This is a genomic window from Candidatus Woesearchaeota archaeon (assembly GCA_016192995.1).
Taxonomy (GTDB): Archaea; Nanobdellota; Nanobdellia; order Woesearchaeales; family DSVV01; genus JACPTB01.
Genome location: JACPTB010000001.1, coordinates 1 through 57,671 on the forward strand (window position 1 = coordinate 1; position 57,671 = coordinate 57,671).

The following is a 57,671-nucleotide window of genomic DNA, read 5'->3' on the forward strand; positions in this document are numbered from 1 at the left end:
ATAGGTGATGGACCAACATGTTGTTTTAACGGAAGTTTAGATCAAATTAAAATCTATAACAGAAGTCTGACTGTTTCCCAAATACAGAAAAACTTTGAGTTAGGTCAGATAGGGTTTGATAATAATATGACTGTCTTCAATGAAACTCGATCTGGTGAAGTTTGGACAGCATATGCAGTTCCTATTGATGCTCGAGGTTTTAATGGAACTAATTTTACTAATAGTGTAACTATTCAGGATAATACTGCTCCCACAATCACTGCTTCTCTCAATGAAACAAATGCAACCTTAACAACATTAAGTGACATTAATGGAACAGCAAATTATTCTGATTCAAATGGCGATACAGGTACTGTTTATTTCACGTGGTTTGTTAATGATACTAAAAACTTTACGCAAACAGCAACGAGTGTAACTTCAAACATCAATGTCAGCCGCATTTTTACTCAAGATAATTTCAGCAAGGGCCATACTATTATTTTGGAAGCAACGCCGTATGATGGTACAACTAATGGAACTGCTGTTAATACTAGTTCATTAACTGTTCAAAACATTGCTCCGCAAATTACCATTGGATTAAATGAAACAAATGCGACTTTGACTGGTTTAAGCGATATTAATGCAACAGCAAATTATACAGATCGTGATTCCGATTCTGGAACGGTTTATTTCACATGGTTTGTCAATGATACTAAGAACTTTACTCAAACAGCGACGAGTGTAAGTCCTAATATAAATGTTAGCAGACTATTTCTTGAAGGCAATTTCAGCAAAGGCTATACTATTATTTTAGAAGCAACACCATATGATGGCGCTACTAATGGAACTCCAGTTAACACTAGTTCATTGACTGTTGGTAACCTACAACCGTCTATCTCTGTTTCTGTCAACGAAACTAATGCAACTTTGACTGGCTTAAGTGATATTAATGCAACAGCAAACTATACAGATAGCGATTCAGATACAGGCACAGTCTATTTTACCTTGTATCGTAATGGTACTAGTTTAATAACATTAATAGCGACGAGTGTGAGTCCTAATATAAATGTAAGTAGAATATTTTTGGAGGGTAATTTTAGCAAAGGCCATGCTATTATTTTGGAAGCAACACCATATGATGGTGTAACGAATGGAACAGCTCGTAATACAAGTTCATTTTCATTAACTGTTCAAAACATTGCTCCGCAAATTACCATTGGATTAAATGAAACAAACGCGACTTTAACAAGTCTCAGTGATATCAACGGAACAGCAAACTATACTGATACTGATTCAGATACCGGTACTGTCTATTTTACCTGGTATATTAATGATACGAAGAATTTTACCCAAACAGCGACGAGTGTGAGTCCTAATATAAATGTAAGTAGAATATTTTTGGAGGGTAATTTTAGCAAAGGCCATGCTATTATTTTGGAAGCAACACCATATGATGGTGTAACGAATGGAACAGCTCGTAATACAAGTTCATTGACTAGGAAACTCTCCTCCAACTATACGTGTTTCTGTCAACGAAACTAACAGCACCTTAACAACATTAAGTGACATCAATGCAACAGCGAATTACACTGATGGCGATTCAGATACAGGAACGGTTTATTTCACGTGGTTTGTTAATGATACTAAAAACGTTACGCAAACAGCTACGAGCGTAACTTCAAACATCAATGTCAGCCGCATTTTTACTCAAGATAATTTCAGCAAGGGCCATACTATTATTCTTGAAACAACGCCTTATGATGGTATAACCAATGGAACTGCTGTTAATACTAGTTCATTAACTGTTGGCAATGGAGGTCCAAGTGTTTCTATTCTTAGCAGTACCTCAAGTCTTACTTCGAGCCAGTCATTGATGGTTAATGCAAGTTATACTGATCAGGATAGTGATTCTGGAACGATTTATTTTGAGTTATTTGTCAATGATGTTTCACAACTTATTCAATCAGCGACCGTTGCTCACAATCGTAGCAATGTTTCAACATTCAGTCCGAATAATTATGCGCAAGGAAATAAGCTTATTGTTCAAGTTCATGGTCAGGATTCAGCAAGTTTAAACGGTACTAAAGTTAACACATCACAATTAACTGTCGAAGCAGCACCTTCTAATCCTCCTACGGGGAGCCCCGAGAGTGGTGAGCCAGGTACTACTCCTGTTGAACCACCGCCTGAATGTGAACCTGAATGGGAATGCGGAGATATTACTAAAGCAGCTTGCATAGATGGAAAACAAACAGTCGAATGCACTGATGGCTGTGGAAACACTAAAACACAATCACAAGCATGCCAGGAATTTTGCGAAGACAGTGATAATGGACAAGAGCTTACTGTTCAAGGCACAGCGAATGGCTTAAATCCAAGAACTAAAGTTCCTTTTAGCGGAACAGATAATTGTTGGGAAACAGGCAGAATTTTAGAATATTACTGCAGAGACAATAAACTTACGTGGAATACTTTTGATTGCCCTCAAGGAACAACCTGTAAAGAAGGCGCGTGTGTTGCCTTTGTTCCTGTTGAACCTATTTGTGAAGATTCAGATGTCACTGATAAAATTTATGATCCAGCTTTGCCATTGTCAAATTATAAATACTTTAATCCTCTTGAAAAAGGTTCAGTTACCACGGTCAGTGCTGATGGTACAGAAAAAAGCTTTGATGATGCATGCAGGCGAGAAAGACTGACAGAATTTTATTGTGATGGTGCAAAACAAGCTACAAAATCTTATATTTGCCCACAAGGAACAACTTGTATAGAAGGTGCTTGTTCTGGAACAACTTGCGAGCCAGTCTACGATCCAGCTTGTGAAACAGATTTCACTGAGATTGCATGTGTCAATAGTCTGCAAACCAAAGAATGCCCTGATATTAGTGAGTGCAATGGTCCAAGCAAACTAGTAACTCAGCCTTGTGGTTGTACTCCGCAATACGATCCAGCTTGTGAAACAGACTTTGCTGGCGTCGAGTGTAAAGATGGTCAAAAGACAAAATCTTGTCCTGACATTAGTGCTTGCCAGGGTCCTGCCAAGCAATTAACTCAATATTGCGGTTGTGTTCCTGACTTTGGCGACTGTCCAAATTGGAATGAAGCTTCTTGTAATAAAAACAAATTAAAAATAACTTGTCAAGACTTACATGGTTGTGTTGAACCTGTTAAATATCAAAAATCATGTTCTGTTCTTGAAGAAGAATTTGTTACTGAAATTCCACCTGAAGAACTAGAAGGCGAGTATGTTAATGGAAGCTTTGTTCCCTACTATGGCGTTAAACTAGAAACCGTCAGCCAAGATGGTGAACTCATTGCTACTAATAACAAATTAGTTAAAGATTTTGTTATTAATGAAAATACTTCTTCAAACATTGAAGTCAAAGTAACAAATACTGGCATTAAACCATTATCAGACTTAAAAATTGTTTTTGATGTTCCTCAAGATTCTGCTTCTTTTATTACTTCACCTGCAGCCTTATCATCTCTTCAGCCAAAAAAAACAGGGAGTTTTAAAACAACTATGCACATAGGCAACATAAAAAAATCATTTCCCGTAAAATTGAATATTTTCACTAAAGAAACCTATGTTTTGTATAAATTTTATGGTGTTGTCGATAAAATATGGAAGTATGTTGATAAAGACGTTGTTAAACGATTATTTAAGCGATTATTGCCGGCAGTGTTTGAAACTATTCCTGTTCCGGTTTGGTGGTTATTATTTTTTACCTTGCCGCTCCTCTTGTTGCTTCAAAACACCCATATTATTGATGAATCTACTTTTATCAGCTTGACCGTAACACGTCATATCGATCAGTTTGGAAAACTGTATGTTCACTCGCCAGCTTATAGACGATACTCTCGTATGAATAATGTTAAACCACTTCTTGTTAAATCTGCTGACGAGCGTGAAGTTCGTGAACTCCAGAAGATGTATAAATTAGACGAAGAATTATCAGAACTCATTATTGCAAGCAAGAGAAAATATAGGCCGCGCATTATCACCAGTGTTTCAATTCCTCCTCAATTAAAGCATAAATATTTCATGCTTGGTTTTGTCAACCCTTTACATGCTTTCCCTCTCTACCTTATACAAACGTATATCAAGAAAGCACGCTTTAATGGCTATCGTGATGCTGAAATACGTGAGGAACTGCTTAAAAAAGGCTGGTCTCTTCGTGAAGTTGATTCCTGTTTAGGCTTAGCGCATGGCACTGAGCATGAACAAGTGTATAGTTATATTAAAGAACATCTTGCAAAAGGCTTTACCTTGCATGATATTCGAACAAAACTTGTTGCTCATGGTTGGGCAACTAATGTCGTTAAACAATGCTTACAGCAACGTATTGTCCCTCTTGAACCTAAATTAAATAAACTAAGTGTTTTAGATCACGATGGTGTTAAGAAGATTCATGATTATATTCTTCATTTTGATCTTAAATCACTTATTCATCAAGAAGTACAGCGCGGTGTTCCTCATGAAAAAATATTTATCCATCTTCAAAAAGTTGGTTGGCATCCAGAAATTATTGCTCAACAGCTCAAGGTTCCAATTACTAAATCTAAATTAACACATGGTTTAGAACTCTTGTCAGACTATGTTTCACAAGAAGTGAATCAAGGATTTGAGCTTGACGACATTAAACACCGTTTAATTCACAAAGGCTGGCGCGTTGATATTTTGCATAAGTTGTTTACAGAACGGCACATAACTGCGTCATCCATTGTTAGCAACTATATTGACCGAGAACTCTTAGATGGATTTACCATTGATGAAATCAGGGTTAAACTTCTTAATCGCGGTTGGAAGCATGTGCTTATTGACCAAATATTCATAGAAAAATTAGTGCAGCCAACAAACTTAATCTTATCGTATGTTGATAGAGAAATGCTCGCAGGTTTTGACACACTTGCCATTAAAAATAAATTATTGCGAACAAACTGGAAAAAAGAGCTTGTTGATACCTGTCTTCATTATGCTATTAAACAACCGTATAATATTATTCTTTATTATATCAATCATACCTTGGAGCAAGGATACTCTATAGATGATGTCCGCGCAAAATTACTTGATAAAGGTTGGAATAAGATTGTTGTTGATTCCTGTTTAAAACTTCGCATTGACGACGCATCATCAAAACTTCTTCGTTATATTGCCATGGAATTAAGATTAGGTGTTGATATAATTAAAATAAGATCGTCATTGTTGAAAGCAGGCTGGAACATGAGGGTAGTAGATGCATTTATTGAGCAGCGAACATTGCAAGCATCTTCTCTTCTTGTCACCTACATTGATGCAGAGTTAAAATCTGGTTATGCGTTGTCTGCAGTTAAACAAAAATTACTGCAGAGAGGATGGCATCAAGCAATTGTCAACAAATGCATTGATGTTGTTACGAAAAAACCTCGCAATCTTGTTGATGCTTATGTGCAACGGTTGACACAACAAGGCCATGATCTTATTACGGTTAAGAAAAAACTGCTTGAAAAAGGCTGGGAGAAATCATTTGTTTCAGAAGTGCTTGATCCTAAAATCAGAAAAGGCCATGCTGTTATACTTGAATATGTTGGCACTATGCTGAAAAAAGGTTTTGTATTAGAGCAGATTAAACAACAGCTCTATGAAAAAGGATGGCGAAAAGAGGTTGTTGAGGATGCTTTATATCGAGAATTGCTTCGTTATTATCATGTTATCGATGGCTATGTTGCACAGCAGTTAGCGTCAGGACAAGATCTTGGTTTAATACGAGAACAATTATTGGAAGTTGGTTGGAAAGAAGAACTTGTTAATCTGGTGTTTGAAGAACGTTTTAGCAAGAAAATTGAAGAGGTATTGAAATATGCGCGGGGAATGCAGCAAGCAGGTTTATCAATTGATGAGATACGAGCACGATTATCACATAAAGGTTGGAAACAGGAGATTATTGATACTTTGATGAAGAAGTTGTGAATCTTTAATCATATGTTGAACATTCTTTTTCATCAGGTGTTAGGTTCTTTGTTTTTATTGCAGACAGTATAATCAAGTCCGCATTGAGGTTGAGCTATTCCAGCAGCTTTATCACAACCCTGCAATCCTTTAGCGCAAGCTGTAGCACTTGCTCCGCATACTTTGATAGGTATTTTCTTGCTATTTAATCGTAAACATCTTTTCGATGATCGAGTGCATGAAAATAAACTATTTTATTCTTTTGATCAACACTAAAAACTAATCTATATTTTCGTGCAAGTCTTGTAGATTTCAATCCATGCAAAAAACCAGCAAGGTTTCCTCCGATTGAAAAAGGATTCTCTTTAAGTCTTTTGATTTTTACATCCAATTCGAGAAGTAGTTCATGATTATTTTTGTGTTTCTTAATATGCTTTAAAAAAGTATCAGTACTCTTTATACACCATTCATCCATACTGGTCAACCTAAGATATCCTTAACAGAATGTATCTCTTTTACTCTATTTTGCTTTATATCTTCAGCACTGTTCAATAACTGTTTCATTGTTTCAGGATTATTGATAACTGCAAGAGTATCAAAAAGAGAATCTAATTCATTCTTAGTAATCATTTCCCTTTCTATTTTTTTTAGTTCATCATAAACATGTTTGATAGATATTGTTTCTGGCATTAAAAAATGAGAGTAATACTAGTATTTATAATTTTGGAATTTTTATGCTGTGCCTTTAAATTTAACATCACCACCATCCAGTAACTAACCAAAACATTTATAAATGATGAATGCCTAATATACATACCATGGTGGGTGTTCAAAGTTTAGAGGCTAGAGTAGATAGAGGAGTTTTCAATAGATTAAGTAGGGTTATTTCTGATGGTTGGGATTCTTTTGCTGATTATATTGGGCATGATTATCATTTAACAGTTGCTCGTATGCATGATAGGTTGGCTGGGAGAGGTATTTTCTTATCACAGGCAACACATTGCATATTTCTAAATCCTTAAAACAAATAACTATCGGTAAATATTAGGCGTTTATTCCTCCAAAATGTCAGCAATTTTATTAATAAACTTCTGTGCATCATCTAAAGTCATTTCTGCCAAATGTTTTTCAAAGGAAACGCTTCCAGAATAACTTGCACGCTCTCTTCGCTCTTTTGCTTTTCCAATTTCCTTAATTTCCTCCTCACGTAATTCAAGAATTTTTGAAATGTTTTCAATATCTTTGTTTTCCAACGTCTTTCCTAAACATTCTTTGCAAAGAACACAAATAGTTGCCAAATGTGTAGTTGCTTTGTAACCTATCTTATAAAGTAATGCCATTGCACTATGATACATTGCATAATATGAAATAACAATAACCCAATCATAGTAGGTCTCAGTTTCAAGTCTCTTGTTGATAGTATGCTGGTTCTTGGTTGTAAAATTTGCAAAATCGAGATTGTGGTATGCTTTTTCAATATGAACTTTTGAGAGTGATGAAGAAGGTTCAATCTTTCTGATTAACAATTTCTTCTTATATTTTTTAAAATCACGATTCAATATTTTTTCATTCTTTAACCACACTTGCCATTTTGACTGTTTATTTTCATTCATTGTAAAATACACCTAAAAAATGTTTCTCCTCCTTCAATAATAATATGTTCTGCTATGATCTCTTTTGCAAGCTCATTTTTGTTCCTAAATTCTTTAATTTTCATAAAATAAGGACTAATTTTTAGGCCTGTTCTTCCATTTACTATCTCAATAATATCCTCTACTTTTTTAATGTCATGTTCAGAAAAACTCTCTTTTGTCAATAACAAGTCAACATCAGAACTTTTATGGGCATAACCTTTAACTAAAGAACCAAAGACAACTAAGGTTATATAATCATGATATTTCTCTTTGAACATTTCTAAAGCTCTTTTAAGGTTCTTTTGTTTTTTAAGAAAGGCTAATGTTTTATTATATTCGACAAGTGATAACAAGGAAAAAACAGAAGATGATTTTTGTAACGAATAGTATTTTACATTTGCTTCTGTTTTGACTTCTAAAATCTTTTGTTTTACAAACTTTCGTAACACTCTTAATGTTCTTGGCTTACTAAGTTTAGTAACTTTTACCAACTCTGCAAAGTAATGCCTCCTTAAATCTAAGAACACTCCTATAATAGTGACTTCTGCAGTATTAAGCAGTGTATTATTTTCGTACACATAGGTATGATTATCGTACACATATATAAATCTTTCTTAAATGTTAACATCACTACCATCCAGTAACTAACCACAACATTTATAAATGATGAATGCCTAATATATTTACCATGGTGGGTGTTCAAAGTTTAGAGGGTAGAGTAGATAGAGGAGTTTTCAATAGATTAGGCAGGGTTATTTCTCATGGTTGGCATTCTGTTGCTGATTATATTGGGCATGATTATCATTTAACAGTTGCTCGTATGCATGATAGGTTGGCTAGCTTACGAAGCAGAGCAGCTCAATATAGTGTTGGTGGTGCATTAGGTGTTGCAGGTCTTGGCTGCGGAGTTGCAGGCAGTACAGGTAAAGATTATAATGAACCAGATACAGAACAATCAACACCTTATGATACATCAGTTCCTCTTGCTGATACAAAGCCAGTAAGTTCTAGGAACCCAGATACTGGTTATAAACCAGAAGATACTTCTCGAGTTCCTCCACCAAAAGATACTTCTCAAGGAGATGTTCCAACATCAAAAGATGAAGGACAACCTTATGATGCAGGCAAAGATGATACAAATGATGGTGTTACAGATGTTCTAGTTTCTAAAGATGAAGGTTCTGACCTTGAACAAAAGGTTTGTTTAGATAAAGATTTAGATGGTCGAGCGCCAACAGGTACTCCTCCTGATCAAAGACTTGGTTGTGCATATAAAGAGCAAGATGATTGCGATGATAAAGATCCAAACGTTAATCCTGGAATGACAGAGATTAAAGGAAATGGTAAAGATGATGATTGTGATCCTGCAACAAAAGATACTTACACTTTATTAGTTAATGTTCAACATGGTCTTGGTACAGGGCCTGTAAAAGGAATTGCATTATTAGTTAAGAATGCTTCTACTCAAGCATCATGTACAACAACAGATGATAATGGTGATGCAAGCTGTGAATTACCTTCAACAGAAGGTTTTAATTTAGAAACAGGTATTACCAGTAAATTCTATCAAACACAAAGATTTCCAGATGAAGTCCAATCAGCAGTTGAAGGAGATGTTGTGATGACATTGTGGTTGATTGAGAAACATCCATTACCTATAGGATCTCCGTATAAGGATTTCTGGGATTACTTTACAGATATAACCGGTACAGAACCAGTATTAAAAATTGAAATGCCAGATGGTACAATAAAAGAAAAAATAAACAAAAAAACGTTTGCTGATTACTTAGACAGTGATTTACGTATTTTTATACCAGATTATGTTGATGATGGAACTAATTATAAATCAGTAATGAAAGCGGCAGTTCAAGAGTGGATTGACAAATTAAAAGAACATAATCCTAATGCATCTCTTCTTAAAATAGTTGACGATGAAGCAGATGCTAATCTAGTTATTGTTCCTTATGGTGGAGGAAGTTATACTCCTATGAGTCAATCAGATAGTGGTGCAATCTTAGGTGGAACAATCTATCTTGATAAAGGTGCGTTCTCTGACGATGTTAAATCAACAATAAAACATGAATTAACACATGGATTTGGTTTTGAACATGGTCAAGATCCGGATGATATTACTAATGGTGCTGGTGGAAACGGTAAAGTTTCTAATATAGCTGCCTATTCAGTTTTATATGCCAATACTATCAAAGGTCAGCAAACAAGAGATCATATTAAATATGACGTTAAATAAATTCTAATTTTCTTTCATTTTCAAACGTTTGATAACTTCACTATATTTTTCAACTTCTTGTTTAATTAAATCAATAATCAGTTTTTCTCGAATCTTTTCAATAGAGCTGGTTAATACGTTAAAATCATCATACAAACTGTCCTCAAGTTCAATAGTTATTTTTTTCATAACAAACACATACCTGAATATACACTCGATAATATATTGTCTTAATCCTTAAGAATCTTAAATATTCTTATACCATTGCTACTACCTCCATTATTTGGGGGTTATAAGGCGTATAAACCAAAAGTAACACAGTATTTAAAGAAAATCTTAAGATTCTTAAGAAAAACTATAATATGCTACTTATTAGTAGTAACTTAATAGATTATCGAATAAATTAACTACAAAGGTGAGAATTATGGAAGAAAAGACAGAAAGAAAATATAGTTTGAATGCACTTGTTTTTGTTGCAACACTTACAGCGTTAGCAGGTGCACAAGCAAATAATGTTTATGTCCATAGCAAACATAAACCTGTAGCTGAACATGTGACAACATCACAACATACAGCTACATATGAGCCAAGAAGAAATCCATTTGAAAAGTGTGCATGGAAAGTTATTGATGACTATGCAGGTAAAGATAATCTTAAATTGAGAAATGGATTATATGCTTGTAGAGTTAAGCGTGCATTGGATTATCTTATTTTAAAATAATTTTTATTTTTTATTATTAATAAAACGAAATCTCTTCTTTATCAGGTAAAACATTATATTGATAATATTTAGTCGTACCAAATTTTGTAAAACAACAAGCTTTATTGTCATCCTGATTAGTTGAAGGTACAACACACTTATTATTGATAAACCATTTTAAATCTTTCTTTTCTTCTGTTGGCGTATCTATTGGGCATTTAGATGGTTCAAAGCAACTTTCAGTCACAGGTATACATGCTTCTTTATTAATATCATACTTATATCCTAATGGACACCAATATCCATTAGTACATACTAAATCTTTTTCCTGTATCTTAACAATAGCTTCTGGATCTTCTTTGTAAAACTGTCCATTAAATGCACATCCTAGTTGACATGTTCCGGGAGCTGTTTTACCATCCGATACACAAACATCATAACCAAATAATTTTCCTTTTTGATCTTCTAAAACATCAGCGCATTTCATCTCCACCATCGGACATCCCTGTTTACAACACAATTTATTAGTATAGATATCACATGTTCCAGCAACAGAATTCTTAACATCTTTGAATGAAGCTAAACAACTAAATCCTTCTTTACATGGACTATTTGATGAATTTCCCAGTAAGATATTTCAATACTTTATTATTACCAGTGCAATCCCGTTTTAATCCAGTATCTCCTTTATGGCAAACCTGAACATTCATCCCTGCATCCCATGTTCCAACATTGGCATCTTTATTGCCAGACATAGTAAATATAATGTGTTCATTTGATTTACATTGTAAAGCAGGCGTAGCACTTTCACTTGCTGTAACTTGTAAATTTTTAGAATATGTTTCTGCGCAATTATTCTTGCCATCAGTTACTTCAAGGGTAATTTTATGATCTCCAGTAAGGGAAAAACTGTAATCAAACTTGCATTGAGTGCTGATCTTAGTGCTTCCATCCTTCCATGTACAAGTAACTTTATCATTATTTTTATCGTTCTCATTAGCAGTAAAGCTGATTTTTTTATTGGGTTCAGCAGAACTTGGATTATAGCTTATTGAACCAGTTGGACAATCATTTGTTGAAACAAATAATGATTCGCATTTCTTAGTTTGTTCATTGCATTTATTTAATATAGTACATCCGCCACAGGCATCTTTTATCTTTTCACAGGTGTAAGGTTCTTTGTTTTTATTGCAGACAGTATAATCAAGTCCGCATTGAGGTTGAACTATTCCAGCTGCTTTATCACAACCCTGCACTCCTTTAGCACAAGCTGCAGCGTTTGCTCCGCTGCTCTTTACTGGTATTTTCTTGTCGCATTCAACACAGCGCATATCTAAGCCGTTTGGATCAAGATTAAAACATAAGAATGTGCTGCAATCAACGTGCTTTGACATTTTTCACCCACCGCAATGCCAGGTCAAAAATGAAGCCATGAACGTGTTTAATATACATTTTCTCTGCTGTCTATTTTGATAATAATTATTTTATTTTCTTGATAATTAATTCTATACAACGCTCGATAGTCACCGATTCTAATTCTAAATAGTCCATGATTTCCAACAATTGTCTTTGCATCATGGGGCACAGGATTATTTAACAGGACGTCATCAATCTTATCCATTATTCTCTTCGCAATATATTTATCTAATTTTTTCAGAAATTTTGTTGGTTGTTTATCGTAATCTATTTGAAAACTCATTTTTCTAACTCTTTTCGAAGATTCTTACTAGATATCAACCTGCCTTCTTTTTCATTCTTGTAACTATCTTCAACTAGTTGTGATTCTTCTGAATTAAGAAACATATCTCTATCTACCATATGATCTTTAATATAATCTAACTCAGACCTGATATGATCTAATTTAAGATCTAATTTTTGAAATAATTGGTCTGTTTCCATGCACTCAATTAGTGTAAGGTAAGTTATATATTTTTCTATAATTATTTAACCACCATCCAGTAACTACCAAAACATTTATAAATGATGGATGTCTAATATACTTACCATGGTGGGTGTTCAAAGTTTAGAAGGTAGAGTAGATAGAGGAGTTTTCAATAGATTAGGCAGGGTTATTTCTGATGTTATTGATTACTTAGCTCATGATTATCTATTAACACGACTTCGTTGGAGTGGAGCATTCCGGCCTAATCTTGCAAAGTATGGTACTGCTGGAACATTAGGTTTAGCAGGTGTTGGTTGTGGCGTTGCAAGCAATGCAGGTAAAGATTATAATGAACCAGATACAGAACAATCAACACCCTACGATGCATCAGTTCCTCTTGCAGATACAAAACCAGTAAGTTCAGGAACCCCAGATACTGGTTATAAACCAGAAGATAGTTCTCCAGTAGTTCCACCAAAAGATACTTATGATGGAAAAGATGTTCCAACATCAAAAGATGAAGGACAACCTTATGATGCAGGCAAAGATGATACAAATGATGGTGTTACAGATGTTCTAGTTTCTAAAGATGAAGGTTCTGATCTTGAACAAAAGGTTTGTTTAGATAAAGATCTGGATGGTCGAGCACCAACAGGAACTCCTCCTGATTTAAGACTTGGTTGTGCATATAAAGAGCAAGATGATTGCGATGATAAAGATCCAAACGTTAATCCTGGAATGGTTGAAGTTAAAGGTAATAATAAAGATGATGATTGTAATCCTGCAACAAAAGATACTTACACTTTGTTTGTTAATGTTCAACATGGTCTTGGTACAGGACCTGTAAAAGGTATTGCATTATTAGTTAAGAATACAGAAGGCAAACAAGCAGAGTGTACATCAACAGATGATAATGGTGATGCAAGCTGTGAATTACCTTCAACAGAAGGTTTTAATTTAGAAACAGGTATTACCAGTAAATTCTATCAAACATTACGATCACCAGATGAAGTGCAATCAGCAGTTGAAGGAGATGTTGTGATGACACTGTGGTTGATTGAGAAACATCCATTACCAATAGGATCTCTGTATAAGGATTTCTGGGATTTCATGACAGATACAACAGAAACAAAACCTAAAGTACCTATTTATGGAGATGATGATGAAATTATTGATGTTATTGATAATCCAAAAACCTTCCCTAATTACGCAGCAGGTCCATTGAAAGTATTTGTTCCACAGAATTATAAAGTAAATGGTGTTAATTATACACCAGTGATGGAATCTGCAGTACAAGCATGGATTGATAAATTAACAGTAATTAATTCTAAATTATCAGGCTTATTACAAATTGTGAAAAATGAATCAGATGCTAATGTTGTTATTATTCCTTATGGTGGAAATTCATGGACAAACACAGATGATGATGGTGAACAGGTGTTTGGTGCAACTATTTATTTTAATGAAGGGACAACGGTATTTGGTAAGGAAGGAGTGAAGTCAACACTCATACATGAAGAGGGTCATGTCTTCGGAGAAAATCATACTTTTTGCTCCCCAGTACAATATGAAAATGCTACTTGTGAAAGCACAGAAGGTGGAGGAGGAAATAGTAAGCTTGATCTTCCATCACGTGTAGCAGCTTATGCTAATACGATTAAAGGTCAACAAGAAACTAAACATATTAAATATGATTTTCCTGCTGTTAAATAAATCTCTAATGTTCTCTCATATTCAATTTAAAAAATAAACATCGGAATTTCTCGTTGAATTCATGTTAGTTACAAGTAAATTGATGTAGATTTGATTCTTCAACTTGGATAAAAAACTAAAAGGTTGAGAATGGGGCAAGAAAACTTTTCTATATTTATACAATATCTTTTACTACATGACCATCTTTTACAATACCATAATCACAATAACCTAATTTCTTTTCTCTCTCTACTATCTGCCCCATGGTCCCTGTAAGTTTTGCGAAATAAAGACTCATTACAGTTCCATGTGAAACAATCAGAATATTCTTGCCTTCATATTCCTTATTTATTTGTTCTATAGAGTCTTCATATCTACTAAGGGCGTTTTGTGCTGTCTCCCACCTATGCCTAGATTGGAATCCTGCCGAAATAATAGGTAATGCACCCAATCGTTTAGCATTCTCTTTGTATGATTATATAATAACTAACAGTGCATGGCATGAAGCCAGAACTAGTCAAGGATACTATGATGTCAATCCTGCTCCACTAGTTTGTATGATTGGCAATAAACCTTATGTTGATGTAAGGAATAGTTTCAACTCATTTACTCCTGCTAAAATCCCAGTAGAGCTTAGAGAGAAGCTTGTATCATTTTACCTTGATAAATTAGGAAACAATCCACAACTACAAGATAAAGTAGAATTTGAAGTTGCGTACACAATTTATGATCCTTCATTTAGAACAAGAAGTCAGGAATTAAAAGAGGCAGGTTTTTCAGAATATGAGATAGGCACCTTGGAAGAATCTCTTAGAGACCTTACTAACGGTCTAATTGACATCGAACAGATCAAAAAAGATATTACAGTGAATGAACAAATGGAAAAAGAAAGAAAAGCTATTGTCAGTTCTGACTATGGTAGTAATGCTAGCGATAGAATCAGAAGAGCATTTGACTTGTTGGACTTATGTAGGGAGCAAGGTACTGTGCAGTTTTCGAGATTAGCGAGACAAGGATTTGTCGGGAAGATAATGCTTAAATCTTTATTATCAATGGGAATTATCGATTATGATATTTATTCTGGATTTTTGGGATCAATAGAGACTATTGCAACAGAATTTAGCAGAGATTCTAATTTGTTTAGGTCAGGAGAGACGACTAGAGAAGACTTTATGGCAAAGTATGGTCATCTTAGACCAGGTACCTATGACATTACTATACCAAGATATGATAAATCAGATCATTATCATTCTGGAGAGGTTTTACCACATCAAAAGACCAGCGAAAGCAAAAGTTTCGAACTTCCAGAACAAAAGTATGCGAAAATAAGTGCTTTACTTACTGAACATGGCATAAATGCAGATTCAAGAGAATTATTTGCATTCATTAAGTCTGCTTTTGTAGCAAGAGAATACTCTAAATTTTTATTCACTAGATGCCTGAGTGATGCTATAGAATCTATTGCAGAAGCTGGTGAAATGATTGGATTATCTAGGGAAGGTATGTCTTATCTGGATTTAGAAAAACTTAGAAGAGGAATTGGCAAAGATAACAATTTTGTAAGAGATTATTGGCAAAATGCTATTAACGACTATAAAAGAAAGAGAAAAGTTGACGAGCATCTCTGCCTTCCTGCCGTAATAACTTCTCCCAGAGATTTTATAGTTGTAGAATCATATCAATCAAGACCAAATTATATAACAAATCAAAGAACAGAAGCAGAGGTTGTGTGCTTGGATGAAATTGGAATAGGAAACCATCCAGACATATCAAATAAGGTAGTTGCAGTAGAAAGCGCAGATCCTGGTTACGATTGGATTTTTTCTAAGAGACCAGCAGCTTTATTAACTAAATATGGTGGAGTAGCATCACACATGGCTATAAGGTGTGCTGAGTTTAAAATTCCAGCAGCAATAGGTTGTGGAGATTTATACGATGCTGTAAAAAGAATGAAAATGGTTAGTTTGGATTGTGCAAAAGAACAAATTGTTGAAGGAGGTCAAATACTCTAAAATACTGATTCTTACATCCATGAGGGATATTGATAATCCTAAACTCGGAAAGATGGAGGGATTAGAAAGAAGTTATGCTTGATACTCTTGAAGATTATCAAAAAATAACAGAAGCCCATCAAAATGGAAATCTTGGTCAGATTTGTAAACTTTAAAATAATAAGGTTTATATTATTGGAAAATTTACCCTAATTAAAATGATAAAAGCAATTGTTTTTGATTTGGATGGTGTATATTTCCAGAATGGTAAACAGAATTTTATTAGAAATGTTTCCGGGAAATTTAATATTGATAGAAATATTGTGGCTGATATTTTCTTAAAGAGCAATTTAATGACTAAATGCAAGAGAGGAGAAATTAATGGAGATGAGTTTTGGAAGAACGCAATTAAGATATGGAAAATTAAATCAACACCAGAAGAATTAATTGGAATATTGAAAGAAGGATATGAAGTAAATTATTCTGCTAAAAAATTGATTCAAAAAATTAGAAATATGCGCATAAAGGCAATAATATGCTCTAATAATTTTCCTGATAGAATAGAAGCACTTAATGAAAAATTCAATTTTTTGAAAGATTTTGATTTTGTTATTCTATCTTATAGGTACAATATGCTAAAGCCGGAATTATTTAAAAAAATTCCAGAAATAACTAATTTCTCAGAAGAAGAAGTCATTATTATAGATGACAGTGCAGATTTAATTAAAAAGGCAAAAGAAATCGGTTTCAACACAATTTTATGCGATGAACCAGATAAAATAGCTATGGAACTAGAAAAATATGGTATTTAGTACGGTAAAAAGTTTTCTTGCCCTTTGATACAGTGTTGTGACGTGTCGGCTTCGCCTCATTTGATAAACGCACTTCTTGTCATTAATGTATTTCCTTGAAGGCTCACTTTGTTCGCTGGATTGGAGAGAATTCCCTGAAATATAATCTGCTTCGCAGAGATTTATTAGAAACTTAAATTTAATTGAAACTAACAAGGATTTTATCAAATTCATAAACATTAGTATGATCATTACATTGATTAATCTTATGGTAATACGACTATTTAATAAAACGAAATCTCTTCTTTATCAGGTAAAATATTATATGCATAATATTTTGTTGTTCCTATTTTTGTAAAACAACAGGCCTGGTTTTTCTTTTCATCACTATCGGGAATAACACACTTATTATTAGTAAACCATTTCAAGTCCTTCTTTTCTTCAGTAGGTGTATCTAGTGGGCATTTAACAGGTAAAAAACAGCTTTCAGTACTAGGTTCACATGCATCTGCTTTACCATCGTACTTAAATCCGGTTGGACACCATGCTCCATTATCACAAACTAGTTCTTTTCCATCAATTATTGCTGTTTTTCCTTCTCCATAAAACTGTCCATTAAATGCACATCCGGGCTGACAAGTTCCTGGTGCTGTTTTTCCATCTGATTTACAAAGGGTATTTTGTTTTAATTTTTTATCTTGATCTTTAATGAATTTAGGACATTTCATCTCCACCATCGGACATCCCTGTTTACAACACAATTTATTAGTATAGATATCACATGTTCCAGCAACAGAATTCTTAACATCTTTGAATGAAGCTAAACAACTAAATCCTTCTTTACATGGACTATTTGATGAACATGGACTATTTGATGAAAGATAACAACTGTAATCACCATAACATATTTCTTTTAAATCTGGTGTTACATCATCTGGAGCATATCCTTTTCCGGTAAGATATTTCAACACTTTATTATTACCAGTACATTTTCTATCTAACCCTTTATCACCTTTATGGCAAACTTGTACATTCATCCCTGCATCCCATGTTCCAACATTGGCATCTTTATTGCCTGACATGGTAAATATAATGTGTTCATTTGACTTACATTGCAAGGCAGGCGTAGCACTTTCACTTGCTGTAACTTGTAAATTTTTAGAATATGTTTCTGCGCAATTATTCTTGCCGTCAGTTACTTCAAGGGTAATTTTATGATCTCCGGTAAGGGAAAAACTGTAATCAAACTTGCATTGAGTGCTGATCTTAGTGCTTCCATCCTTCCATGTACAAGTAACTTTATCATTATTTTTATCGTTCTCATTAGCAGTAAAGCTGATCTTTTTATTGGGTTCAGCAGAACTTGGATTATAGCTTATTGAGCCAGTTGGACAGTCATTTGTTGAAACAAATAATGATTCGCATTTCTTAGTTTGTTCATTGCATTTAAATAATATCACACATCCGCCACAAGCATCTTTTAGCTTTTCACAGGTGTAAGGTTCTTTGTTTTTATTACATACAGAATAAGCAGGTCCACATTGAGGTTGAACTATTCCAGCTGCTTTATCACAACCCTGCGCTCCTTTAGCACAAGCTGCAGCGTTTGCTCCGCTGCCTTTTACTGGTATTTTCTTGTCACACTCAACACAGCGCATATCTAAGCCATTGGGATCTAAATTATAACATAAAAAAGAAGCGCAATCGGTATGTTGTTTGCAGGCTTCTCCATTTGCTTTTCCGGCTCCATAATGAAATATTGAATGATGGCTGTAAACAATAGGAAGAAGAAAGATACCTACTATAAGATAGATAATAATCTTATTCATAATAACCTCTTTTTTACCTTTTAGAGATAAAAGTGTATATAAATGTTTTGGGGAAATTACTTTATAACAAGCATTCAAGTTTCTTGACTTCTTCAATATCAACATCATATCTCTTTTCAATAAACACTCCTTTAAAACTATCGATAAATTCCTTCTTTTTTAATAGATTAAGAAGCGTCATTATATGTTTCTTAATATTATCTTTGTTACCTCTCCAGATTATTTTGTTAATCATTTTTATATCAAGATGTTGAGCAATCGCTACAATATCTCGATAATCAGTCAATCTTCCTGCATGGAGTTTTAATATGATCAACAGTTCTCTATTAGGAACGCACACTTCAGCTTCCTGTTCAATACCAATAATTTTTCTTTTCCGACAATGTTGAAAAAGTTCATCAAAACTAAATGAGCCATGAGTAGTTCTTGAACCAACACCATCAATAAGCAAGTCAACACTTACCGGTAATTCACCTTTAGTTTCATATCTGATAAATTCAGAGGCATATACATGATCTAAATCTTTCGCAATGGTTTTTACAAACTGATTTCTTTTAAGAATAGTTTCAAATAATTCTTTGTCTTCGTTCTTAATAACAAGATCAATATCTACTGAAAATCTATGTTTATAAGCGCTTACAGCATAGCCACCAACAACTATGAATAATAAATTCTGTTCATTGCATGCATGAAGTATGGCAAAAATAGCATTCTCCCGTTTTACAAATTGTTCAAGCATTAGTAATGACCTCTTTGTATTTTATCCCTAATCTTTTTTGATGCATTTCTTGAATCATTTCTAATGCTGGTTGAAAATTATATTGATTTTCTTTCATGAACTGTATGGTTTCTGATAAGCTATCAACGGGAATTCCTTCATAAAACTCTTTTTTCAACGAATCATCATAATCAACAACATAAAAAATACCTTTTTTTTTGCGGGTTGATAAACCTAATTTTTTACAGTACCATTCAAATAACAATCTTTCTTTAGCATCCACTTTAATAAAGATAGGGTAATAATGCTTATAACGGCCAATGTTATACCCCCCTTTAGTCCATACAAAAACTGCATCACTCTTGGTAAAACAATAAGAAATTCCGAATAATGATAATACTTCATAGTGAAATTGAATCTTTTTTGATAAAACACTTTGTATAAATTCATTGAATTTGATATAGACTTGACTCCTTTCTTGTAAATAAACGTTCATTCTGGTCAATTTTACCATGTCCGCTTCTTCTAAGGCTTTTATCCATTTATACGTCCAACCGTAACTTAATCCTATTCGTTTAGAGATAGCATTAATAGAATCTCGAGGCTTAATACTTACAATTATCTTCACAATATAAGGATTAATCATATTTATTTCCATAGTTATCATTATAATGATAAGTTATATTTAAATGTTTTGGGAGGTTGTAGGTAATAAGTAAAAACCAGTTTGAGGTTGATTTTTAGGGATCTCTACTAGATCTATATCACTTTTTCAAATATGAGTTTAGAAGACTTTTTTAGTTTTTCAATTTTAGCAAAGTCTAGTTCAACCCCTAATCCAGATTTATCCGTAGATTTTCTAACACCATTCTCAAAGGTTGGCCTATATTTGTAAATATCTGGCATTTGTAAATCGTAATCCAGATCAGTTAAAATAACATTTTTTGTTGATTGTGCAAAATGGATTCCAGCAGCTATTCCGATTGCAGATTCAAACATACAGCCAACCATTACTTTCAACCCATGTTTTTCGCATTCTTTCGCTATAACTTTAGCCGGCCATATTCCTCCTGTTTTTTGGAGTTTGATGTTTATTCCATTTGCACATTGTTTTTTTATGATTGTTTTAACATCTTCAAGATTTACAGCTGATTCATCAGCAAATATTGGAATATCAACATTGTCAGTAACTTCTTTCATTAAATCCCATTGTTTTGCAGGTACTGGTTCTTCAATAAGTATGATGTCTTGGAGAATGTCTTTAAGCTGATTTAGTATCCTTATAGCTTCTTCACTTGTTTTGTACGCTTGGTTACAATCAAGAACATAAGAAATTTTTCTTTTCATTTGGTCAACTTTTTCTTTTATTAGCTGACATCTCTCAATATCATCCTTTCCCATAAGTTTTATTTTAATGACTTTAAGATGAGGATAAGCTCTAAGAATTTTTTCCACATCTAATTGAGTTTCTTTTGGATTTTTGCCAAAGACAGTTATACCATTTAGAGGAGCGTTTACTTTTTTGGAATATAGATTGGAGATTTTAGAATTTTCTTGCTTTCCCCATAAATCGTGAAGAGCGAAGTCAATAGCCGCTCGAGCAGTTGGCGAACCTGCTGGCAACTTCTTATGAGTTTCTTGAATTGTCTTCAGATTTATCTTTTCTGGAAGCAGGGAAGCATTTTCTTGTAGATACTTAAAAACCGATTCTTGGGTGTCCTTTGTAATAAATGGATCAGGAACAGCTTCGCCATAACCAATTAAATTATCTTGTTTAATCAAAAGTAAGTCACCACCATTATGGTGAAATGTTTTCCATGCTATCCTAACTGGCTCTTCAAATTTGAAGTTTAATGTATATGCTTCTATCATTTGATCATAAACTCCATTTTGTAATTTTTTAACATTTTTACTGTTAAAGTATGATTTGGCTTTTCTCCAGATAAATTGTTAATTGTCTGTAATGACACATCAATTGTTTTGGAAAAATTGAGTTTAGAAAATTGTTCAATATATTTTTTATCCAATCCTCCCTCTAAGAAAACTTGAGAACCAGATTTAAGTATACCATCTTCATTGAATGCTATAAAAACGCCCAGATCCAATAGGTTAGTTGCTCTTTTTCGTAAAATCTCACTTTTTTCATTTTCTCCAATCTGTTCAAAAATCAAACAAAGCTTATCTCTAAATTCCTTTAGATATTCAACTTGGTTTAATCCACCTAATACATCAATGCCAGCTAATGCCCAAATATTATAAAATGTAATGAAAAGAGTTTCATTTAGGTTTTTCTTCTCCACTTCTTTGATAATATCATTGACCTCAACACAGTACTTTTTAGTGCCAAAATGCGGACAATTTTTATCAAGGCAATTTCCCTCAAGATAAATTAATGCTCCATTCTCTCTTTTTTCTAATGGAAATTCAATCCCACATTTGCACGAACCATAATAAAAGTAGGTTGAAGATAAGACGCCATAGGAATCTTTGAAGTGTTTCTCAAGAAGATTCCGTAATTTCTTATTGGCTAATAGATTTTCTCTTTTGACTTCTAAATCCTCAAGAGGTAAAATTGTAAGTGGAGTGGTCTTAAAATCATTGAAAAGATGAGGCCAAAGTTGACCACTAAACCAGTTGCATTGTTCATTAAAAGTTTCTCCTCTTTCGACCATTTGTTTTGCATATTTGATAAATAACGATACCTTATCTTGATTGACGAATTTAAACATGGGTGCATTTTTTTGTAATTTGTAAAAAGTGCGTAAGAAACTTTCCATCTCTTGTTCTGTAATCTTCTCTGCTTTGTTGAGTGTTATTTTGCTGCGTCCTCTTAAAGTGTACCGAGAAAGTTTTATGTTTTTCTCACCCATACATGAAAGATCAACTGAACCTGGTCTTGTTGAGTTTTTGAATGTAATACGGCTGCATGGAGTAGAAATAACACTTTCATTTCCATTAAGAAGATTGGGAAGATTAACAAGGATGTTTTCTCCAAGACCAAATGATTCTTCCCATTGTAAAAAAGCCATGTGAGAACCAGTGGAAATTCTATGGACATTCTTCTGTTTAAAATTCTTGCAGAATACTTTGTATGCTTCTAGGTCAAGAGGCAAGAATTCTCTTTCTTTTAAGAGATGCTCATTAACATATTCAAGCAAAGTTTTATTCTTGAATTCCTCTTTCAGTTTCATTAATTCTGGAAATTTGTCCATAGTATGGAGTCTATAAAATTATAAGATTATTGAGAACTTTGCAAAATTATGGTTACTGCCGATTTTGTGAGCATTTTCGAAATGTATATCCGGCAATTTTCGAGGTTCCAGAGAGAAAATTGCTTTGTTAAAGATATATCTCCATGCGAACTGGCAGTAACCCGAGCTTTGCGAGTATTTTGCAAAGTTCTCTATTCCAATAACCATTTGAATACGGGCAATACTTTTATTTTCTTTTTCTTTCTCGTTATTTCTTCTGTTTGTTCATAAGTTAAAATAACACCTTCTTTAAGTTTAAAACTATCCATCACTTCAAGAAGCCCAGTTATTTCTCTTTCTTTGTTTTCTTCATGCAGTTCATAGCAAACTTGGATTGCTTCTGTAATTTTCACCCCCTCTTTTATTATAAAATCACATTCTTTTTTAGATGAATAGTAATACATTTCTTTTTTTCTTCGTTTTAATTCTATAAATACAAGATTTTCAAGAAGTCTCCCAAGGTCATTGGATATTCTAAACCCTAAATTGACTGCTAATCCATTATCAATAAGATAAACTTTTTTATTTGCATACATCTGCTTTTTTAACGCATAATCAAATTTTCTTGTCAAAAAAATGAGAAAGCAGTTTTCAAAGTAATTAAAATAATCCTTTACTGTAGTAGAACTTCCTAAATGTAATGTATTTTTTATGGAGTTAAAACTAATTTCCTTTGAAATATTGTTGGCTATTAAATACGTTAGTTCTTTCAACACATTCTCATAAGATAAATTATATCTTACAATTATATCTCTATAAAGAATGCTATCATATAATGTTTTAAGATATTCAATATCGTTAGTTTTTAGATATTCTGGTAGTCCGCCTTTAATAAGATATTCTTCAAAATATTTTATTAATCTAATCTTTTTTTTAGTTATATACATATCATTTTTCTCTGCTATCACTCCTTTAAATCCTAGAAATTCTTTAAAAGAAAAAGGATAGAGGTTAATTTCAATATACCGCCCTGTTAAATGAGTGCCTAATTCTTTGCTGAGCATGGAAGCATTAGAACCAGTAACAAATACTTTCTTTTGTTCATCATGTAATCTTCTGACAAATCTCTCCCATCCTTTGATATTTTGTATTTCATCAAAATAGAAAAAATTCTTCTCGCCAAATAATTCTATGAATACTTCATACAATACTTGGCAATCTTCCAGTTTGAAATTAACAAGTCTTTCATCATCAAAATTCAAGTAATAACCAGGATATTTTTCCTGTATTTGGTACAAAAGTGTAGATTTCCCAACTCTCCTTATCCCTGATATAACTATAACAAATGGAGTTTTAATATAAAACCCTATTTTTTTAAATATATCTCTTTCTACAAGGGTACTATCATGCTTTGACTTTTGCTGGCTGATGATTATTTCTTTAAGCTCTGTTTTATTCATGCCCTTATTAACCTCAGCTTATTTATAAATATTCCCATTATTAATGGAAATTATTGATACAAAATCTCCATTAGTAATAGATATGTTAAAACTTACCTCTGGTGTTTTAACAGTGGGAACTACCATACAATCATTCAAGGTAGTAAGTTTCTAACATGCTCAAGAACCACTCAACAGAAAGTCGTCGGAACTTCGTTCATGCCATCCTATCTTTGACCGTGGTTCTTGACATCTCCTGGAGTGGTTTTAGCAGTTAATTTTTACCCGGGATTCCCGGTAAAAATAGCAATATTTATAAATATTGAACAATTCCCGGTAGATATGAAAATACACTTGCCGAATAGCGCATTTTTAGGAAATATTGATCCTTTTCTAAAGAAGATATCTCTCTTGGAGCCAAACAAATTGGAAATTACTGCTAATAAAAAATGGATTTCAATACATCCTGTTGTGTTATGCATGGTTGCAGCGTTAGGCATGAATATTAAACCCTCAAAAATTGCGTGTGAAAAATTAGAAGCGAAATCCAAGCATTATTTGCAAAGAATGGGTTTATTTAGATTATTAAACCTTGGGGTTGATCATAACATTGTAGAGCATGAACCTGCAGGAAGATTTATACCTTTAACTAAAATAACTAATTCAGATGAATTAACAACATTTATTACTGAGATGGTGCCATTGCTTCATCTTGATCCAGCTAAATCAGATTCAATTAAATATGTTGTAAGCGAACTGGTTAGAAATGTTATTGAACATTCTCAATCAAAGGAAGGCGCTCTTGTATCTGCGCAGTACTATAAAAAAAGCAATACTATTCGATTAGGAATTGTAGATACTGGTGTAGGAATCAAGAAAACCATCAATAATGCTTATCCTGCAGAAACTCATATTGAAGCAATAAAATTAGCATTAACACCTGGTATTACTGGTACTACTCAACGAATTGGTGGAACTGAGTACAATGCTGGTGCAGGTTTATTTTTTATTAAATCTATTGCTCAAATAAATAGGGAGTTTTTTATGATATACAGTGGAAATGCTATGTACAAATTATTAAAAAGCAGCTCTGATAAAACACGTATTATACTCCACAGCGATCCGTTTTTAGACCGACATTCAAAAGGAGAGGATTACCCTTGTTGGCATGGGACTGTTGTTGGTGTAGATATATCATTAAGTAAAACTGAGGAATTTTCAACTCTTTTAGATCTTATTAGAGACGTATATATTAAAACAATTAAAGAAAGAAGAAAAGAACAATATAGGAAACCGAGGTTTATATGATTGAAATAAAAATGTTAAAATTAGTTGGTTCTTTTGCAGAAAATAAAGATATTGCAAGAGATATCAGGCTTAACACCATCATACCTGCGTTGCAAAAGAATAAAGAAATTATACTCAACTTTGATGGAATAGAAGCTGTAACACAATCATTTATTCATGCATTAATTAGTGATTTAATTCGAAAACATGGTTCTAGGGTATTGGATAGTATTTCTTTTAAAAAGTGTAATGAATCTGTTAAAAAAATAATAAGTATTGTTATTGATTATATGCAGGAAAGTGACTGAATATTTTTATTAAATGTTTGAAAATATAGACTTAGAACTGTTAAAGTTACATGATTATTCCAACAACCATCTCCACAAAGGAACAAATCTAATGCCTTTTTCTGTTTTTTCCAAATCTTTTATGAATTCTTTGTTTTCCCACCACGGATTCCATTCCTTTAAAATCTGAAGCACCATATGTTACGCTATAACGTAGCACTTTCCAGTGGATTTTGTTCATCTTAAATTCCGCAAGTCTTCCGAAAACAGGGCTTCATCCAAAAAATGGCTGCCGCCAGGTTAGCGCCTTCGAAACTTTGCATATTTCAATCGCATAAACGGTCACGCTCCGAAGGAGCCATCCCTCTGACCTCTTTAAACCGGTATTGCTAAGAGTTTCGACCTGAGGGCGCTAACCTTATTTTTGGATGAAGCCCGAAAACAGCTAAAATATATAAATAATATATAGCATAGCTTTATATACTGAAAACCATTATTATCAATAGTAGGGTGTGGGGTGGCTGTTATCAAAAAGCTCTTAGTTATATTGATAATAGGTCTTTTGCTTGCTACTGGAATAGATGCTGGTACACTTTCCAGAGTTTCTAAGTCCTCTTCTCTTAATCGTGAAAAGGTAGATCCTTTAATTCATGACATTTCAGAAGATCAAACAGTGGATATCATTATAGATACCTCTGATATGCAAAGTATTCAAAAGCGGTTTTCTCAACAGTTACTGGCACCTAAAACAATAAACAATCGATTTCTTGCAGCAAAAGTTAGAGGAAAAGACTTAGCTTCATTATCTCGTGATAAATTAGTTAAGAAAATCCATGCCAACAGAGAATATGCTATGTTATTGGAAGATGCTATTCCAGTAACTAATGCGCCAGATGTTTGGGAAATGGGATATACAGGCAAAAATGCCAAGATAGCTATCCTTGATACTGGTATTAACAAGAATCATCCCATGTTAAAAAACAAAGTGATTAATGAGAAAGCATTAGTCACTGACAACCCAATAGATCTTAATGGTCACGGCACTCATGTTGCAGGCATTGCAGCAGGGAAAAAAACAAGTGAAGGTTTTAATGGAGTTGCGCCTGATGCTCTTTTGATTAATGCAAAAGTGCTTGATAATACTGGCAAAGGAACAACAGAAAGCATTGCATCAGGCATTTATTGGGCAGTTGATCCAGATAATAATCCTTCAACCAACGATGGCGCAGATATTATCAGCATGAGTTTAGGCGCTCCTTATACAACACCCGATGAAGTAATTAATACAGCTATTGATGAGGCAATCAGCAAAGGAATCGTTGTTGTTATTGCGTCAGGCAATTGCGGACCTGGCGGAAGCAGTTCATGCAAAGGTTTTGTTGGCGTTACTGTTCCAGGAAGTTATGAACCAGCTGTTACCGTTGGAGCAGTTGATAATAATTTACAATGGCAGACATTTAGTTCAGGGCAGAATTTTGGTGATTATATAAAGCCAGATATTGTAGCTCCAGGCGCTTCAATTACTTCTTCAGTTGTCAATGGTTATGCAACAAAATCAGGAACAAGCATGGCAACGCCGTTTGTTGCTGGTGCTGCTGCATTGCTCCTCGAGAAAGATAACACGTTAAACCAGCAAAAACTTAAAGCTATTTTTGAAAACAATGCACTGGATTTGGGTGATGAAGGAAAAGATACTAAGTATGGCTATGGATTTATGGATGTTGAAAAAATAATTGGAGTTCAAATTCCAGAAGATATTCCTAAACAAGAATCATTAATGATTATTAATCAAAATATTGGTAACAATCAATTTATTATGTATAATTCCTTTAATGAAACAACAATTGCCTATTATGGTGAACTTGCAGAATACCAATATGGGGAAAATTATAAACTTAAAGCCGGAGTATTGAAATTTGATGATGAAATAATGCAGCAGTCATTTTTGGATACTCAAATTAGATACAGTTCAAGCAAAAATATTAAGGGGAATGAAATATTTTACAATGAAGACTATACCTTTTGGTTCTGGCGAAGCGGTTTATACTTTGTTTGGATAATAACTGACAAAAATATAACTGAAGAAAAAGAAGAATTATTTGCAGCGTATTTTGCTAAATATCCTTTAACTCAACAAACATTTAAAGTGTTTACCGGAACAGGAGTTGAACAAGGAACTGGAGATATAGATGTAGAACCTTTGTGCAGTGAGACAGCCTCCTGTGATAAAGGAGGGTATAGTCATCTTAATACAGGTTGCACTGATAGCTGTGACAGTAAAGCATATAAAACTGATTTATCTTCAGGAGTTTGCCACAATAAAGCAAATTACTTGTCTAAAGGAACAACTTATTCTTATGAGATTGACAGTAAATATACTGATAAATGTCTTGATGCAACAAATGTAAGAGAATATTTCTTAAAATGCGACGACAAATTGCAGTTTTGTTCTGGTCAAGGTTTTTATTGCTATGCTGACATCATTTATCAATATGACAAAAATTGCAAGGATTATGGCACAGATTATGTGTGCACTGATGGAGCATGTATTAAACAAGTAACGTGCGATTATAATCCTACATGTTCTTATTCAACAAAAAGAGTATGTTATTCAACAACAGAATATGATAAATATACTGCTGTCACTGATTGTAGCGGAGGATGTAAAGATACTTATGTGGATAATTTTGCTTGTAATACAGGTAAATATTGTTCAGGCACCACTTATGGAAGTGATTTCCCTTGTTATTCCTGCTCAACAGCTAAAGATAAGTCATGTCAATCAAAAAACTGTTATGGTTCTGATCCAGACTGCGATGCAAATGGAAATGTATATGAATGTTTAAGCAATGCTGATTGCAGCGCAAATCAATATTGTTCGAGTAACAAATGTGTTGCTTGTACTATACATAGCACAAAAAAATGTAGCAATGATGATCTCTATTGGTATAACAGCTGTGGAGTCAAAGAAGAAAAATATGATGACTGCCAAGATCCTGCATCAATCTGCACTTCTGACAATGGCGGAGGAGAATATTATAGTGGTTTTTGCTCAACAGCAGATAATACTTGTTATTATGCCAGCTTTAAAGCATGTAATGATTGTGCAAATAATCAATGTACCAACAGTTGTCAATTATCAAGTGCTTCATGGAGCGCAGCAACAGCAGTAGAAGGAACTTCAGTAACACTTACGGTAAATGGCGATGCAGATTGCAATGGCAAGACTGCTTCATTTAATGTTTGGGAATGGGACTGTTCAGATTATGATTATAGTTCTGCAGATTGCATGGATGATCCTGTTACAACCAACCCTTCTTCAAGCATTTTTTCAAGTGGAACTGCAACAACGACATGGACAGCAGAATGGCAAGACGATGGTCTAGCCATAGATCTTCCTGAATATTATTTTATGACTTATGTGGATGGAACAAAAATAAAATCAGCAACCCCTGATTTAGAAGTAAGTCCAGCGCCAAAAGTATGCACTTTGACTAATGCTTATTGGTCATCAACAAAAGTACAGGAAGGAACTTCAGTTATTTTAACTGTCGAAAGCGCAAATTGCGACGGCAAATCAGCATCATTTACCATCAAGGAATATGACCCTGGTTCACCAGATGATGCCGTCAACAACAATCCATCATCAGCAACATTTTCTAATAATAAAGCTTCAACAACGTGGATTGCAGAATGGCAGGATGATGAGTATGGCGATCCAGAATATTATTTTACTGCAAGCGCAGACGGCAAAACAATAACCTCATCAGATCCAAAACTCGAAGTAACGCCAACGCCTTGTAGTTTATCAACAGCTTCATGGTCAACAAGTTCAACAGTAGAAGGCAGTCAAGTCACCTTAACATTAACTGGTAATAATTGCGATGGTAAATCAGCTACTTTTACGGTTAAAGAAGATGATCTATGGCCAGCACCTGATGTGCCTGCACAAAAACAACCTTCACCAGCAATATTTTTTAATGGAAAAGCTTCAACTACATGGATAGCTGAATGGGTTGAGGATATATCAAGTGATCCAGAATATTATTTTACCGGCACTGTTGAAAGTGTATCACTTGATTCAGGTTCATTATCAGTAGCAAAAGCTCCAGTTTGCATTGACAATGACAATGATGGATACGGAACTGCAAATACCAATCTCTGCCAATATTCAGCATTGGACTGCAACGATAATAACGCCAACATTCATCCCAATGCAAATGAAGTCTGCGGTAATAGTATTGACGACAACTGTAATAATCAAATTGATGAAGGTTGTGTCACTGTTACGTGTGGTGATGGCGTTTGTGATTCCAGCGAAACATCTTCCTGCAGTAAAGATTGTTATGTAAAACATAAACTTACTATACAAAATGTTAATCCATCATCAGCAAAAGAAAATCAGACAGTAACTATTGACGTAAAAGTAGAAAGCATTGGCACGATTAAAGACGCTCGATATATTGAGGCAGCAGTTGTTCCAGCATCATGGTCTGGCATAGGTTATCCTGCTGCTGATTTTGAAGAGGAAGAAGTAATTCCTAATCCAAATCCTGTTTGTCCTGGCAACACCTATTATGATTCCAAAATTGTTGATGCAGCTTCTGGCCCTGAAATTGTTACGTTTACGGTCAAAGCTCCGAACAAACAATCAGTTGATGCTTGTAATGGTTTAGGCAGCGCTTGGGATACAAATTTTAAAGTAATTGCAGGAACGTATGTGCAGCAAAGCGGCGGATCATACGAAGATTTCACTAGTACAAGTTATAGTGTTAGTGAAGGTTCAGTATGTCCTAATGGATTAGATGGCAGCGCTAATTGTAAATGTACAACAAATGCAGAATGCAGCGCAGGTCAAGAATGCAATGCTCAAGGAGCTTGTGTAGGAATTGCGCCAAAAGCCTGTACTATACCTGACGGCAGTTCTTCAACCTGCGATTGTGATAGTAATAAAGACTGCACTTTATTTGGCAGTTACCAATGTAACTTTGGTCCAGGCTATGATGCATGCATTGGTTTTAATCCAGAAGATGAATGCGCAAAAATTGACACTTACACCTGTGTAGCAAATGGTGTTTATCGCTGCGAACAAATTGGCAGCATTAAACAATTAGTTCTTGTGGATCTCTGCACGGTGAATGAACTTTGTCCGAATGATGTTGAAGTAGTAAAACAATGTAAAAGTAAAATTGGTTATGATCTTGTTATTGACCATGCTTCATCAGGAACTGTTGTTAATAAGCAGATTGGAGACAGTGTTATAGTTAAGGTGAAAGCAGATCAACAATTCAATTTGCCTTTTATGTATTCATCGTCAATATTTGATGTAGCTTCAGGTAGTTGTACTGCCGGCAATTATAATCAGGGAGAAACCATTTGTATGTTTACTGTAAAAGAAGACGCTGCTTTGGGCATGTATAGTTTTACTGTCGGTGAAGATACAGAAACAGTTCGTATTATTGATAATCCATATGCATTGTATATTACTGATGCCGATCAATTGTATAAACGGTTTACGGGCAGTGCTAAAACAGGTGTTGATGTTTTATTGGCAAAAACCTATGAAAAAGCAGGACGAAACAGGGGATTAGTGTATGATTTAGGAAAAGAAATAACTGTTCAGCATCCGTTTGATTATGTGTTTGGGAATTATGATGAGGAATTGGAATCAACAGAATCCCGTAACAATGATTATGTTGTCGAGGCAAGCAATTTTATCCATGACAAATGCAATGGTTGTAAAGAAGTAATAGTTATTGGTGATGACTATGTTGTTCCTCATTATGAAAAAATGATATATGAATTCCAATCACCTATCTCATTTATTGGCGAGAGAACTAAACAAAACTTTTACACTGACATCGCCTACACCACCCGAGAAACCTTATTATTCTCAGATTTCGACGAAGTGTTTAAAATCAAAGGAAAATATGACGGGAAGAATGTCTTATTTGTCATGCCAGAAAATCCGAGTGATCTATTGAAAGCAGAAATAGAAACTCTGAAGCAGGTGCTAATCAATAAAGGCTACAATCCAGATTTGATTGAACCAATTAACGGCAATGATGTTAATTGCATTGATAAAAAATGGTTTAAAGATGAAGCAAGTGTTCAGGGAACAACCTTGTTTATCATTGGTACTGAAGCAAATAACAATGCGCTAAGTTGTTATCCTTTTATAACATCAGAAGATACCCAAGATACTGCATTTATTGAAAGAAATTTGTGGGATAATGATGAATATGCAGTTATTATCAACACTAATGATGAATTAGTGTTAAAAGCATTTACTGAAATAATAAAAACCAATGAATATTTGGATTTGAAATCTGAATTAGCTTATTTCTTTAAAGTTAGCACTGAAGTTGCAAGTTACACTGCAATGGGGGCAACAGTTGTTGTAATTATAGTTGGTACAGGTGGTGCAGCCGCTCCTGGTGTATTGTTAACAGCCGGAGCAATTCTTGATACTATTGCAGACAGTTCAGATGTAACAGATACCTGTATCATTAATCCTGAAGGTATGGGTATGTGTGGATTTAGCGTAGCTTTAGGTGTAATACCACTTGTTCCAGGAAAACCTGTTAAAAATTTCGTCAAAAAATTTGGAGACACTGTTGTAGCAAAGACAGTAGGTCAACAATTGGATCCATTTAAAACCATTATCAAAAATAATTTCAAGAGATTAAAGATAGAATACTTTGGTCCAAAAACATGGGCTAAACTGATTGTAAAAAATAATGATAACGTGTATATGGCACGTGGAGTTAAAAGATTGTTTGGGGAGAATGTTGATGATTTGGATGTTATATCTAAAACAATTAAAACAGATTCAGGTTTATCTCCAAATATAAGAAGATTACAGGAAGGTTTTGTCATTAAAGGTGTTGGAAAAGCAGATCAATTGGTAGAAGATTTACCTTTAGGAAACAAAAAAGATGAAGCAGTAGAAGCGTTAAAACAGTTACTAAAAAATTCACAAGATAAAAACGTTGGTAACAGAATTGGAGCTCAATTTGAACTACAAACATTTCATTTTGAAAATTTAGATGAATTGGATAGTTTTGGGAAAAAGGTTAAAAACTCAGAGTTCGGATTAGAACCAAGTAATGGAGATTATTTAGAACTTGATAAATTAAGAAAAGATGGGACAATTATTGAGGAAAAAACTGGATCTTGGGGTAATATTAAAGATGGTACTCCAAAGCAAATTGAAAAATATATCAACTATCAAACAAAATATGGGGGTAACAAAATAGTTTACAGAATTAAAAGTGGTGATATTGCGTCTTCAAGTTTTATTGAAGCTAAAAAAGTTCTCTCAAGTTATTCAACTCAGAAAACAATACAGTTAGAAGTTATTAATTCAGAAGGTAACATGATTTTACAGGAGGTTCTAAAATGAGGGAAACTAGAATCTATATGAATATAGAGAGGGGAGCTATAAGTAATAAATTAGATGAGATTATTGATTTTATTTACGAGCATTTTAAAATTAGAGGTGTATGGTGTGATAATCTATGGAGAAAAGATAATATCACTAAAGAAATAGTATTACAAGTTAAAAACGCAAAAAGCTATTCAATACATTTTGATGCATATGGCTTAGAGTTTTCCTTTCTTGTAGATATGGATAATGGTTTAGTTCAACTTGTTTCAAAATATTGGAATATTAACGGTGAACGACAATCATTAAACAATTTTCTATCCATTTTAGATCAGTTTGTAGAACTATTAAAACCTAAAGAAATTTATCAAGATTATTTATTTAATAGTTCAGAAGATCTGATGACTAACCCTGAAGCAGTTCCAAACATTATATCATTTGTGAGTAAAGATAAAAATAATGATTTTGAAAATTATAACTATGAGTATAAATTAGGTAAAAAGAATAAAATTAATGGTAATGAACTAACTAATGCTGATTTTGAAAAAAAGTATATGGTTTGGGATGAAAATAAAAAATATTGGTTTAATAAGGAGCGTTGGAAAAATTGAAAGAAACTAAAAAACCCTTAAGGATTTGTATTTTTATAATTATTTTATTAGTCTCACTTCCCATCAGTCTAAGTTATGATGTCAGTTATACCACCCGAGAAACCTTACTATTCTCAGATTTCGACGAAGTGTTTAAAATCAAAGGAAAATATGACAGGAAGAATGTCTTATTTGTCATGCCAGAAAATCCGAGTGATCTATTGAAAGCAGAAATAGAAACTCTGAAGCAGGTGCTAATCAATAAAGGCTACAATCCAGATTTTATTGAACCAATTAACGGGAATGATGTTAATTGCATTGATAAAAAATGGTTTAAAGATGAAGCAAGTGTTCAGGGAACAACTTTATTTATTATTGGCACAGAAGCAAATAACAATGCTTTACGCTGTTATCCTTTTATAACATCAGAAGATACTCAAGATACTGCATTTATTGAAAGAAACTTGTGGGATAATGATGAATATGCAGTTATTATCAACACTAATGATGAATTAGTGTTAAAAGCATTTACTGAAATAATAAAAACCAATGAATATTTGGATTTGAGGTCTGAATCATTCTATTTTGCTAAAGTAGGCACTGAAATAATTGCTTATGCAGCAATGAGTGTTGGCATAGCTGCAATATTAGTTGGAAGCGGTGGAACAGCAACGCCTGCAATACTTGCAGCAGCAGGATATTTAGGTGCAGCATCTGATATTACTGATGTAGGAGATAGTTGTGTTATTAATCCTGAAGGTATCGGCATGTGCGGTTTTGCTGTTGGTATGGTAGTTATTCCTGAAGCTTTGGAGCCAGCTACGAAAGCAGTTTTAAAAAAAGCAGGAGATACGCAGGTTGTAAAGAATTTTGTAGATAAACTAAAACCATATGATACAATCTTCAAAAATAATTTCAAAAACTTGAAAAGTTATTTTGGTCAAAAAACATGGGCTAAATTATTGGTAAAAGAAAATGATAATGTGTATATGGCACGAGGAATTAAGAGATTATTTGGGGAGAATATAGAAAATGCTAAAGTAGATATTCCTAAAAAGATTCCTTTTATTAAAAAGATTGACCAAGGTGAAATAATAAAAACAATTGGTAAGGCAGAAGAAGCATTTAACATAGATGCAGATGATATCAAATCTATTGAATTTACAGTTCTCTCAAAAAATGAAATAGGCGGAACACAAGGCAATGTAATTAAACTATCTAAAAAAAGCAGTGATATTCAAAGTTTAAAAGATAATACTATCAATCATGAATACGCTCACATTTTTGTTCAGAAAAATTTAGGTGGAAAAGCAATATGGGATTTTATGCCAGTACCAACAAATAGTAAACCTCTTCTTAATGATTTCAATGAATTTTTGACTGAATCTTTAAGCAAGCAAAAAATCCCAACACATAAACTAACTGATCTTGATGAAATTTATACACCATTAGATTTTGAAATCCGGTATGAGGATTCAATAAAAGATAATACCCCTGGCGAGATTGCTGATATGATTGCTCAAGCAAAGTTATATGATCTAGATAAATATAAATTAATGAACGATTTTTTAATTAGTAAAAATACGCCCCAATCAAAAGTAATTTTAGAAGCAGCTGATGAATTTGCATCTGGGGCAAATCTACTTGAATTAAGTACGGATCAGGCAAAAAAACAAAAATTAGTAGCTATTCAAAATAAAATGTATGAAGTAAACAGTATTTGGGGTGTTAACTAATGGACAAAGCTCCGTTTTTTAATGTACTTGAAAATATTTCTCCCAGAAAGGTAGATAATTTTCTAAATAAATATCCAAATATCTTTGGCAAAGATAATCTCTCAAATAATTATGTTTTGGTTAATAAAAATATTGAAAAACTACTTGATCTAAAAAACTTAGATAATAACGACAAAGATAAAGTAAAAAGATTGTTATTTACTGGTCTATACGCTATAAAAGTTTATGGTAAGTCTAGTTTAACTGGAAATAGTATCTCTAAAATTGGTATCACTGAAATGGTAATAAAATCATTAAACGATATTGATAATAAACTTCTAAAATTATCTTTGTCTACTCTTGATAATATACGATATTCAGATGAGTATATATTTATAACTGCTTTTTTAGTTTATTACTTCTTCGAGAAAAAAGAGAGGTTATTTGAATGTAGACATTTTGGAGGTAGACACCAAGGAGTTCTTGATTTTTTATTAGAAGCTCAATTAAGATATAAAATGCGTTTACCTGAACATTTGAAAACCAAACATGATCAATGTCCTAATTGCAAAAGCAAAAATCTCTCATATATGAGTTTAAATGGGACTAATTTGTGTAAAGAATGTGGATGCGTATTCAAATGAAAATAAACTATAAACTAAACATAAGTATTATATTGATTATACTAATCCTATTAGTCTCACTTCCATTTAATCTTGCCTATTCTGGCGAATACTCCAAACAAACTTCAAATTTCAACATAGCAGACTTGCAGGATGTATTCAACAAACTAACTGACGATGGTTATGTAACCAGAAAAACAACGATGATCATTCCTTCTTCAGTTTCAGCAGAAATGGATACAGCAATTAATCGGTTTAAAGAAACATTAGTCGAAGAATTTGGCAATGAAATTACTTTTGTTGACCAAAACACCGTCAGCTGCAATGATGTCAATTATTTTGCTAAACTCAAAGGAACACCGTTAGTTATTGTTGGTGATCAAACAAATAACAAAGTACTGAAAGAATGTTATCCTTCCTATTCATTGAAAGATTCAATGTTTGTGAGCAAAAATGTATTTGATAATGACGAATACGCATTGGTTGTCAATACCAATGATCCTGAAATTGTCTCATTTTATGCAATGTTGATTGGAACGCAGCAATATAAGAATGTTGAAGCAGCAGGAATGACGGTAACAGATAAAATTATCTTAGCAAGTGGTGGAGTTTTAATTGTCGTTGGAACAATATCTTCTATTACAGGTGTTGGTGCAGTAGTCGGAGTTCCACTTATGTATGCAGGATATGTTTTATCTGGTGTAGGTACAGTCAATGAATGTTACGTCAAAAACGAAGGCGGACATAATTGGGGTGGCTGCGCATTTGATGTTGGAACAACAATCACTGCGGCGATCGGTGGTAAATTAATCGGAGCATTGATCAAGAATTATGGTGATGATATAGCTAAGTTAGTTGGAAAGAATGTGAATAAGTTAGCTGGGCATGTGAATCCGAAAGCGTTGAGTAAAGTTGTTGGTTCTGGTGATGAAGCAGTAGCAGTTTCGAAAGAAATATCAGATGGTATTGAAGTATTTGCTAAAAAAGGAATTCCTGCAGAACAAGTATTAAAACAATTGCCTAAAGAGATGGATGACCTTGCTAAAGTCAGATTTTTTAAGAGTCTTGGGGAGTTTTTAAAGGGTCAGAAAGCTGTGCAATTTGATGATTTGGTAACGAAAGGAACTAAGAATAAAGAACAAGTTTTGATCAATTTGGGTAACGATGCAAAAAAAGTTTATGCAGATCCTATAAGTGATCTTCAGGAAGCAATACAAATGGAACAATTCGTAAAAAGAGGTGGAAGTCTAAAGTATACTGAACAAGCTTTGCAAAAAGCAGCAAATGGAGGAAAACACACAGACTTCGTTGTAAACTTTGAAGGAAGTTTACATTCAGTAGAAATTAAAAGTTTTCCACAAAAACCTTCAATAAGTGTAGAGGTTGCAGAAAATAACATAAAAAATGTATTTTCAGATTATCTCTCTAAAATAAATAATCTCCCTCCTGAAAACTACAAATCACATATCTTGAATATTATTGTTAAATCTCCTGATGAAGCTAATAATATTATTCAAGCAGCAAAAAATCTTCAAAGTTCAGATCCAACCAAATGGAAAGATATTCAAGTAATAGTTAATAGTGTAGAAGAATGGGTGATTGGTACATGAGTAATTCACTAAATGTAATAATGAAATTAAAATTACTCCGAACAGATGAGATAATATTATCTCTAAACAAATTATTTAAGAATTATCAAGGTTATTTTAAAGATATCTCTAAAATAGCGTTTCTAAAAAGTGACCAATATTATATGGATGATGCTTCTTTAGTTATATCAAAAGAAGATTTGAGTTCAGTCGATATCTCAAAAATACCAGTGGATTATAACATTGTGATAGACTGCTTTAAGCAAGGTTCTATCAGAATCAATGTCCAAAATAATTCTACTGTTTTTCGTTTCGGTGTTGATATAGGTTACTATAACAAAAAAATGCATTTAGAATATATGAACTTTATAAAATCAATTTTAAAATATTTCGATTGTGAATTGTTAGCGATGGGTGAGGAGTTATACGATTTTGATCCTATTATGACTTTATCAAATATGTATTTAATTGGTGCTAAAAATAGAAAAGAATTATATCTTATTTTACAAAGTAATATCAAGCAACAATTTAATTTTTGCATCACACAATTAGAACTTTCAAGAGTTTTGAGAAAACTTAATTTACATTTTCAAGATATAAACTCAAAGTTTATCCTGTTGGACTTAATTGAATTTAAAACTGAACGGTTTAAAATAGATAATAAAATTGTTGAAAAAATTAGACTTAATGATAAATTAATTAAGTTTTTAGGCCAATTAAAGCATTCAAAAGAAAATGAACAATAAAAAATCACAACTAATAACCTGTATTTTAATGATCTTATTAGTTTCACTTCCAATTAGTTTAGGTTATAACATTGATCAAAATACAAAGATTATAGATGAAGAACAATTTATTAAAGAATTAAATTTTAGAAATTTTGAATTAATTAGAAAAGATCTACCACAGGTGAAATAAAATGTTTAGAAATCTATTCAAAAAAAGTAACCCGAAAATAATGGAGGATAATAAAGAAAGAACTAACGAAAGAGTGTTGTTGGTAATTGATAATAAGGATTTAGATTTTATAAAAATTGATATTCCTAAATCATTTCTATCTTCAAAAGAAGGTTTGTTTAAGATAAGCATCTTAGGTCAGCTTACAGATTACAAAAAGAAAGGAATAAATCTTCGGCAGATAGAATACTCTCTTCTCACTTCTAAAGGAGTGATAGATATACCCGTTGTTTTAACGTTTGGTAGCAAAACATATTTCTTGTTTTTATACCAAAACAAAGATCAAGATTCAGCTAATGTTTATTATTCGATAAAGACGTTTTTAGAAAAACATGAGATGACTGAATTTGAAGGTAGAAAGATAATATGTGCAGCTTTAAGTCAAGGAAGATTACCAACAAGGAAGAAAACCATTAAAGTAGGTCGTGAGATATGTGCTAGTGACCTTAGCAAATTAGAAAAATTACCTATCGGTAAAGAATTTGCAATGTGGTGGACTACAAAGAAAAATCAAAAATTTGTTGGTTCGAAAACTCAAAAAGCAATTAGAGAAACTTATAGGGCTCTTGATGGGATTGAGACATATATCTTCTCCATGTTTTGCAAGCAATTAGGAATGTGCGATAAAAAAACTGCTCGGTTAAGATTACCTAACGAAAGCCTTACTATCCCTTTGCGAGGTCCAAACAATGAGGAATTTTTATTAAATGTATCTCAAGAAAAGGGATTTAGATTTCAATTTAATACCGAAAAAATATCAGAAGAATACCGAGATCTGTTTTGGTTATCATTTAGTGAATACGCAAAAGGTTGGAAACAAGGAGCATTGGATCAAAAATTTCCATTGGATGATTATAAAGATCTCCCAAGACCTTTAAAGTGGTATAGTTTATTAGAGGAAAGCTTTAAACATGAAGATAAAGATAATGGAACTCTGAAAATTGGTCTTGTTATTTTAAACACGAAAAATAATAAAGATTAGGTTGTTAAAATACTATGGTTCAAATTTCAACTAAAATATATGGGTGAAGAATAAATGAAAAAAATATACTTACTAACTTTAGTAGCGGTATTATTATTTCTTGCTAGTTGTTCTTCTGATAAAGCAGATACTTGTGTGAATGAAGATAAAGATGTTGAACGAGATTGTTATATTGCATTAGCTTTAAGTGATTTAAATTCTAATATTTGCGAAAAAATGCCTGAAGAAACAAATGAAATGCAAGGAAATAAGGCTATGTGTTTTACTGTGCTTGCACTTGCAACTCATGACCAGAATTTTTGCAGACTTGAGGAAGATGATTATTATAGTAGATATTGTAAGCAAACATACGATCGTTTGTTTTCAAGTTCAGAAGGAGATAAATTATTGGAGAAATATTATGCAATGATAGAACTTACCAAAAGATAATTGATAAATACATGGAGCGTTGGAAAAAATGAAACAAAAACAATTAAACAAACCAAAACTTGAAGACAAATATCTTAGGGGATTAGGGTATTTTTCAATGGTTTATTGGGGTATAGGTATGTTAATCACCTTAGTGCTTATTCCAGTTTCAATAATTGCTAAACTTGATTTCACTAGTCAACTAATGACTATTGGTGCTTTTTTATTATTCACTATAGGTGGTATTTCCAGTTTTTACCTCTTTCAAAATAAAAAATGGGCAATATTTTCTTTAATAGTTGTCACTTTTGTTAATCTGATACTTAAAGTAAATGACTTCCACTCTGCTGAAAATACTTTTGAGGAACGTGTTTATGGTATCGGTGCAAAGCTTGCAGGGTTTTATTTTTTATTATTGCTTGTAGGATTGTGGAGGTTTAGTAATCCCGAGCTAATAAAAAGAAATGAACAAAAAAAACAGGGTTTGTGGATAAAAATAACTTGCGGAGGAATATTTTTATTGCTTATGTCTTTGTTAATAAGCAGTTATTTATATGAATCTGAAGGTGGCCATAATAAATTTGCTATGGTAATGTCGTTGTTAATTCTTCCTGTGATGGTTGCGTATTATCTCCTGTTCAAAAATGAATCAAAAAATGAATATTCGTTTAAATTATTTGCATACATCGGTATTTTAGGAGTTGCTAATATAGTTGTATCTCTTATGTCTGGGGATGAACCTGAAGGGATTGTTTTTATAAGTATTCCTTTGATATTGATATATAGTGGAATCATCTATGGAATTAAACAACTAATAATTAGATTGAAAGGTGAATCACATGAATAAATCAATATTTGAAAAGCGTGAACCTACGCCAGAAGAAAGTGATAAATATATTAAATTATTATGCTATTTTTCGTTTTTTATTTTTGGAATCAGTTTAGTTTTTAGTATTTTAGCTCTCACTATTGAGGATATAAGATCAGAAATTACTGGTCTTTTTAGTGTTGTTGAACTGATAATAGAGATAATAATAGCGATCATTGGTATTGTTTGCAGTTACTACCTATTAAAACAAAATAAGAGATGGGCGCTTATTACACTCATTGTTATAGCAGCACTTTCAACAATTGGAGCATTGACTATCTCAATAACTATGGGCGGGCAAATGCAGATACCTATTACAAAAATGGTATATCTTACCTTAACACTAATGGGTTTAAAATATATCAAAATTAGGAGATCTAAATGAAAATTGATAAATTACTCTTAGGACTATGTATAACATTTTTCTTACTTATACCTATCTCATTTGCAGTTAATGTTGCCCAGGAAACAACATCAGTTTCCAGAATTGTGGGAAATGCTCCAGAAGATTTAATCAATCAATTGGACGGCGAGGAATTAAATCTGAATAGAGCAGATTATTATCTGCAGCAGGAAGGAGTTGTAAACAGCAATACTGACAATGTTGTTAAATCATTAATCACTGAATCAGTTATAGATCCCACATGGAAATTTGATGAAATAGCTACATCATTATTCAAAGCAAATGAGTTATTTGTGCTTGAAGCAAAAGGAGAGTTAGATGGGAATGAACTTAAAGCAACAGCTGGTGGTGCACTTTTCGGCACCGAACTTACACCAGCTGAAGCTGCATTATGGAAACAAGATTTTGCAAAAACAACGCCGGTATTTGTCTTTGACAGTGATTTTGCCGGCTTAAGCATTCCAAACAAAGATTCTTTTGTAACACCCTTGGCAAGATACAGCACCATTATTGCTCCTACATTCGTACATTCACGCGAATTTGTCAAAGCATTTCTCTGTAATTTAGGCGATAGCAAAACCTTAGGCAATTCATTCAGAGAAGCACGCAATAAATATTATGAAAATGTTATGATTACAGATAATGAATTGCCAGGATTAACATTAATGTCTTATCATCTTTATGGAAATCCTTTGATTACAACAGTAAGTTCAGGATATGATAAGACAAAGCTTGAAAAATATTGTAAAGACTATTTAGGAGAAAAAGAACCTCCTTTAGGAACACAGGATTTTGAAGCAGAAGAAGCTAATACTATTCAAAACAGTATAACACTACCACTTACATTACAAACTCAGGATAATTTTGATATTATTGAAATTCCAGATGGAGTTCAAACTGAGAATAATTATGAACTAGTGCTGCCGTATCTTGTCTATCACCATGAACTTCCGAAAAATACTATCCTTACGAATATTACCTATACCTTTTCCAATCCTGAAACAGTAACCTTGAATATTCCAGAATATCAACAGGGGTTGTTAGTGAACAGATCATGTTATGAAGAAACATTTTCTGAAACTGCAGCTTTTGAGCAGACGTATCAAAAAGATAAACAGCAGATAAATGTGTTTATTCAACCTGTGGAAATGAAAAGCTGCAGTGATGGAATGTTTAGTATCTATAAATCTGTTTCATACACTATTAATTATCTTTCTGAACATGAAATGTATATACAAAAAATAGAATATCCTTCAACAATAAAACCAAATACTCAATTTACCATCACACCTCAGTTTGTATATACTGGTACTGAACCAATCATTGGTGAAATTGAGTTATACCAAGAAAATCAATTGATATACCAAGAGGAAATTTCTCAGAATATTCCTCAAACCACAATTCCTGTAACATCACCAATGGATGAGGGAATTACACACTATATCTTGAAAGTTATTGATACTAATAACACTACACTGGCAGAATCATTATTTGAAATTGAAACAAGATTATTGGATTATACTGTTTCTGTACCTGAAAAAATAACAGACACAGCTACTATAACCATTAATGTCATGCATTATGGAGCAACAGAATTGCCTGCAAAAGTAAAAGGAACACTTATGAAAGCAGGAATTCCTGAACAAAGCAGTGTTGCAGAAGTTACACTTCAACCAGGATTAAATCAATTATTATTTCCTTATACTAATCTAAAACAATCAGACATTTCTTATAATCTTCAGTTTGATATTGGCTATAATAACAAGCGTGAGGTAATCAGTGAAATTCTGCTTGCTAATCATAAACCAGTGATTGAAGAAATAAATGATATAACAGTCAAAGTAGGTCAATCAATAAATATTGCACCATCAGTTACTGATGGAGACAATGATCCAATTACATTAACCATTGCTGATCCCATTGGTAATGATGGTTTTTGGCAAACAACAGCTAACGATGTAGGCAATTATTCTGTTGTAATTACTGCATCAGATGGCTATGAGCAAACAACAATGCTTGTTAAAATAACAGTTCTTCAACCTAATAACGCTCCTCAACTTGAAGATGCAGAAAATATTATCGTAACAGCAGGAGAAATTATTGATCTCATAGTATTTGCAACTGATGCAGATAATGATCAGTTAAATTACAGTATTGATTCAGATAAATTCACTAAAATTGATTATAATTGGTTTAGTTGGAATACAAGTAAAGATGATATTGGAACATATGCTGTTGAGTATAGTGTTACTGATGGTTTGGCAACAGTAGTCAAAGAAGTCACTATTACTATAAATGATACACCCTGTTCAACTGACTGTGACCTGAATTTATTAACTACGTTTAGCAATAACAAGCCAACAGCACAATTAAGTGTTAAACCAGGCAGCGAGCAGACAGTTTATATTAAACTCCCTAAAAACGCCAAAGTAGTCTCAGCAAAAGCAACTGCAACAGGTGGTGGACCATGAAAAAATTCATAGTATTTATTACAATAATTGCATTGTTATTTGTTTTAGTTCTTACACCAGAAGTTGCAGCACTTTGTAATCAAGACTTAGATTGTGGTTTAGTTACCATTACTGAATCTTGTAAGGATGGTGATCTGTATAATTATATCACAACACCAATGTGTCTTGAAGGTGGAACAGAAAACTCTGTATGCGGTGCAATGGTTGCTGAAAATTTAGTTCAAGATTGTACATTAGGATGCGTGGATGGAAAATGTATAATCACAACATTAAATCCAGTGCTAAAAATAATTAATGAAATAATCTGGTCATATGGAGGATATTTCACTGGTCCGCAGCTTATTCCTGATTTTGCTGACCAAATTAATAATGCATTACTTGATTGCACTACTGAAGAATGCTTAATTCCTATAACACTCACGGCAGACTCTGAAGAAAGTATTACGTTGTCAGATTTGGAAGTATATTATACCCTTCAAGAATTAGTTCCAAAGCAAGAACTCTATCTTCAAGGAATTCCTGACGAAACAGACGACGCAGTTTTAACCCTTAAAAATATTCCTCTAGATAAAAAAACGATTATAGATTGGCGTGTTAATGATAACTCAATTGCACTTTTCAACGTACCATTTGAAGCTAATGCAGGATCAGAAACTTCGACAAAAGATTACTCTTCAAATAATATCAAAGCAACAGTAAAAGGTGCTACTTTTGTTGCAAATGGTGGTTATGATGGCTATGGAGCTTATAGTTTCAAGCCAAATACTGCTATTGAAACAAATGTACCTTATGCACAGCCTGAAAAAGGCATTACTATTAGTTCATGGTATACAACAGATGATACAGGAGCTCCACGTATGGTTGCTGTAGGTGGTAATAATGGTGGAAGATTTGAATCTTTTGTTGTACTTGGTAAACCAGGATGCAGGGTTTATGATACTGGTGAAAAATCCATTATTGCAGATCAGCAATTTATTGGTGGATGGCATCATCTTGTTTGTGTTCAAACCTACAACCCTAATAAAACGTATTTGTATGTTGATGGTACCCTAAGAAAGACAACTAATGCAGCTTCGGTCTCAGCAGGTGGCTATTGGAAAATAGGAACACCAGGTGGCACACGATCGAGAGGATTTAATGGAGCAATAGACGAAGTTTCACTCTTCAACAGAGCTTTATCAAGCGAGCAGATTATGGAATTGTATAGCAGTAAAGGTTCAACACTTGCGGCTCAAGAAACAAACCTTGGCGAAACATGGCATGTTGCAGCAGTCTTTAATGACGGATTGCAGAACACTCAAACCATTGCAACAAACAGCATTGTTATCAAAGAAGATAAGAATAAAGTAACGCCTGATTTGATCTCAGTTGATGGAACTAATTCAGTCAATAGTGATCTACAGATAATTGATGTTATGCCTGCACCAGTTAAAAACATTATTGACTGGCGACTGAATAGCAATTCAATCGCATTATTAAACATGCTCTTTGAAAGCAATTACGATGCTGATATCACTGCAAAGGATTATTCCAGCTTTAGTCATAATAGCGCAGTAAATGGCGCTGTTTTTGATGCAACCGGAGGATTTGATGGATATGGTGCGTATGTTTTTAATGGCAAAAGCTCAATCACAACACCCCTCGCTTATACTTCATCAAAAAATATGAGTGTTGGTGGTTGGTATAAAACAAACGATCTTCAAACATCTAAAATGGTAATTATAGGTGGGAATAATGGCGGCAGGTTTGAAGTGTATGTGCATGAAGGACATCCTGGTTGTCGAGTTTGGGATACGGGTGAAAAATCAATCTTTACTGACGAAGTTTACGACAATCAATGGCATCATGTTGTTTGTGTTCAAACGAATAATCCTGCTAAAACTTTCTTGTATGTTGATGGTATCTTAAAGAAGACCATAGACGCAGCATCAGTTTCAGCAGGAGGTTATTGGAAAATAGGAGCTAGTGGTTCACGCTTATCAAATTATTTTAAGGGGACTATAGATGAGATATTCCTCTACAATCGAGCATTATCTCAGGAGGAAATTAATAAGCTGTTCAAAGGAAACACAACCCTGTTGACACATCAAGAGATACATCAAGGAGAAACATGGAGTGTTGCAGTAACAGCTAACAATGGGGTAGCTGATCTTGAACCAATATTTACAAATACTTTAACTATTAGTTGATATTCATATACGAATATTTTATAACCAAAAATATTATAAACAAAGCATATCTTCTTAAAGATATGCTGTATAATCTTCAACAAATAAAGCTTTTAAGGAAGAAATATAACGTAACACAAACACAGCTTGCAAAACTAGCGGGAGTAAGTCAATCATTAATCACTAAAGTTGAAGCTGGTTTGTTAGATCCAACCTATACAAAAGCTCAGAAAATATTTCAAGCGCTTTCTCATCTAAGCGAAAAAAAAGAGATCAAGGCAGAAGAAATTATGAATACTTCACTTATCTGCTGCTCACCTTCAACAGCGATTAAAGAAGTGATCAAAAAGATGAAAAAGCATAGCATTAGCCAGATGCCAGTATTGGAAGATAAACAGCCAGTTGGTTTGATTTCAGAATCAATTATATTGGACGCCATTATTAATAATAAATCTTCAGAACTCTTAGTAAAAGACTTGATGATTGATGCGCCGCCTATTATTGCAAAAGATTCTTCGATAAATATCATTAGCAATCTTCTTAAATTCTATCCTTTGGTGATTGTTGCAGAAAAAGGAAAATTCTTAGGCATTATTACTAAAGCTGATATGCTTGGTGTTTATAATCATTTTTAACATGTTAAAAATGATTAATTTAGAGTTTTCTTTTTTTCATACGCATAAACGTATAACCATCTCTATATTCAAGCTGTTTATAGATTAAAGTATTCTTATCAAACCGCAGCATTTCATAGATTATACTATGAAGTAAGAATATAATACTGATACTAAACCACCCCACACTAAGATTATTCTTAGAATTAAATCTATATAAACCTTTCCATTATTTTGGAGGAAAAATATATACTAGCGTATTGATTAGGTGAGTTTGGGGAGAATTATAGAGAACTTTGCAAAATACTCGCAAAGCTCGGGTTACTGCCAGTTCGCATTGAGATCTTTGTTAAACAAAGCAATTTTCTCTCTGGAACTACGAAAATTGCTCGATAAGTCTTTCGAAAATGCTCACGAAATTGGCAGTAACCATAATTTTGCAAAGTTCTCTATAGCAAAGTTATTTGCTATAACTCATCCATATTTACCTTAAAAGTTTTATTCTGATAAGAAACAACATCATGGTGCCGTAATTTTAATTTATTTCTTGTTTCAGTAACACCATTAACTTTTACTTGTTCATTTCTAATAATAATCTTAGCTTGCCCGCCAGTGAGAGCTAATCCTTTTAATTTGAGAAAATTACAAAGTTCAATATAAGGTTTACCTTCGTGATCTATCTGCGGCATAGTCTGATTAATGATGAGTACTATATATTATTATGGATTTTAGGTACGTAATAAGTCTGGGGTTTTAGTGCCTATTTCGTGAAGCTCTTCTAATATTATTGCGGGGATTTTTTGGAGTGCCAGAGAGAAAAATCCAATCAAACTAGACTTCAAAAGCTGAACCGGCACTAAAACCATAGAAGACTTATTACGTTCTATTTTAGGTGAAATAAATAACAATATAAACAATTCGTTATTTTTCATTCTTATGAAAGATAAAGAAAAAAAGCTCTATAATTATTCAGGGATCATTGCTCTTATTGCGATTACTATGTCCTTATTATTAGGAAAGTTTATTGATCAGTTTTTACCCGTGTTTCCCAACAGATTTTCTTTCCTCTTTGTGCCTATTATTGTATCATGGCTAGTGCTAGTGATAATAACCTTTTTCTCTTCACCAGCTGAAAAAACAGCTCATGGATTGCAGGCAACAGGAATATATACTATGGTTCGAAATCCATTGTATACAATAACCTTGTTGTTATTATACCCAGGATTATGTTTTTTATTCAAGACCTATGCAGGTTTTTTGTTAATAATTCCTTTATTTTCTGTATTTATGTATCTAAGCCATATTGAAGACGAACATTTAACAGTCTTATTGGGAGATTATTATAATGAATACAAAAGAAAAGCAGGATTGTTTTTCCCAAAGTTAAAGTGAATATTTATTTTTTATCTTATCAGAACCACCAAAATACTCTATCCATACAGAACTATCTAATATTTTTCGAACTTTTTCGGAACATTTATATATAACTTTGTACATAAATACAAACTAATATACTTTAAGGTATATTAGTTTGTATTTAATCAAAGATAATATAATACCCACGCATCAGATAACCACACAAAATAAACAGGGGAGAGTACATGAAAATATCATTTATAGAAGCACCTAATCAATGGTATGATCGGGAAACTATCAAAATGAGGAATTATGGTGTTGAAAGAATTCTTTCCCATCTTTTACAGAATAATGCGGTACAACAAAAGGATGTTGAAAACTATGATTTTTCTTTTTTTACTGCGCAGACTAATGAAGCATTAGTTGCTTATTGTAAAGAGAAAGTGGAAATTATTTGTGATGCTGATCTCTTTGGATTTAGTGTTATGGAATCAAATTATATTCCTTCTTTGTATGTGGCAGCATTGCTCAAACAAAAGTATCCTACGTGTAAAATTATCTTTGGAGGAGCTGCTGTTACAGAACTCGGACATGAAATTATGCAGCTGCTGTGGCAGACTGATTACAAAAATGAAATTACTAAAATAGGGTTTGTAGATTTTCTTATGTTAGGAATGGCTGAAGAGGGTTTTTTGAAGCTGATCCATAATTTTTATAAAGATGATTTAAGCAGTGTTCCAAATCTTGTTTGGATACAAAAAAATAAATTAGTCGTAAATACTATTAGATACCCTCCTGAAGGATGGAAAAGCATACCCGCTTATAATTCAGTCTGGAATGCAGAAGGAAGTTACAAAGATGACCATTTCATTGTTTTAGCTTCGCTTGGTTGTTTTGCAAAATGTGATTTTTGTACGATGATCACCAAAGAACCAAGCTATATTGAACGTGATATTGAGGAAGTAGTTAAAGAAGTGCAGCAAGCTGTTGAAATAGCTATTACAAGAAATGTTGAAAGCATATTTATTCAGCCGATTCATCAGAACTATGCACATCGTGTTGGACAGTTGTTAAGTGTTCTTGAACATGTTACTATCAGCTATGAAGGGAATGACACAAGAATTCCTCTTCTCTCTAAAATACATGGAATTGGAATTACAAGCAGAGCTGATACACTTCTTGTTCCCCGAAATAAAGAAATAATCGAAGCTACGCTGCAGCGCTATCCAGAAATTCATTTTCAAGTATTTGTTGGCTTGGAAAATTTTTCTGAAGAAATGCTGAAAGAAATTGGAAAAGAAGTTTCTCAAAAGACAAACATCGAAGCTGCGCAGTATCTCGTATATCTTCAGAAGAAATATCCTAATTTTGAATATCTCCTTAGTTTCATTGGTTTAACTCATAATACTAGGTTGCATCATCTCAAAGAAAATGTACAGCTTCTTAATCAGATATTTGTCGAACAGCAGAGTGTTTACCCAATTCATTATTTTTTTAATCAGCCATTGAGGTTAGGGGTAAAAATGGCGAAGAAATTTAATATCCCAAGAAAAAGAGGATATTATTTGAAAAATAATTACGGGCAGTTGCGCGAGCAGGGGAATTTTGCCTATCCTAAAGATGAAACAACAATTGCACTTCTCGAGCATTATTATGGAATACTGCCTGAATTGCCTGATTTTATTATGAGAAAACACCTAGGGGAAGCGCTGCAAGAACGCGGTATAGATTTTTTCGAGATAATGAGCAACAAAATTGGCCAGTCAAAAACCATATTAGAGCATTTCTTTTATTGGGCAGAGCTTAAAATTATGCAGTGTCTTTTGAATGGCATATCATATAACGATGTGCTGTATATTTGCAATAAAACCTATAATGAAGGTCTTGCTCTACTCCAGCAAAAGCTTGAAGAAGAAAGTGTTAATATGTATTAAGTACAAACTTTGCTTTCAACTAAATAATGATCTCTTATTTTAACGCTAATATAATCCATAATTAATACCACTACTAATATTTCTAATAACAGAACAATTACTTTATCATATTGCAATACATTAAGATATCCCATGATATAGAATCCAATTCCTCCTGCTCCAACAATGCCCAGAATAGTGGACGCTCTCACATTATATTCAAACATAAACAATAACTGGCTTAACAAGTTGTTGGCTGCTTCAGGAATCACAACAAACCGAATGATCTGCAATTTCGTTGCTCCTATTGAAGCAATTGCTTCTAAAGGTTCAGTATTAATCCCTTCTATTGCTTCATATTGAAGTTTTGCAAGATATCCCATAGTATAAATCATCGTTGCTAATACTCCTGCTAATGGTCCTAGACCAACCATGATAACAAAGAGCAACGCCCATAATAATGAAGGCAATGATCGGACAGCTGCGAGAAAAGTCCTTACCAGTACCGTAGTTTTTGTTCCGAATAAATTACGTGAACCTAACACTGCAAAAGGAAGAGCTAATACCATCCCAAGGATTGTTCCCAGAAAAGCAATTTCTATGGTTTCAAGCAATGCAAAAGCGCCTGTCTCGAGAAGACTCCAGTCAGGAGGCATACTTGGGGAGAAAAAATCGCCTAATTTTCCTAAACCAGTTGCAACCAGCATAGGATTTAATTGAAGGTGAACAGCGCTGATGATAAATAACAATCCGATGAGTGAATATATCTCCCACCTTTTTATTCCCCATAGTTTTTTCAATGTTGAAATTTCTTTGCTCATTTAAGCATCTCCGCTAAATAGTTTATAGATTATGTTATCATTAAGGTTGTTGACGGTTGTATTCAACTTGATCTCGCCATTTTTAATCAAAGCAATTTTATCCCCAAATTTTTTTACCGTGACAATGTCATGCTCTACCATAATCAAGGTGATCTTAAATTCTTCTTTTAATTTTCTCAACTTCTCCATAATGTCCTGCGCTATTTTAAAATCTAAATCGGAGAGGATTTCATCGGCTAAAAGTATTTTTGGTTTCTGCATTAAAGCTCTCGCAATTGCAACGCGTCTTTTCTCTCCTCCGCTTAAGCAATGCACTTTAGCATCTGCTTTTGTTGTTAATCCAACAGTTGCAAGCAAATAGTTTGCAAATTCCTGTTCTTTCTTTGGAAATATTTTGAAGAAAGAATGCAAGGCATTTATTCTTGGAAGGCATCCCATCAGCACATTTTCTCTAGCAGTCATCATTTTAACTAATCCAAGATTTTGAGGTATATATCCTAAATTAGTTCGTAAATCTGCGAGAGAATTATAGGCTTCCCTTTTTTTTCCTAAGATAATAACACTGCCTTTTTGCGGTTTGACAAGACCATTTAACACTTTAATCAGGGTTGTTTTCCCTGCTCCGTTTTGGCCTATAATAAACTGGATAATACCTTCAGGAATTGCAAGAGTAAGATTTTTTAACGTATAATCCTCACTATAAGAAGCCCAAACAGCTTGTAATTCAACAGCAAATTCAACAGCATGTACACTTTTAATTTTTTTGAGCATTGTTCTTAAAGGTATAAAAGTACTCGTTTATATAGTATGTGGAAAGCTTAGAGCGCTCCTCTAAGCTTTCCACATACGTCATAACAAACTATTTAAAGATCGAAAAAGAAAATCTCATTAAAAGAGCTGATTATATGAACAATAAATATTTATTAACCTTTGCCGTGCTTATGGGCTTAATCCTCTTAGCTATTGTTCTCGATCCTAATTTTACCGGCTTTGCAATATTTGATAATACCATTAAACACGGTCAAGCAATAAAAGTTGAAGGCGCCATCTTTAAAGTAGAATTCGGAGAAAACAAAATAAGACTGGCTTCTGATCAAGGAGAGGTTATTTTTCAAGGCACTGACAAAGAAGTCTTGCAGGACAAAATATTTTTATTATCAGATATCAATCATGAACAAAAAACAGCAAAGCTCACGATTCAACAGTATGATCTTGCTATTGATATCAAACGGGCGGTTGATATTGAAGAATTAGTAGTGGGTGATGAAGTAACGGTAAGAACAACTATAACAAATAATGAACTGCAACCGTTAAGTCTTGAGTATCACCAATATATTTCACCAGGCTATCAAATACAACCAGCAATAAAAGTTAATAACAATCCTGGAAAATTTCAAGCAGGCAAAGAAACCTACAAATACCTTGTTGCTTTGCAGCCAAATGAACAAGTTATTCTTGAGTATACGTTGAAACTGATTAATCCTGATGTTAAAAACACTGCGGTTCCAAAAGCAACATTATTGCAGGATGTTGGCGAGAATGCATTTGAGATTCAAGCAAAAGAAATTGCAATAAAAGTAACACCTATGTTAAGTTTTGATCTCGCACCTACAGAAAATCTAGCAATTAGCAAACAGCATCCTTTAACGCTTACTTTAAAGAATAATTTTCCCCAAAAACCGATTACTATCAAAGAATTAAAAATATCTTTTCCAAACAATGTTGAAGTTCAATCATCAGAACTAATAAAGAAAGGTGTTGATTTAGTTTGGCAAGGCACACTCTCCCAATCAAAAATAATGCCCTTCACTATCTCATCAGACACCATTGATAATTATGATCTATTCATGGTAATATCGTATGAGGTAAATGGGTTACAGCTGACGACAAAGCATCAGCAAAAACTTTCCTTTGAGGTAATTCCCTTAGTGCCAAGCATGGCACTCAACAAAGAGTCGTTTAATGCCGGAGAAAATATTGAAATAACGCCAAGTTTTGAAAATGAAGCTGGAACAAGTTTCAAAGAGCTTGATGCAAAACTCACGTTATTAACAGAAAACAGAACAATAGAAGCTCCAGAGCTTGAAGGTAAAGAAAAACTTGTTTTCGATCAAATCTCAATAATAGCTCCTCATACAGATACTGATCTGCAAATTCCGGTTCTCTTCACTGGAACGTATAAAACAATGCATGATAAAATAATTACTTTCTCAACGGAGAAAGTAATTATTCTTAAAAAAACATCATTTGATTCAGATATGAGCTTCTCTCTTTTACCAATAGGTTACAAAAAAGGAACTCTACAGCTTCTTGCACTGGCAGAGAAAAAATCAGATGCTCCAATCTCAGTAATGAAAATAATTCATGACACTACAAAACCAGAATTAGTTACTGAATTTTCCGAAATTTCTCCAAAATCAGGAGTTGTTTTTGAAGTGCCAACAACAAGCGCTGATGACATAAAAAAAGAACAGATTAATCAAAAAAGCATGCTCATTTACACAAAAGATAATGCTCACTATGTGCTTTCTACGGTATTTTCAGAAGAAGTTAAAAAAGTGGTCAAACAAATAAAATTATCCAAAGATAAATACAAACTTTCAGATATCAAGCTCATTGATTTTTCTTCAGGAACAGCGCCTGTATTATTAAATTCAGAAAAACAATTGATGATTTATGAAACACCAACAGTTTCGTTTTCGTTAGTATATATTATTCTCATTACAATCGTTGTAGCCTTAGTTATTATAGGGATTGTGTGGTATCAAAAGCGCGAGGAAGCAAAACACAAAATTGCTGTTGACACCAGTTTTGTCCCAAGAAAAGATGCATTGGGGGTATTCGATGCTCCAACGCCCGATAAAGGACTTGTTGAAGGACAAAAGTTTGTCCAATACTGCAGATCTGCGCATATGCCTGATGAAAAAATAAAAATAAAACTCAGGGAAAAAGGTTGGTTGGAAGATTTTATTACTGAATTATGCAAATAAAAAAATGGCAAAACATAGAATAACTAACAAAAAATCTCAGGTTGCGGTAGAAACATTGATGGTGCTAGGCATTATTATGTTGCTACTGCTTCCAGCTACGTATCTTTTTTTCAATTTTATTAATACTTCTTCACAACAAATACTCAATGCTCAAATTAATCAAGTGGGAAAAACAATTGTAGGAAACGCAGAAATGCTTTATTACTATGGACGAGATGCAGCAATCATTGTGGAGTTTTCTATGCCTACGCAAGTAACGAAAATTTCAGTGGAAGAAAATATAAATCTTAAGTATTATTCCCTTGTATTTTTTTTGAATAATGACCGAGAAAAAGTGTTTGTTTCACCAGTAAGATTAATGGTTGCGCATGGTTCAGATTTAAACAAAGATCCTTTGGAAGGAAGAAAGGTATTCAAGTTAACTAATGCAGATGGAAAAACAATTACTATCGAGCGTATTGTATAAAAAAACTTTCTAAAGTTTTTTATAAAATACGCTCAATAAACATGAAAAAAAAGATACCTTGTATAAAAACAAGCGTAAAAGCTCAAGGAGCTTTGGAGTTCATTCTTCTCTTTAGTTTTATTTTTCTTATATTCATGGCTATGTTTGTTGTTTTTAATAAGCGTTTGGTCGCAATTTCGCGCGAAAGTGAATTAATTCAATTACAGCAAATACAAGATCAAATCATTGCAGAGCTTGAAACTGCTAAAACAGTACATGATGGTTATATCAGAGTATTTACACTACCTGAATTGTATCTGGGGCATAAATATAACATTACCCTCGAATTACCTTTACTCAAAGAAGGACAAGCTCCTGAAGAACTTGCTCATGAAATAGGCATAGCATTAACTTCTGCTGGTCGTGAGCGCGTAACTATTATTAGTTTTGACCCAAATGTTTTATTAGGTAAAATCGTTCCAGGAAAAAATACCTTAATTAAAAAAAATAATCTTATTTGTTTTAATGTAAAGCCTAATGAGTGTATTCTTGAAGAAGAATGATGAGAAATATCATTCTATAAATAGAAGATATTTTTCTTTCCCACTTAATTCAGATAATATTCGTTTAATAACAATTTTTTCCGGGTCTGGCATAAGTTTAATTCTAGTTTTAAGGTCAGCAAAATCAGTAAATGGTTTTTCACTTCGTTGTTCAAGTATTTCCCACATATGTTTTTTTCCTAATCCTGGAAGCAGTTCTAATTGATGCATTCTGGTGCTTAAAGGTTGAGCTTTGTTAAAAAAATCTATAAACCGCTTCTGATTTTTATGAACAATATCTTTGACTACAAATTCAAGCTCCTTCTGGGCAGTTCCTGTCAATTTAGAAATAGGCAATTTACCAACAATATGATGGATTTTATCCCGTTTACCATCTCCAATATAAATTTCATCATAGGGTTGAAGAAATATTTCTTTTTTAGGAACTAATTCTAATAACGTAAAGTAATTAGTGCCTATTGCATGCGCAATAGCAGTCTTTTTATGACTCGGTCTTTTGTCAAAAGGATATCCATTAGGCAAAAAGTCCAGAATAATAGCATGCTCTTCTTTGCTCTGTTTTATTTTTTCTTGTTCTATTTGCTCCATTTTATCACTCATAGATTACAATATTATAACAGTTTACCATCTAATAAAAATACAACGCAAATGAAAACATAAGGATGCTACTGATATATAAATCTATTGAAAGATATATGCGTGTGTTGCATTATGCAACACACTTTTCTAAACATATTTTTCTACAACATTGGCAATTTTTTTTGCGTTGTCATCACTAATAGAAATAGTTTGACCTTGAAAAAGAAGTTTTACCAACTCGGGTGTTTTAGGTAATAAATCGACAATTTTATTAAGATGAATTTCTTTAAATCGAGGTACATTAAGACCCTCAAGTTCTTTAAGTAAAGTTTCATAATCTTTGTTGCTCAGTTTAGTAACATTTTGTAAATATTCTTCAGTTTTCTGCATTCTGAAATTAAGTTCAGTGTCACGTTTTTTTATTTTTTCAAGAGTTTTTCTTACAACAATCATGTTAAGACTGTTTTCTTCAAGAATATTTGGTTTAGTCATAATAATTCACATTATTTTCAAGCTTTTGCTTTTCTTAAATGGACAGGGTGTATAATTAATACCTTATCTAATCCGAGGTCATTAATTTTAACTTCATAGCAAGTTCCTGTCTTTTTTTGTATAATTCCGGACTTATTGTGATATCTTGGTAGATACATTCCTTTTTGAACCGCAGGTTCAGCTATGAGATTTACTTTATCACCCACATCAAATGTTTGAAAGTATTTACTTAAACTCAATTTACCTCGTTGTCGTAGAGGTTTCTGAAGTTTATAACGGGTTTTTCTCCGATTGCCACCAATTCGTTTCATGGCTATTAAGAAAAATAGGTGATTTATAAATGTTACGAACAAATTTTCTCTAACGAAAATTTTATAAAGCATCTCTCGTCTCTGAAATTCACCATTTAAGACTTCAATGGACCACTGGGCCCGTAGCTCAGTCTGGAGTCTTTTTAGATGGACAATTCGAGCGCTAGTCTTATAAGTCTTTCCTCGAAAAACTAAGTAAGCTAGTGGTCCAGGGTTCAAAGTAATCATTAAAAAAATAATTTGTGTAGATTATGAAATTCCCTGCGGGCCCATCATGCCCTGGTAGTGTAGTCCGGCCAATCATACAGCACTTTCGATGCTGTGACCCGGGTTCAAATCCCGGCCAGGGCAGTTTTATATTTATCATAACAAACTTTAAAAATAAAGGAGATAGATATCTGGTAAACCAATGAAACGAAGTTCACGAAGATGGAAAAAGAAAAGGCAGATGCGTTGGAAGTGGCAACGTAAACGGATGAAAAAAGAAAAGCGAAAGAGACTTAAGAAATAAACCGAATAATTTTTAATGTAACTTTTTCTTGATCGCGTTATTTTTTCGTTTAATCAGCTATTATCACTCGTTTTATTCTTGATTTTTTCTCGACAGAATATTTTTTTAATAACAAAAACTTTATAAACAACCTCTTTTCCCAATTATATGTTTTTATAAATCCTCTCCATCTTTTTACCGAATACATATTTTAAATGAATATGTATAGGAATCTTTTTCAAATGTATGCTCTATTTGAAATTAATAGAGTGTGAATAGGTTGTTTAATGGAAACAAAGCAATTCCTTTAAGTTGATATAGGCGATTGTATTCTAGCAGGATTTTGGAAATACCCGTTGATCCTGCGGGAGATTGCTGCTATCAGGATTCGATTAAGCCATGCAAGTCAAGGGGTCGCAAGACACCGGCAGAATGCTCAGTAACACGTCAATAATCTGCCCTTAGGTTCAGGATAACTATGGTAACCTGTGGTTAAAACTGGATAGAAGATAATATCTGGAATGGTATATCTTTGAAAAGTAATGCCTAAGGATGAGTTGGCGGCCGATTAGGTTGTTGGTGAGGTAAAGGCTTACCAAGCCAAAGATCGGTAGGGGCCTTGAGAGAGGTAGCCCCGAGAAGGGCACTGAGATACTGGCCCTAGCTCCACGGAGTGCAGCAGGCGCGAAAACTTTACAATGCACGAAAGTGTGATAAGGGAATCCTGAGTGCTTATACATTTGTATAGGCTTTTTTCAAGAGTAAATATCTTGGAGAATAAGTGGTGGGCAAGACTGGTGCCAGCAGCCGCGGTAACCCCAGCGCCACAAGTGGCAATCGCTTTTATTGGGCCTAAAGCGTCCGTAGCAGGTTTGATAAATCTTTTGTGAAATTGTTATGCCTAACATAACAACGTGCAGGAGACACTGCCGAACTAGGGACCGGGAGAAGTTGGAAGTATTTCTAGGGGAGTGGTAAAATATTATAATCCTAGAAAGACTACCTGTGGCGAAGGCGTCCAACTAGAACGGATCTGACTGTGAGGGACGAAAGCTAGGGGAGCGAACCGGATTAGATACCCGAGTAGTCCTAGCCGTAAACGCTGCGAACTAGGTGTTGCATGTTCTTAGGGAGCATGCAGTGTCGAAGCGAAGGTGTTAAGTTCGCCGCCTGGGAAGTACGGTCGCAAGACTGAAACTTAAAGGAATTGGCGGGGGAGCACCACAAGGGGTGCGGCGTGCGGTTTAATCCAATTCAACGCGGAACATCTTACCAGAGGCGACGGCAGTATGAAAGTCAGTCTGAAGGGCTTACTTGACGAGCCGAGAGGTAGTGCATGGCCGCCGTCAGCTCGTGCTGT

The 57,671-nt window shown here is 33.6% G+C and carries 52 protein-coding genes, 2 tRNA genes and 1 rRNA gene (1 of these 55 running past the window's edge); 32 read left to right on the forward strand and 23 right to left on the reverse strand.

The window, feature by feature from the left end:
• Together HYY69_00005 and HYY69_00010 are read left to right on the forward strand one after the other, a co-directional pair.
• On the forward strand, nt 1–1,521 hold a 1,521-nt coding region (locus HYY69_00005), incomplete at its 5' end, for a hypothetical protein (GenBank protein ID MBI3031837.1).
• A 331-nt stretch (nt 1,522–1,852) separates the two neighbouring features.
• Complete coding sequence (locus HYY69_00010; protein MBI3031838.1) at nt 1,853–5,929, forward strand: hypothetical protein; 4,077 nt, start codon at nt 1,853–1,855, stop codon at nt 5,927–5,929.
• A gap of 184 nt (nt 5,930–6,113) precedes the next feature.
• On the opposite strand, the gene HYY69_00015 is transcribed toward HYY69_00010, so the two are convergent.
• Entirely contained in the window at nt 6,114–6,383 is a 270-nt protein-coding gene (locus HYY69_00015) for a hypothetical protein (protein ID MBI3031839.1), read from the reverse strand.
• 5 nt (nt 6,384–6,388) lie between these two features.
• Nucleotides 6,389–6,598, reverse strand: a complete 210-nt coding sequence (locus HYY69_00020) for a hypothetical protein (protein MBI3031840.1) — start codon at nt 6,596–6,598, stop codon at nt 6,389–6,391.
• Nucleotides 6,599–6,726: 128 nt separating this feature from the next.
• Between HYY69_00020 and HYY69_00025 the strand changes: the two genes are divergently transcribed.
• Nucleotides 6,727–6,930, forward strand: coding sequence for a hypothetical protein (locus HYY69_00025; GenBank protein MBI3031841.1), 204 nt, complete (start codon nt 6,727–6,729; stop codon nt 6,928–6,930).
• 30 nt (nt 6,931–6,960) lie between these two features.
• Here HYY69_00025 and HYY69_00030 read toward each other — a convergent pair whose 3' ends face one another.
• Entirely contained in the window at nt 6,961–7,521 is a 561-nt protein-coding gene (locus HYY69_00030) for a HEPN domain-containing protein (GenBank protein ID MBI3031842.1), read from the reverse strand.
• Nucleotides 7,518–8,120, reverse strand: a complete 603-nt coding sequence (locus tag HYY69_00035) for a nucleotidyltransferase domain-containing protein (GenBank protein MBI3031843.1) — start codon at nt 8,118–8,120, stop codon at nt 7,518–7,520. Before HYY69_00035 ends, HYY69_00030 begins: the two co-directional genes overlap by 4 nt.
• Nucleotides 8,121–8,230: 110 nt before the next feature.
• On the opposite strand from HYY69_00035, the gene HYY69_00040 reads away from it, so the two are divergent.
• Nucleotides 8,231–9,790: a hypothetical protein gene (locus tag HYY69_00040; GenBank protein MBI3031844.1), complete on the forward strand. Its 1,560-nt coding sequence runs from the start codon at nt 8,231–8,233 to the stop codon at nt 9,788–9,790.
• Nucleotides 9,791–9,793: 3 nt separating this feature from the next.
• Here HYY69_00040 and HYY69_00045 read toward each other — a convergent pair whose 3' ends face one another.
• On the reverse strand, nt 9,794–9,967 hold the full coding sequence (locus HYY69_00045) for a hypothetical protein (GenBank protein MBI3031845.1): 174 nt from the start codon (nt 9,965–9,967) through the stop codon (nt 9,794–9,796).
• Nucleotides 9,968–10,193: 226 nt separating this feature from the next.
• Here HYY69_00045 and HYY69_00050 point away from each other — a divergent pair, with 226 nt between their 5' ends.
• The gene (locus HYY69_00050) at nt 10,194–10,490 is read left to right on the forward strand and encodes a hypothetical protein (protein MBI3031846.1); all 297 of its coding nucleotides are present in this window, start codon (nt 10,194–10,196) and stop codon (nt 10,488–10,490) included.
• A 16-nt stretch (nt 10,491–10,506) separates the two neighbouring features.
• Here the strand turns inward: HYY69_00050 and HYY69_00055 are convergent, their stop codons facing one another.
• The 4 genes from HYY69_00055 to HYY69_00070 form a co-directional block, all read right to left on the reverse strand.
• On the reverse strand, nt 10,507–10,965 hold the full coding sequence (locus HYY69_00055; GenBank protein ID MBI3031847.1) for a hypothetical protein: 459 nt from the start codon (nt 10,963–10,965) through the stop codon (nt 10,507–10,509).
• Between the two features lie 112 nt (nt 10,966–11,077).
• Nucleotides 11,078–11,863 carry a PKD domain-containing protein gene (locus tag HYY69_00060; protein ID MBI3031848.1) on the reverse strand — a complete coding sequence of 262 codons (786 nt, stop codon included), beginning with the start codon at nt 11,861–11,863 and terminating at the stop codon, nt 11,078–11,080.
• Nucleotides 11,864–11,910: 47 nt separating this feature from the next.
• Nucleotides 11,911–12,168: a type II toxin-antitoxin system RelE/ParE family toxin gene (locus HYY69_00065; protein MBI3031849.1), complete on the reverse strand. Its 258-nt coding sequence runs from the start codon at nt 12,166–12,168 to the stop codon at nt 11,911–11,913.
• Nucleotides 12,165–12,368, reverse strand: coding sequence for a hypothetical protein (locus HYY69_00070; GenBank protein MBI3031850.1), 204 nt, complete (start codon nt 12,366–12,368; stop codon nt 12,165–12,167). Before HYY69_00070 ends, HYY69_00065 begins: the two co-directional genes overlap by 4 nt.
• Nucleotides 12,369–12,474: 106 nt before the next feature.
• On the opposite strand from HYY69_00070, the gene HYY69_00075 reads away from it, so the two are divergent.
• Nucleotides 12,475–14,064: a putative metal-binding motif-containing protein gene (locus HYY69_00075; protein ID MBI3031851.1), complete on the forward strand. Its 1,590-nt coding sequence runs from the start codon at nt 12,475–12,477 to the stop codon at nt 14,062–14,064.
• A gap of 154 nt (nt 14,065–14,218) precedes the next feature.
• On the opposite strand, the gene HYY69_00080 is transcribed toward HYY69_00075, so the two are convergent.
• Nucleotides 14,219–14,494 carry a histidine phosphatase family protein gene (locus HYY69_00080; GenBank protein MBI3031852.1) on the reverse strand — a complete coding sequence of 92 codons (276 nt, stop codon included), beginning with the start codon at nt 14,492–14,494 and terminating at the stop codon, nt 14,219–14,221.
• A 106-nt stretch (nt 14,495–14,600) separates the two neighbouring features.
• On the opposite strand from HYY69_00080, the gene HYY69_00085 reads away from it, so the two are divergent.
• Nucleotides 14,601–16,055 carry a hypothetical protein gene (locus HYY69_00085; GenBank protein ID MBI3031853.1) on the forward strand — a complete coding sequence of 485 codons (1,455 nt, stop codon included), beginning with the start codon at nt 14,601–14,603 and terminating at the stop codon, nt 16,053–16,055.
• A gap of 197 nt (nt 16,056–16,252) precedes the next feature.
• Nucleotides 16,253–16,846 (forward strand): HAD hydrolase-like protein, encoded by a 594-nt coding sequence (locus tag HYY69_00090; GenBank protein ID MBI3031854.1) that lies wholly within the window; start codon nt 16,253–16,255, stop codon nt 16,844–16,846.
• A 263-nt stretch (nt 16,847–17,109) separates the two neighbouring features.
• Here HYY69_00090 and HYY69_00095 read toward each other — a convergent pair whose 3' ends face one another.
• The 6 genes from HYY69_00095 to HYY69_00120 form a co-directional block, all read right to left on the reverse strand.
• A complete protein-coding gene (locus HYY69_00095) occupies nt 17,110–18,654 on the reverse strand; it encodes a PKD domain-containing protein (GenBank protein MBI3031855.1) in 1,545 nt (514 codons plus the stop codon).
• Between the two features lie 61 nt (nt 18,655–18,715).
• A complete protein-coding gene (locus HYY69_00100) occupies nt 18,716–19,393 on the reverse strand; it encodes a nucleotidyl transferase AbiEii/AbiGii toxin family protein (GenBank protein ID MBI3031856.1) in 678 nt (225 codons plus the stop codon).
• Nucleotides 19,386–20,030, reverse strand: a complete 645-nt coding sequence (locus HYY69_00105; GenBank protein MBI3031857.1) for a hypothetical protein — start codon at nt 20,028–20,030, stop codon at nt 19,386–19,388. The genes HYY69_00100 and HYY69_00105 overlap by 8 nt, the downstream gene beginning before the upstream one ends.
• Nucleotides 20,031–20,131: 101 nt before the next feature.
• The gene (locus HYY69_00110; GenBank protein ID MBI3031858.1) at nt 20,132–21,244 is read right to left on the reverse strand and encodes a dipeptide epimerase; all 1,113 of its coding nucleotides are present in this window, start codon (nt 21,242–21,244) and stop codon (nt 20,132–20,134) included.
• Nucleotides 21,241–22,584, reverse strand: coding sequence for a hypothetical protein (locus HYY69_00115; protein ID MBI3031859.1), 1,344 nt, complete (start codon nt 22,582–22,584; stop codon nt 21,241–21,243). Before HYY69_00115 ends, HYY69_00110 begins: the two co-directional genes overlap by 4 nt.
• 191 nt (nt 22,585–22,775) lie before the next feature.
• Nucleotides 22,776–24,023, reverse strand: coding sequence for an ATP-binding protein (locus tag HYY69_00120; protein MBI3031860.1), 1,248 nt, complete (start codon nt 24,021–24,023; stop codon nt 22,776–22,778).
• Nucleotides 24,024–24,344: 321 nt separating this feature from the next.
• Between HYY69_00120 and HYY69_00125 the strand changes: the two genes are divergently transcribed.
• The 16 genes from HYY69_00125 (at nt 24,345) to HYY69_00200 (ending at nt 46,372) form a co-directional block, all read left to right on the forward strand.
• Nucleotides 24,345–25,310, forward strand: a complete 966-nt coding sequence (locus HYY69_00125; GenBank protein ID MBI3031861.1) for a sensor histidine kinase — start codon at nt 24,345–24,347, stop codon at nt 25,308–25,310.
• On the forward strand, nt 25,307–25,597 hold the full coding sequence (locus tag HYY69_00130) for an STAS-like domain-containing protein (GenBank protein MBI3031862.1): 291 nt from the start codon (nt 25,307–25,309) through the stop codon (nt 25,595–25,597). The genes HYY69_00125 and HYY69_00130 overlap by 4 nt, the downstream gene beginning before the upstream one ends.
• Before the next feature lie 496 nt (nt 25,598–26,093).
• Entirely contained in the window at nt 26,094–32,981 is a 6,888-nt protein-coding gene (locus tag HYY69_00135; GenBank protein MBI3031863.1) for a S8 family serine peptidase, read from the forward strand.
• Nucleotides 32,978–33,574, forward strand: coding sequence for a hypothetical protein (locus tag HYY69_00140; GenBank protein MBI3031864.1), 597 nt, complete (start codon nt 32,978–32,980; stop codon nt 33,572–33,574). Before HYY69_00135 ends, HYY69_00140 begins: the two co-directional genes overlap by 4 nt.
• Nucleotides 33,571–35,289 carry a hypothetical protein gene (locus HYY69_00145; protein ID MBI3031865.1) on the forward strand — a complete coding sequence of 573 codons (1,719 nt, stop codon included), beginning with the start codon at nt 33,571–33,573 and terminating at the stop codon, nt 35,287–35,289. Before HYY69_00140 ends, HYY69_00145 begins: the two co-directional genes overlap by 4 nt.
• The gene (locus HYY69_00150) at nt 35,289–35,912 is read left to right on the forward strand and encodes a TFIIB-type zinc ribbon-containing protein (GenBank protein ID MBI3031866.1); all 624 of its coding nucleotides are present in this window, start codon (nt 35,289–35,291) and stop codon (nt 35,910–35,912) included. Before HYY69_00145 ends, HYY69_00150 begins: the two co-directional genes overlap by 1 nt.
• A complete protein-coding gene (locus tag HYY69_00155; GenBank protein ID MBI3031867.1) occupies nt 35,909–37,501 on the forward strand; it encodes a hypothetical protein in 1,593 nt (530 codons plus the stop codon). Before HYY69_00150 ends, HYY69_00155 begins: the two co-directional genes overlap by 4 nt.
• Complete coding sequence (locus tag HYY69_00160) at nt 37,498–38,226, forward strand: hypothetical protein (protein MBI3031868.1); 729 nt, start codon at nt 37,498–37,500, stop codon at nt 38,224–38,226. Before HYY69_00155 ends, HYY69_00160 begins: the two co-directional genes overlap by 4 nt.
• A 28-nt stretch (nt 38,227–38,254) precedes the next feature.
• Nucleotides 38,255–38,398, forward strand: coding sequence for a hypothetical protein (locus HYY69_00165; GenBank protein ID MBI3031869.1), 144 nt, complete (start codon nt 38,255–38,257; stop codon nt 38,396–38,398).
• A gap of 40 nt (nt 38,399–38,438) precedes the next feature.
• The gene (locus HYY69_00170) at nt 38,439–39,419 is read left to right on the forward strand and encodes a hypothetical protein (protein ID MBI3031870.1); all 981 of its coding nucleotides are present in this window, start codon (nt 38,439–38,441) and stop codon (nt 39,417–39,419) included.
• A 54-nt stretch (nt 39,420–39,473) separates the two neighbouring features.
• The gene (locus HYY69_00175) at nt 39,474–39,848 is read left to right on the forward strand and encodes a hypothetical protein (GenBank protein MBI3031871.1); all 375 of its coding nucleotides are present in this window, start codon (nt 39,474–39,476) and stop codon (nt 39,846–39,848) included.
• A 28-nt stretch (nt 39,849–39,876) separates the two neighbouring features.
• Complete coding sequence (locus HYY69_00180) at nt 39,877–40,674, forward strand: hypothetical protein (protein ID MBI3031872.1); 798 nt, start codon at nt 39,877–39,879, stop codon at nt 40,672–40,674.
• On the forward strand, nt 40,667–41,080 hold the full coding sequence (locus HYY69_00185; protein MBI3031873.1) for a hypothetical protein: 414 nt from the start codon (nt 40,667–40,669) through the stop codon (nt 41,078–41,080). Before HYY69_00180 ends, HYY69_00185 begins: the two co-directional genes overlap by 8 nt.
• Entirely contained in the window at nt 41,077–43,569 is a 2,493-nt protein-coding gene (locus HYY69_00190; protein ID MBI3031874.1) for a hypothetical protein, read from the forward strand. Before HYY69_00185 ends, HYY69_00190 begins: the two co-directional genes overlap by 4 nt.
• On the forward strand, nt 43,566–45,758 hold the full coding sequence (locus HYY69_00195) for a LamG domain-containing protein (GenBank protein MBI3031875.1): 2,193 nt from the start codon (nt 43,566–43,568) through the stop codon (nt 45,756–45,758). Before HYY69_00190 ends, HYY69_00195 begins: the two co-directional genes overlap by 4 nt.
• A 62-nt stretch (nt 45,759–45,820) precedes the next feature.
• Nucleotides 45,821–46,372 carry a CBS domain-containing protein gene (locus HYY69_00200; GenBank protein ID MBI3031876.1) on the forward strand — a complete coding sequence of 184 codons (552 nt, stop codon included), beginning with the start codon at nt 45,821–45,823 and terminating at the stop codon, nt 46,370–46,372.
• A gap of 446 nt (nt 46,373–46,818) precedes the next feature.
• Here the strand turns inward: HYY69_00200 and HYY69_00205 are convergent, their stop codons facing one another.
• Both HYY69_00205 and HYY69_00210 read right to left on the reverse strand, forming a co-directional pair.
• Complete coding sequence (locus tag HYY69_00205) at nt 46,819–47,040, reverse strand: RNA-binding S4 domain-containing protein (protein ID MBI3031877.1); 222 nt, start codon at nt 47,038–47,040, stop codon at nt 46,819–46,821.
• A gap of 39 nt (nt 47,041–47,079) precedes the next feature.
• Entirely contained in the window at nt 47,080–47,283 is a 204-nt protein-coding gene (locus HYY69_00210) for a hypothetical protein (GenBank protein MBI3031878.1), read from the reverse strand.
• Between the two features lie 4 nt (nt 47,284–47,287).
• Here HYY69_00210 and HYY69_00215 point away from each other — a divergent pair, with 4 nt between their 5' ends.
• Together HYY69_00215 and HYY69_00220 are read left to right on the forward strand one after the other, a co-directional pair.
• Nucleotides 47,288–47,743 (forward strand): hypothetical protein, encoded by a 456-nt coding sequence (locus tag HYY69_00215; protein MBI3031879.1) that lies wholly within the window; start codon nt 47,288–47,290, stop codon nt 47,741–47,743.
• A gap of 209 nt (nt 47,744–47,952) precedes the next feature.
• A complete protein-coding gene (locus tag HYY69_00220; protein ID MBI3031880.1) occupies nt 47,953–49,641 on the forward strand; it encodes a hypothetical protein in 1,689 nt (562 codons plus the stop codon).
• Here HYY69_00220 and phnE read toward each other — a convergent pair.
• Together phnE and HYY69_00230 are read right to left on the reverse strand one after the other, a co-directional pair.
• Entirely contained in the window at nt 49,638–50,441 is an 804-nt protein-coding gene (phnE, locus tag HYY69_00225) for a phosphonate ABC transporter, permease protein PhnE (GenBank protein ID MBI3031881.1), read from the reverse strand. The two genes, HYY69_00220 and phnE, sit on opposite strands and share 4 nt — an antisense overlap.
• Entirely contained in the window at nt 50,442–51,212 is a 771-nt protein-coding gene (locus HYY69_00230; GenBank protein ID MBI3031882.1) for an ATP-binding cassette domain-containing protein, read from the reverse strand.
• Nucleotides 51,213–51,346: 134 nt separating this feature from the next.
• Between HYY69_00230 and HYY69_00235 the strand changes: the two genes are divergently transcribed.
• The 3 genes from HYY69_00235 to HYY69_00245 are packed head-to-tail and all read left to right on the forward strand — an operon-like array spanning nt 51,347 to nt 54,439.
• Nucleotides 51,347–53,431 carry a hypothetical protein gene (locus HYY69_00235; GenBank protein MBI3031883.1) on the forward strand — a complete coding sequence of 695 codons (2,085 nt, stop codon included), beginning with the start codon at nt 51,347–51,349 and terminating at the stop codon, nt 53,429–53,431.
• A 4-nt stretch (nt 53,432–53,435) separates the two neighbouring features.
• Nucleotides 53,436–53,897, forward strand: coding sequence for a hypothetical protein (locus HYY69_00240; GenBank protein MBI3031884.1), 462 nt, complete (start codon nt 53,436–53,438; stop codon nt 53,895–53,897).
• A 41-nt stretch (nt 53,898–53,938) separates the two neighbouring features.
• The gene (locus HYY69_00245) at nt 53,939–54,439 is read left to right on the forward strand and encodes a hypothetical protein (GenBank protein MBI3031885.1); all 501 of its coding nucleotides are present in this window, start codon (nt 53,939–53,941) and stop codon (nt 54,437–54,439) included.
• 9 nt (nt 54,440–54,448) lie between these two features.
• Here the strand turns inward: HYY69_00245 and HYY69_00250 are convergent, their stop codons facing one another.
• From HYY69_00250 to HYY69_00260, 3 genes are all read right to left on the reverse strand, one after another.
• Nucleotides 54,449–55,027, reverse strand: coding sequence for a DUF655 domain-containing protein (locus tag HYY69_00250; GenBank protein MBI3031886.1), 579 nt, complete (start codon nt 55,025–55,027; stop codon nt 54,449–54,451).
• A 138-nt stretch (nt 55,028–55,165) separates the two neighbouring features.
• Nucleotides 55,166–55,510, reverse strand: coding sequence for a hypothetical protein (locus HYY69_00255; GenBank protein ID MBI3031887.1), 345 nt, complete (start codon nt 55,508–55,510; stop codon nt 55,166–55,168).
• 17 nt (nt 55,511–55,527) lie between these two features.
• Nucleotides 55,528–55,821: a 50S ribosomal protein L21e gene (locus tag HYY69_00260; GenBank protein ID MBI3031888.1), complete on the reverse strand. Its 294-nt coding sequence runs from the start codon at nt 55,819–55,821 to the stop codon at nt 55,528–55,530.
• Nucleotides 55,822–55,937: 116 nt separating this feature from the next.
• Between HYY69_00260 and HYY69_00265 the strand changes: the two genes are divergently transcribed.
• The 3 genes from HYY69_00265 to HYY69_00275 all read left to right on the forward strand — a co-directional run.
• A tRNA-Ile gene (locus tag HYY69_00265) sits at nt 55,938–56,093 on the forward strand.
• 4 nt (nt 56,094–56,097) lie between these two features.
• Nucleotides 56,098–56,172, forward strand: a tRNA-Glu gene (locus HYY69_00270).
• Nucleotides 56,173–56,660: 488 nt separating this feature from the next.
• A 16S ribosomal RNA gene (locus HYY69_00275) occupies nt 56,661–57,671 on the forward strand; it runs 461 nt beyond the window's last position.

Excerpts from the sequence above, each read along its gene's own strand:
- HYY69_00010 (MBI3031838.1), top strand. The coding sequence starts at position 1,853 with ATGGTTAATGCAAGTTATACTGATCAGGATAGTGATTCTGGAACGATT.
- HYY69_00015 (MBI3031839.1), bottom strand. The coding sequence starts at position 6,383 with ATGGATGAATGGTGTATAAAGAGTACTGATACTTTTTTAAAGCATATT.
- HYY69_00020 (MBI3031840.1), bottom strand. The coding sequence starts at position 6,598 with ATGCCAGAAACAATATCTATCAAACATGTTTATGATGAACTAAAAAAA.
- HYY69_00025 (MBI3031841.1), top strand. The coding sequence starts at position 6,727 with ATGGTGGGTGTTCAAAGTTTAGAGGCTAGAGTAGATAGAGGAGTTTTC.
- HYY69_00030 (MBI3031842.1), bottom strand. The coding sequence starts at position 7,521 with ATGAATGAAAATAAACAGTCAAAATGGCAAGTGTGGTTAAAGAATGAA.
- HYY69_00040 (MBI3031844.1), top strand. The coding sequence starts at position 8,231 with ATGGTGGGTGTTCAAAGTTTAGAGGGTAGAGTAGATAGAGGAGTTTTC.
- HYY69_00050 (MBI3031846.1), top strand. The coding sequence starts at position 10,194 with ATGGAAGAAAAGACAGAAAGAAAATATAGTTTGAATGCACTTGTTTTT.
- HYY69_00055 (MBI3031847.1), bottom strand. The coding sequence starts at position 10,965 with ATGGTGGAGATGAAATGCGCTGATGTTTTAGAAGATCAAAAAGGAAAA.
- HYY69_00060 (MBI3031848.1), bottom strand. The coding sequence starts at position 11,863 with ATGTCAAAGCACGTTGATTGCAGCACATTCTTATGTTTTAATCTTGAT.
- HYY69_00065 (MBI3031849.1), bottom strand. The coding sequence starts at position 12,168 with ATGAGTTTTCAAATAGATTACGATAAACAACCAACAAAATTTCTGAAA.
- HYY69_00070 (MBI3031850.1), bottom strand. The coding sequence starts at position 12,368 with ATGGAAACAGACCAATTATTTCAAAAATTAGATCTTAAATTAGATCAT.
- HYY69_00075 (MBI3031851.1), top strand. The coding sequence starts at position 12,475 with ATGGTGGGTGTTCAAAGTTTAGAAGGTAGAGTAGATAGAGGAGTTTTC.
- HYY69_00085 (MBI3031853.1), top strand. The coding sequence starts at position 14,601 with ATGATTGGCAATAAACCTTATGTTGATGTAAGGAATAGTTTCAACTCA.
- HYY69_00090 (MBI3031854.1), top strand. The coding sequence starts at position 16,253 with ATGATAAAAGCAATTGTTTTTGATTTGGATGGTGTATATTTCCAGAAT.
- HYY69_00095 (MBI3031855.1), bottom strand. The coding sequence starts at position 18,654 with ATGAATAAGATTATTATCTATCTTATAGTAGGTATCTTTCTTCTTCCT.
- HYY69_00100 (MBI3031856.1), bottom strand. The coding sequence starts at position 19,393 with ATGCTTGAACAATTTGTAAAACGGGAGAATGCTATTTTTGCCATACTT.
- HYY69_00105 (MBI3031857.1), bottom strand. The coding sequence starts at position 20,030 with ATGGAAATAAATATGATTAATCCTTATATTGTGAAGATAATTGTAAGT.
- HYY69_00110 (MBI3031858.1), bottom strand. The coding sequence starts at position 21,244 with ATGATAGAAGCATATACATTAAACTTCAAATTTGAAGAGCCAGTTAGG.
- HYY69_00115 (MBI3031859.1), bottom strand. The coding sequence starts at position 22,584 with ATGGACAAATTTCCAGAATTAATGAAACTGAAAGAGGAATTCAAGAAT.
- HYY69_00120 (MBI3031860.1), bottom strand. The coding sequence starts at position 24,023 with ATGAATAAAACAGAGCTTAAAGAAATAATCATCAGCCAGCAAAAGTCA.
- HYY69_00125 (MBI3031861.1), top strand. The coding sequence starts at position 24,345 with ATGAAAATACACTTGCCGAATAGCGCATTTTTAGGAAATATTGATCCT.
- HYY69_00130 (MBI3031862.1), top strand. The coding sequence starts at position 25,307 with ATGATTGAAATAAAAATGTTAAAATTAGTTGGTTCTTTTGCAGAAAAT.
- HYY69_00140 (MBI3031864.1), top strand. The coding sequence starts at position 32,978 with ATGAGGGAAACTAGAATCTATATGAATATAGAGAGGGGAGCTATAAGT.
- HYY69_00150 (MBI3031866.1), top strand. The coding sequence starts at position 35,289 with ATGGACAAAGCTCCGTTTTTTAATGTACTTGAAAATATTTCTCCCAGA.
- HYY69_00155 (MBI3031867.1), top strand. The coding sequence starts at position 35,909 with ATGAAAATAAACTATAAACTAAACATAAGTATTATATTGATTATACTA.
- HYY69_00160 (MBI3031868.1), top strand. The coding sequence starts at position 37,498 with ATGAGTAATTCACTAAATGTAATAATGAAATTAAAATTACTCCGAACA.
- HYY69_00165 (MBI3031869.1), top strand. The coding sequence starts at position 38,255 with ATGATCTTATTAGTTTCACTTCCAATTAGTTTAGGTTATAACATTGAT.
- HYY69_00170 (MBI3031870.1), top strand. The coding sequence starts at position 38,439 with ATGGAGGATAATAAAGAAAGAACTAACGAAAGAGTGTTGTTGGTAATT.
- HYY69_00175 (MBI3031871.1), top strand. The coding sequence starts at position 39,474 with ATGAAAAAAATATACTTACTAACTTTAGTAGCGGTATTATTATTTCTT.
- HYY69_00180 (MBI3031872.1), top strand. The coding sequence starts at position 39,877 with ATGAAACAAAAACAATTAAACAAACCAAAACTTGAAGACAAATATCTT.
- HYY69_00185 (MBI3031873.1), top strand. The coding sequence starts at position 40,667 with ATGAATAAATCAATATTTGAAAAGCGTGAACCTACGCCAGAAGAAAGT.
- HYY69_00190 (MBI3031874.1), top strand. The coding sequence starts at position 41,077 with ATGAAAATTGATAAATTACTCTTAGGACTATGTATAACATTTTTCTTA.
- HYY69_00195 (MBI3031875.1), top strand. The coding sequence starts at position 43,566 with ATGAAAAAATTCATAGTATTTATTACAATAATTGCATTGTTATTTGTT.
- HYY69_00200 (MBI3031876.1), top strand. The coding sequence starts at position 45,821 with ATGCTGTATAATCTTCAACAAATAAAGCTTTTAAGGAAGAAATATAAC.
- HYY69_00205 (MBI3031877.1), bottom strand. The coding sequence starts at position 47,040 with ATGCCGCAGATAGATCACGAAGGTAAACCTTATATTGAACTTTGTAAT.
- HYY69_00210 (MBI3031878.1), bottom strand. The coding sequence starts at position 47,283 with ATGAAAAATAACGAATTGTTTATATTGTTATTTATTTCACCTAAAATA.
- HYY69_00215 (MBI3031879.1), top strand. The coding sequence starts at position 47,288 with ATGAAAGATAAAGAAAAAAAGCTCTATAATTATTCAGGGATCATTGCT.
- HYY69_00220 (MBI3031880.1), top strand. The coding sequence starts at position 47,953 with ATGAAAATATCATTTATAGAAGCACCTAATCAATGGTATGATCGGGAA.
- phnE (MBI3031881.1), bottom strand. The coding sequence starts at position 50,441 with ATGAGCAAAGAAATTTCAACATTGAAAAAACTATGGGGAATAAAAAGG.
- HYY69_00230 (MBI3031882.1), bottom strand. The coding sequence starts at position 51,212 with ATGCTCAAAAAAATTAAAAGTGTACATGCTGTTGAATTTGCTGTTGAA.
- HYY69_00235 (MBI3031883.1), top strand. The coding sequence starts at position 51,347 with ATGAACAATAAATATTTATTAACCTTTGCCGTGCTTATGGGCTTAATC.
- HYY69_00240 (MBI3031884.1), top strand. The coding sequence starts at position 53,436 with ATGGCAAAACATAGAATAACTAACAAAAAATCTCAGGTTGCGGTAGAA.
- HYY69_00245 (MBI3031885.1), top strand. The coding sequence starts at position 53,939 with ATGAAAAAAAAGATACCTTGTATAAAAACAAGCGTAAAAGCTCAAGGA.
- HYY69_00250 (MBI3031886.1), bottom strand. The coding sequence starts at position 55,027 with ATGGAGCAAATAGAACAAGAAAAAATAAAACAGAGCAAAGAAGAGCAT.
- HYY69_00255 (MBI3031887.1), bottom strand. The coding sequence starts at position 55,510 with ATGACTAAACCAAATATTCTTGAAGAAAACAGTCTTAACATGATTGTT.
- HYY69_00260 (MBI3031888.1), bottom strand. The coding sequence starts at position 55,821 with ATGAAACGAATTGGTGGCAATCGGAGAAAAACCCGTTATAAACTTCAG.